The sequence below is a fragment of the Methylobacterium sp. GC_Met_3 genome (assembly GCF_026540775.1).
Taxonomy (GTDB): Bacteria; Pseudomonadota; Alphaproteobacteria; order Rhizobiales; family Beijerinckiaceae; genus Methylobacterium.
In genome coordinates, this window is sequence record NZ_JALNUL010000013.1 from 1 (window position 1) to 55,348 (window position 55,348).

At 69.4% G+C, this 55,348-nt stretch carries 54 protein-coding genes (1 of these 54 cut by a window edge); 30 read left to right on the plus strand and 24 right to left on the minus strand.

Annotated elements, in window-relative coordinates; translation table 11 throughout:
- A partial coding sequence (locus tag OXS27_RS16695) for a DNA translocase FtsK (RefSeq protein WP_267357627.1) occupies positions 1-2,163 on the minus strand: 2,163 nt, incomplete at its 3' end.
- Between the two features lie 253 nt (positions 2,164-2,416).
- Here OXS27_RS16695 and OXS27_RS16700 point away from each other — a divergent pair.
- From OXS27_RS16700 to OXS27_RS16720, 5 genes are all read left to right on the plus strand, one after another.
- Positions 2,417-2,710, plus strand: a complete 294-nt coding sequence (locus OXS27_RS16700) for a DUF6516 family protein (RefSeq protein WP_243919070.1) — start codon at positions 2,417-2,419, stop codon at positions 2,708-2,710.
- Complete coding sequence (locus OXS27_RS16705) at positions 2,707-3,114, plus strand: hypothetical protein (RefSeq protein ID WP_267357631.1); 408 nt, start codon at positions 2,707-2,709, stop codon at positions 3,112-3,114. Before OXS27_RS16700 ends, OXS27_RS16705 begins: the two co-directional genes overlap by 4 nt.
- Before the next feature lie 106 nt (positions 3,115-3,220).
- Positions 3,221-5,308 (plus strand): NAD(+) synthase, encoded by a 2,088-nt coding sequence (locus tag OXS27_RS16710; RefSeq protein WP_267357634.1) that lies wholly within the window; start codon positions 3,221-3,223, stop codon positions 5,306-5,308.
- Between the two features lie 116 nt (positions 5,309-5,424).
- Positions 5,425-5,655, plus strand: coding sequence for a hypothetical protein (locus OXS27_RS16715; protein WP_243919075.1), 231 nt, complete (start codon positions 5,425-5,427; stop codon positions 5,653-5,655).
- A gap of 212 nt (positions 5,656-5,867) precedes the next feature.
- Positions 5,868-6,272, plus strand: a complete 405-nt coding sequence (locus OXS27_RS16720) for a PilZ domain-containing protein (protein ID WP_243919077.1) — start codon at positions 5,868-5,870, stop codon at positions 6,270-6,272.
- A 3-nt stretch (positions 6,273-6,275) separates the two neighbouring features.
- Here the strand turns inward: OXS27_RS16720 and OXS27_RS16725 are convergent, their stop codons facing one another.
- On the minus strand, positions 6,276-6,713 hold the full coding sequence (locus OXS27_RS16725; protein WP_267357637.1) for an HIT family protein: 438 nt from the start codon (positions 6,711-6,713) through the stop codon (positions 6,276-6,278).
- Between the two features lie 156 nt (positions 6,714-6,869).
- On the opposite strand from OXS27_RS16725, the gene OXS27_RS16730 reads away from it, so the two are divergent.
- Positions 6,870-7,829 carry a cation diffusion facilitator family transporter gene (locus tag OXS27_RS16730; RefSeq protein ID WP_243919082.1) on the plus strand — a complete coding sequence of 320 codons (960 nt, stop codon included), beginning with the start codon at positions 6,870-6,872 and terminating at the stop codon, positions 7,827-7,829.
- Positions 7,830-8,306: 477 nt separating this feature from the next.
- Here OXS27_RS16730 and OXS27_RS16735 read toward each other — a convergent pair whose 3' ends face one another.
- The 4 genes from OXS27_RS16735 to OXS27_RS16750 all read right to left on the minus strand — a co-directional run bounded on the left by OXS27_RS16735 (position 8,307) and on the right by OXS27_RS16750 (position 12,384).
- Positions 8,307-9,161 carry an SDR family oxidoreductase gene (locus OXS27_RS16735; protein ID WP_267357639.1) on the minus strand — a complete coding sequence of 285 codons (855 nt, stop codon included), beginning with the start codon at positions 9,159-9,161 and terminating at the stop codon, positions 8,307-8,309.
- A 10-nt stretch (positions 9,162-9,171) separates the two neighbouring features.
- Positions 9,172-9,351: a DUF1328 domain-containing protein gene (locus OXS27_RS16740; protein WP_007566531.1), complete on the minus strand. Its 180-nt coding sequence runs from the start codon at positions 9,349-9,351 to the stop codon at positions 9,172-9,174.
- A gap of 111 nt (positions 9,352-9,462) precedes the next feature.
- A complete protein-coding gene (locus tag OXS27_RS16745) occupies positions 9,463-10,842 on the minus strand; it encodes a chloride channel protein (protein ID WP_267357645.1) in 1,380 nt (459 codons plus the stop codon).
- 153 nt (positions 10,843-10,995) lie between these two features.
- Positions 10,996-12,384: a deoxyribodipyrimidine photo-lyase gene (locus OXS27_RS16750; protein ID WP_267357647.1), complete on the minus strand. Its 1,389-nt coding sequence runs from the start codon at positions 12,382-12,384 to the stop codon at positions 10,996-10,998.
- Between the two features lie 538 nt (positions 12,385-12,922).
- Between OXS27_RS16750 and OXS27_RS16755 the strand changes: the two genes are divergently transcribed.
- The 3 genes from OXS27_RS16755 (at position 12,923) to OXS27_RS16765 (ending at position 14,974) form a co-directional block, all read left to right on the plus strand.
- Positions 12,923-14,050 carry a hypothetical protein gene (locus OXS27_RS16755; RefSeq protein WP_267357649.1) on the plus strand — a complete coding sequence of 376 codons (1,128 nt, stop codon included), beginning with the start codon at positions 12,923-12,925 and terminating at the stop codon, positions 14,048-14,050.
- 319 nt (positions 14,051-14,369) lie between these two features.
- Positions 14,370-14,681: an EthD family reductase gene (locus OXS27_RS16760; RefSeq protein WP_267357651.1), complete on the plus strand. Its 312-nt coding sequence runs from the start codon at positions 14,370-14,372 to the stop codon at positions 14,679-14,681.
- Positions 14,678-14,974 carry a hypothetical protein gene (locus tag OXS27_RS16765; RefSeq protein ID WP_267357653.1) on the plus strand — a complete coding sequence of 99 codons (297 nt, stop codon included), beginning with the start codon at positions 14,678-14,680 and terminating at the stop codon, positions 14,972-14,974. Before OXS27_RS16760 ends, OXS27_RS16765 begins: the two co-directional genes overlap by 4 nt.
- 74 nt (positions 14,975-15,048) lie before the next feature.
- Here the strand turns inward: OXS27_RS16765 and OXS27_RS16770 are convergent, their stop codons facing one another.
- Positions 15,049-16,161: an alkene reductase gene (locus tag OXS27_RS16770; protein ID WP_267357655.1), complete on the minus strand. Its 1,113-nt coding sequence runs from the start codon at positions 16,159-16,161 to the stop codon at positions 15,049-15,051.
- Positions 16,162-16,414: 253 nt separating this feature from the next.
- On the opposite strand from OXS27_RS16770, the gene OXS27_RS16775 reads away from it, so the two are divergent.
- From OXS27_RS16775 to OXS27_RS16785, 3 genes are all read left to right on the plus strand, one after another.
- Positions 16,415-17,587, plus strand: coding sequence for a zinc-dependent alcohol dehydrogenase (locus OXS27_RS16775; protein ID WP_243919090.1), 1,173 nt, complete (start codon positions 16,415-16,417; stop codon positions 17,585-17,587).
- Between the two features lie 530 nt (positions 17,588-18,117).
- Complete coding sequence (locus OXS27_RS16780) at positions 18,118-19,596, plus strand: PAS domain-containing methyl-accepting chemotaxis protein (protein WP_267357658.1); 1,479 nt, start codon at positions 18,118-18,120, stop codon at positions 19,594-19,596.
- Positions 19,597-19,691: 95 nt separating this feature from the next.
- Positions 19,692-20,363: an SOS response-associated peptidase gene (locus OXS27_RS16785; RefSeq protein ID WP_243919092.1), complete on the plus strand. Its 672-nt coding sequence runs from the start codon at positions 19,692-19,694 to the stop codon at positions 20,361-20,363.
- Between the two features lie 27 nt (positions 20,364-20,390).
- On the opposite strand, the gene OXS27_RS16790 is transcribed toward OXS27_RS16785, so the two are convergent.
- Positions 20,391-20,651, minus strand: a complete 261-nt coding sequence (locus tag OXS27_RS16790; protein WP_243919093.1) for a hypothetical protein — start codon at positions 20,649-20,651, stop codon at positions 20,391-20,393.
- The gene (locus OXS27_RS16795) at positions 20,651-20,962 is read right to left on the minus strand and encodes a hypothetical protein (protein WP_267357661.1); all 312 of its coding nucleotides are present in this window, start codon (positions 20,960-20,962) and stop codon (positions 20,651-20,653) included. Before OXS27_RS16795 ends, OXS27_RS16790 begins: the two co-directional genes overlap by 1 nt.
- A gap of 124 nt (positions 20,963-21,086) precedes the next feature.
- Here OXS27_RS16795 and OXS27_RS16800 point away from each other — a divergent pair, with 124 nt between their 5' ends.
- A complete protein-coding gene (locus OXS27_RS16800) occupies positions 21,087-21,248 on the plus strand; it encodes a hypothetical protein (RefSeq protein ID WP_243919097.1) in 162 nt (53 codons plus the stop codon).
- Between the two features lie 59 nt (positions 21,249-21,307).
- Here OXS27_RS16800 and OXS27_RS16805 read toward each other — a convergent pair whose 3' ends face one another.
- Positions 21,308-22,480, minus strand: a complete 1,173-nt coding sequence (locus OXS27_RS16805; RefSeq protein ID WP_243919099.1) for a hypothetical protein — start codon at positions 22,478-22,480, stop codon at positions 21,308-21,310.
- A 383-nt stretch (positions 22,481-22,863) separates the two neighbouring features.
- On the opposite strand from OXS27_RS16805, the gene OXS27_RS16810 reads away from it, so the two are divergent.
- The 3 genes from OXS27_RS16810 (at position 22,864) to der (ending at position 25,804) form a co-directional block, all read left to right on the plus strand.
- The gene (locus OXS27_RS16810) at positions 22,864-23,472 is read left to right on the plus strand and encodes an NnrU family protein (RefSeq protein WP_267357664.1); all 609 of its coding nucleotides are present in this window, start codon (positions 22,864-22,866) and stop codon (positions 23,470-23,472) included.
- Between the two features lie 248 nt (positions 23,473-23,720).
- Positions 23,721-24,431 carry a tetratricopeptide repeat protein gene (locus tag OXS27_RS16815; RefSeq protein ID WP_243919102.1) on the plus strand — a complete coding sequence of 237 codons (711 nt, stop codon included), beginning with the start codon at positions 23,721-23,723 and terminating at the stop codon, positions 24,429-24,431.
- Positions 24,432-24,457: 26 nt separating this feature from the next.
- Positions 24,458-25,804: a ribosome biogenesis GTPase Der gene (gene der / locus OXS27_RS16820; protein ID WP_243919103.1), complete on the plus strand. Its 1,347-nt coding sequence runs from the start codon at positions 24,458-24,460 to the stop codon at positions 25,802-25,804.
- A gap of 39 nt (positions 25,805-25,843) precedes the next feature.
- On the opposite strand, the gene OXS27_RS16825 is transcribed toward der, so the two are convergent.
- The 5 genes from OXS27_RS16825 to OXS27_RS16845 all read right to left on the minus strand — a co-directional run bounded on the left by OXS27_RS16825 (position 25,844) and on the right by OXS27_RS16845 (position 30,625).
- On the minus strand, positions 25,844-26,962 hold the full coding sequence (locus OXS27_RS16825; RefSeq protein ID WP_267357666.1) for a carboxylate-amine ligase: 1,119 nt from the start codon (positions 26,960-26,962) through the stop codon (positions 25,844-25,846).
- Positions 26,963-27,020: 58 nt separating this feature from the next.
- Positions 27,021-27,431, minus strand: a complete 411-nt coding sequence (locus OXS27_RS16830) for a dihydrofolate reductase (protein ID WP_243919105.1) — start codon at positions 27,429-27,431, stop codon at positions 27,021-27,023.
- Positions 27,432-27,494: 63 nt separating this feature from the next.
- Positions 27,495-28,244, minus strand: coding sequence for an SDR family NAD(P)-dependent oxidoreductase (locus OXS27_RS16835; protein WP_243919106.1), 750 nt, complete (start codon positions 28,242-28,244; stop codon positions 27,495-27,497).
- A 156-nt stretch (positions 28,245-28,400) separates the two neighbouring features.
- Positions 28,401-29,885, minus strand: coding sequence for an amidophosphoribosyltransferase (gene purF, locus OXS27_RS16840; RefSeq protein ID WP_267357821.1), 1,485 nt, complete (start codon positions 29,883-29,885; stop codon positions 28,401-28,403).
- Between the two features lie 131 nt (positions 29,886-30,016).
- Entirely contained in the window at positions 30,017-30,625 is a 609-nt protein-coding gene (locus OXS27_RS16845) for a CvpA family protein (protein ID WP_243919107.1), read from the minus strand.
- Between the two features lie 278 nt (positions 30,626-30,903).
- Here OXS27_RS16845 and alr point away from each other — a divergent pair, with 278 nt between their 5' ends.
- Both alr and radA read left to right on the plus strand, forming a co-directional pair.
- Positions 30,904-31,998 carry an alanine racemase gene (gene alr, locus OXS27_RS16850; RefSeq protein WP_267357667.1) on the plus strand — a complete coding sequence of 365 codons (1,095 nt, stop codon included), beginning with the start codon at positions 30,904-30,906 and terminating at the stop codon, positions 31,996-31,998.
- Between the two features lie 45 nt (positions 31,999-32,043).
- Positions 32,044-33,480, plus strand: coding sequence for a DNA repair protein RadA (radA, locus tag OXS27_RS16855; RefSeq protein WP_267357669.1), 1,437 nt, complete (start codon positions 32,044-32,046; stop codon positions 33,478-33,480).
- A 21-nt stretch (positions 33,481-33,501) separates the two neighbouring features.
- Here radA and OXS27_RS16860 read toward each other — a convergent pair whose 3' ends face one another.
- Complete coding sequence (locus OXS27_RS16860) at positions 33,502-33,924, minus strand: DUF971 domain-containing protein (protein WP_244006083.1); 423 nt, start codon at positions 33,922-33,924, stop codon at positions 33,502-33,504.
- 81 nt (positions 33,925-34,005) lie between these two features.
- On the opposite strand from OXS27_RS16860, the gene moaA reads away from it, so the two are divergent.
- The 3 genes from moaA to OXS27_RS16875 all read left to right on the plus strand — a co-directional run bounded on the left by moaA (position 34,006) and on the right by OXS27_RS16875 (position 36,985).
- Positions 34,006-35,058 carry a GTP 3',8-cyclase MoaA gene (moaA, locus tag OXS27_RS16865; protein ID WP_267357672.1) on the plus strand — a complete coding sequence of 351 codons (1,053 nt, stop codon included), beginning with the start codon at positions 34,006-34,008 and terminating at the stop codon, positions 35,056-35,058.
- Between the two features lie 130 nt (positions 35,059-35,188).
- Entirely contained in the window at positions 35,189-36,661 is a 1,473-nt protein-coding gene (gene zwf / locus OXS27_RS16870; RefSeq protein ID WP_243919118.1) for a glucose-6-phosphate dehydrogenase, read from the plus strand.
- A gap of 123 nt (positions 36,662-36,784) precedes the next feature.
- On the plus strand, positions 36,785-36,985 hold the full coding sequence (locus tag OXS27_RS16875) for a hypothetical protein (RefSeq protein ID WP_243919120.1): 201 nt from the start codon (positions 36,785-36,787) through the stop codon (positions 36,983-36,985).
- 149 nt (positions 36,986-37,134) lie between these two features.
- Here OXS27_RS16875 and OXS27_RS16880 read toward each other — a convergent pair whose 3' ends face one another.
- Positions 37,135-38,634, minus strand: coding sequence for a glucan biosynthesis protein (locus tag OXS27_RS16880; protein WP_267357675.1), 1,500 nt, complete (start codon positions 38,632-38,634; stop codon positions 37,135-37,137).
- Positions 38,635-38,929: 295 nt separating this feature from the next.
- On the opposite strand from OXS27_RS16880, the gene mdoH reads away from it, so the two are divergent.
- The gene (mdoH, locus tag OXS27_RS16885) at positions 38,930-40,930 is read left to right on the plus strand and encodes a glucans biosynthesis glucosyltransferase MdoH (protein ID WP_267357677.1); all 2,001 of its coding nucleotides are present in this window, start codon (positions 38,930-38,932) and stop codon (positions 40,928-40,930) included.
- 212 nt (positions 40,931-41,142) lie between these two features.
- Positions 41,143-41,808, plus strand: coding sequence for a L,D-transpeptidase (locus tag OXS27_RS16890; protein WP_243919124.1), 666 nt, complete (start codon positions 41,143-41,145; stop codon positions 41,806-41,808).
- A 53-nt stretch (positions 41,809-41,861) separates the two neighbouring features.
- On the opposite strand, the gene OXS27_RS16895 is transcribed toward OXS27_RS16890, so the two are convergent.
- Both OXS27_RS16895 and OXS27_RS16900 read right to left on the minus strand, forming a co-directional pair.
- A complete protein-coding gene (locus tag OXS27_RS16895; RefSeq protein ID WP_267357679.1) occupies positions 41,862-42,188 on the minus strand; it encodes a cupin domain-containing protein in 327 nt (108 codons plus the stop codon).
- Between the two features lie 102 nt (positions 42,189-42,290).
- A complete protein-coding gene (locus OXS27_RS16900) occupies positions 42,291-43,973 on the minus strand; it encodes a L,D-transpeptidase family protein (protein WP_267357681.1) in 1,683 nt (560 codons plus the stop codon).
- A 223-nt stretch (positions 43,974-44,196) separates the two neighbouring features.
- On the opposite strand from OXS27_RS16900, the gene OXS27_RS16905 reads away from it, so the two are divergent.
- Positions 44,197-45,315, plus strand: coding sequence for an acyltransferase (locus OXS27_RS16905; RefSeq protein WP_267357683.1), 1,119 nt, complete (start codon positions 44,197-44,199; stop codon positions 45,313-45,315).
- Here OXS27_RS16905 and OXS27_RS16910 read toward each other — a convergent pair.
- Positions 45,302-46,480, minus strand: a complete 1,179-nt coding sequence (locus tag OXS27_RS16910; protein ID WP_267357685.1) for an endo-1,4-beta-xylanase — start codon at positions 46,478-46,480, stop codon at positions 45,302-45,304. The genes OXS27_RS16905 and OXS27_RS16910 overlap by 14 nt on opposite strands.
- Before the next feature lie 163 nt (positions 46,481-46,643).
- Here OXS27_RS16910 and OXS27_RS16915 point away from each other — a divergent pair, with 163 nt between their 5' ends.
- Genes OXS27_RS16915 through OXS27_RS16925 form a run of 3 tightly spaced genes read left to right on the plus strand, consistent with a single transcriptional unit; the run spans position 46,644 to position 47,951 of the window.
- On the plus strand, positions 46,644-47,486 hold the full coding sequence (locus OXS27_RS16915; protein WP_267357687.1) for an SDR family NAD(P)-dependent oxidoreductase: 843 nt from the start codon (positions 46,644-46,646) through the stop codon (positions 47,484-47,486).
- The gene (locus OXS27_RS16920) at positions 47,487-47,684 is read left to right on the plus strand and encodes a hypothetical protein (protein WP_267357689.1); all 198 of its coding nucleotides are present in this window, start codon (positions 47,487-47,489) and stop codon (positions 47,682-47,684) included.
- A 3-nt stretch (positions 47,685-47,687) separates the two neighbouring features.
- Entirely contained in the window at positions 47,688-47,951 is a 264-nt protein-coding gene (locus OXS27_RS16925; RefSeq protein WP_267357691.1) for a hypothetical protein, read from the plus strand.
- A 43-nt stretch (positions 47,952-47,994) separates the two neighbouring features.
- Here the strand turns inward: OXS27_RS16925 and OXS27_RS16930 are convergent, their stop codons facing one another.
- Positions 47,995-50,685: a bifunctional acetate--CoA ligase family protein/GNAT family N-acetyltransferase gene (locus OXS27_RS16930; RefSeq protein WP_267357693.1), complete on the minus strand. Its 2,691-nt coding sequence runs from the start codon at positions 50,683-50,685 to the stop codon at positions 47,995-47,997.
- A gap of 409 nt (positions 50,686-51,094) precedes the next feature.
- Here OXS27_RS16930 and OXS27_RS16935 point away from each other — a divergent pair, with 409 nt between their 5' ends.
- Together OXS27_RS16935 and OXS27_RS16940 are read left to right on the plus strand one after the other, a co-directional pair.
- Positions 51,095-51,508 (plus strand): MucR family transcriptional regulator, encoded by a 414-nt coding sequence (locus OXS27_RS16935; RefSeq protein WP_243919140.1) that lies wholly within the window; start codon positions 51,095-51,097, stop codon positions 51,506-51,508.
- Between the two features lie 97 nt (positions 51,509-51,605).
- Positions 51,606-52,355: a restriction endonuclease gene (locus tag OXS27_RS16940; RefSeq protein ID WP_267357695.1), complete on the plus strand. Its 750-nt coding sequence runs from the start codon at positions 51,606-51,608 to the stop codon at positions 52,353-52,355.
- A gap of 91 nt (positions 52,356-52,446) precedes the next feature.
- On the opposite strand, the gene OXS27_RS16945 is transcribed toward OXS27_RS16940, so the two are convergent.
- Both OXS27_RS16945 and OXS27_RS16950 read right to left on the minus strand, forming a co-directional pair.
- Entirely contained in the window at positions 52,447-52,926 is a 480-nt protein-coding gene (locus OXS27_RS16945) for a peroxiredoxin (RefSeq protein WP_243919143.1), read from the minus strand.
- A 334-nt stretch (positions 52,927-53,260) separates the two neighbouring features.
- Entirely contained in the window at positions 53,261-53,602 is a 342-nt protein-coding gene (locus OXS27_RS16950) for a hypothetical protein (RefSeq protein WP_267357697.1), read from the minus strand.
- Positions 53,603-53,755: 153 nt separating this feature from the next.
- On the opposite strand from OXS27_RS16950, the gene OXS27_RS16955 reads away from it, so the two are divergent.
- Positions 53,756-54,451 (plus strand): YqgE/AlgH family protein, encoded by a 696-nt coding sequence (locus tag OXS27_RS16955; RefSeq protein ID WP_267357699.1) that lies wholly within the window; start codon positions 53,756-53,758, stop codon positions 54,449-54,451.
- A 17-nt stretch (positions 54,452-54,468) separates the two neighbouring features.
- Here OXS27_RS16955 and OXS27_RS16960 read toward each other — a convergent pair whose 3' ends face one another.
- Positions 54,469-55,348, minus strand: the 3' portion of a protein-coding gene (locus tag OXS27_RS16960; RefSeq protein ID WP_267357701.1) for a hypothetical protein. The gene runs 113 nt beyond the window's last position; the window shows 880 of its 993 coding nt (coding positions 114-993); its start codon lies off the right edge, out of view; it ends in the stop codon at positions 54,469-54,471.

Below are 55,348 nucleotides of genomic sequence, written 5' to 3' on the forward strand. Positions count from 1 at the left end.
GGCCGAGGCCAGGAGTTCGCGCAGGTAGACGGTCTCGCGGGTCTCGTTCGGCAATTCGATGCCGATGACGTTCCGGCCGGGCACGACCGCGACGCGGGCCGAGACCGCCGACATCGACCGGGCGATATCGTCGGACAGGCCGATCACGCGGCTGGACTTGGTGCCGGGGGCGGGCTCGAGCTCGTACAGGGTGACGACCGGGCCCGGCCGCACCGCCAGGATGTCGCCGCGCACGCCGAAATCCTGGACCGTCTGCTGCAGGTTGAGGGCGTTCTGCTCCAGCACGTCGGCATCGACCTCCTCGCTGCCGCCGGGGGCCGGCAGGGCGAGCAATTCCAGGGACGGCAGCTCGTAATCGGCGTTCTCGATGGACGCGATCTCCAGATGCCGGCCCGCCGGGATCAGGTGCGCCCGGGGCGAGACCATCGGCAGCGCAACCGGCGCGGCGGCGACCGGCTCGATCATGGTCGCGACGGGCGCGGCTTCGAGCTCAGCCTCGCCTTCGGCCTCGATCTCGGCCAAAGCCGGCTCGGGCTGCGCCGGCTCAGGCTGGGGCGCCAGCTTGCCCCGCAGCAGGACCGGACGCGGGGTCATCGGAATTACCACCCGCTCGACCTCGGCCTGCTCCGGGCCGGACACGGCCGGTGCCACCGGCACAGCCTCGGCCTGGACCGGAGGGAGCGCCGGTGCGGAACTCGGCTGCCCGGCGGCGCGGATCGCGGCCCGGGCCGCCATGGCGCTGAGCATCGGGGCGCGACGCGGAGCCTCGGCGGTCGGTGCCTCGGTGGTGTGTGCTCCAGCCGTGGCGCTGCCCGGGCCGAAGACCAGCGACAGGCCTGCCGGCGCCGACGCCGCGGCGGAGGGCAGGAACGCGCTGCGGATCGCGGCGTCCGCGTCATCCCGATGTACGGTCTCGGGCGCCTGCATCCGGCCGTTGTCCTGCCCATCGGCGGGGCGCGGCGGCTGATCGAACCGCACGAGCCGGTCGAGCACGTAGACTGGCCGCGGCGGCTGCACGGCATCCGGGATCATCGAGGTGGCGGGCTCGATGGCGGCCGGCACCGGGGTGGCCTCGGCAGGCTGCGGCTCCAGGGCCGCCCAGGCTTCCACGGACGACCAATCGCCGCCGCCGAACCAGGGCTGGACCCCCGACCAGTCCGGCAGATCGGACCAGTCCCGAGCAGGGGCCTCGATAGCGGCCTCGATCTGCGGCAGGGCGGCCTCGTCGATGAAGGACGTCTGGGCGACCATGTCCTGGATAGCCGGCTCAAGAGCGATTGAAGCCACCGTCACCGGGGCGATCACGGCCGTCGACGCGGCCAGCTCGACGGCGGGCCGGGCCGGGCGGCGGTCCGGCGTCCGGAAGAAGCGGACGCCCGGCGGGGCGACGAAGGGCTGGCGCCAGAGCGGCACCACCTCGGCCTCGTGGGCGGGACCGGACAGGACGGAGACGTCCAAGGCCTGCTCCGCCTGCGCGTCGACGGTCCGGGCGCGCTCGGCCTGTTCATGCTCCGCCTGCTCGCGGGCGGTCCGCTCGGTCTCCTGAGCCAGGGCGGCGGCCTGCGCCTCTGCGCGGGCCCGCTCCAGGGCAACGCGCTCGGCCTCCAGGGCGCGCTGGCGGCGCTCCTGCAGCACCGAATCGGGCGTACGGGTGTAGCGCACGGCCGAGGCGGTCATGGCCGGATGCGGTGCGGGGACCGGGGCGTGCAAAGGGGCACCGTCCGGAGCATGTTCGGGCGCGATGGCGGCGGGCCGGCGGGGCTGACGCACCAGCACGCCCGGCGAGGAGGCGCTGCGGTCGATCCGGCTCTCGAACACCGGTGCCTCCGGCGCATCGAGGCGCGCCCGGTCGTCGAAGACCTCGTCGGGCCAGACATGCTCGGGCGTGGCAGCGCGCGGACGCATGGAACGCTCCGGCATGTCGCGCCCGACCATCGTGGCGGGCGTGGTCAGCCAGCTCGGCTCGGCCCGACGCCCGGAAGCGCCGTGGGCCGGACGGGCGGGCAACCCGGCGGGGGAGCCGGACAGGCGGCGGGTGAGGCTGGCGCGGAGCGCCATCAGCCGATGCGCCAGGGCTCCCAGGGAGAGACCCGAGCGGTCGCCGCCGCGCACCGGGCGGGCGGGATCACGGTGAGAGTACGGAGGCCGTCCCGATGCGCGCATGGGTTCTCGAACGATACTCGAAACAGGGATCCGCCGGTGCGCGGCGGCTGCTCCGAGTTAGGCCATTCGTCGTTAATGGAGGCTTGCCATGGGGCCATCTGGTGGAAACCATGTGGGCTGTCGGTGGGGCGGTGGGACGCTGCGGGACAGGATGCCCGTAAAGAGAGAAGCCCACCTCGAAGTGCTCAATCAGAAGCATTCCGCCTGACAAATATGACGCTTGACGTCATATTGCGGCCGGCACATTTAATCCATGGCCAAGGCGACCCCCTTCTTCAGCCGCCGGATCGTTTACGACGACGGCGTGATCCTTCAGATGAAAATCGTGGTGGTGCCGACGCCCGTACGCGGATCAGCGCACAGCCTGAAATATTCACTGTTCTACGGTCGTGCCGGTGAGCGTATCCTCGCCTACGACAACGAAGCGGGGAAGGGCGACCACGTCCATCGCGGCGACCTGCCGTCGAACTACATCGTCACCACAGTCGAGCAGCTGGTCGCGGATTTCCTCAGCGAGGTCCGCCTGCTTCGCGGAGGATCGCTATGACCAAGGGCACCCTCATTCAGATCGGCGGTTCGGCCGAAGAGATCGGGGAGGCTTTCATCACGGCTTGGCACCGCGCCGAAGCGGGCGACCTCACGCCCGAACGGCCCGTACTCGTCTTTGAGAGCCTGAACGGCTTCAAGGCGGCCTTCTCGAACGCGCGGCTCGAGATCCTAGACGCGCTCGCGGATGCGCCGGCACCATCCATCACAGCCCTCGCCGGCCGCGTCGGGCGGCCCTACAGGCGCGTCTATGACGATGTCGCCGCGCTGGCATCGACCGGGGCCATACGCAAGACTGGGCGGCAGCTTACCTTGGCCGCAGCAGAGGCGACGGTGACGGTGAAATTCGGCGGAGCCAAAACGGGAAGCCGACGCGAAAAGCGGGCGGTCGAGCCCGTGAAATGAGGAGGCCATAGAGGGCATCCGAAGCCTCTCGGGCGTCCTCCACTGTATGCAGCCCCAAGATCGAGCCACATATGGGCTTGAGAGACCCTCCGACGGACAGGTGCCCGTGACCCAGCCGCCTTTCCCCTCCCCCGCCGATCTCCGGGGCCTCGGACCGGCCACCTTCAGCTCCCTCTACCGCCACGGCTTCGCCCGGGTAGCGGCCTGCACGGGCCGCAGCCACCCGGCCGAGCCCGCGCGCAACGCCGACGCGGTGCTCGCCCTCGCGCAGACCTGCCACGATGCGGGTGCGGCACTGGCGGTCTTCACCGAACTCGGGCTGTCGGCCTACGCGATCGAGGATCTGCTGCTGCAGCAGACGCTGCTCGATGCCGTGGAGGAAGAAGCCGCCCGGGTGATCGCCGAATCGGCGGGCCTGCGGCCGCTGCTGCTCGTCGGCGCGCCGCTGCGCTGGCGCCACCGGATCTACAACTGCGCGCTCGCCATCCAGGGCGGCCGCCTGCTTGGCGTGATCCCGAAGACCTTCCTGCCGAACTACCGGGAGTTCTACGAGAAGCGCCATTTCGCGTCCGGAGCGGGGATCGTCGGCGAGACCATCCGGGTCGCGGGCATCGATGCGCCGTTCGGCACCGACCTGCTGTTCCCGGCCGAGGATCTGCCGGGCCTCGTGGTCGGGGTGGAGATCTGCGAGGACCTGTGGGTGCCCGAGCCCCCCGGCATGCGCGCGGCGCTGGCCGGCGCCACGGTGCTGGCGAACCTCTCGGGCAGCCCGATCACAGTCGGCCGGGCCGAGTCGCGCGCACTCCTGTCGCGGGCCGCGTCGATGCGGGGCGCCTGCGCGTATGTCTACGCCGCCGCCGGCCAGGGCGAATCGACCACCGACCTGTCGTGGGACGGCCAGACCAGCATCGACGAGCTGGGCGTGCGCCTCGCCGAGGGCCAGCGCTTCCCGCAGGAGCCGGTGGCCACGATGGCCGATATCGACCTCGACATGATCGCCCAGGAGCGCCTCCAGGCCGGCAGCTTCGACGACGACGCGCGCCGCCACGCCCTCGCCTATCGCCGGATCCCGTTCCGGCTCGACCCGCCCGAGGCCGATCTCGGCCTGATCCGCCGGATCGAGCGCTTCCCCTTCGTGCCGGCCGACCCGTCGCGCCTCGCGCAGGATTGCTACGAAGCCTACAACATCCAGGTGGCCGGCCTCGCCCAGCGGCTTGAGGCCACCCGCACCCGCAAGGCCATCATCGGCGTCTCGGGCGGCCTCGATTCGACCCACGCGCTGATCGTGATCGCCAAGGCGTTCGACCGCTTGGGATACCCGCGCTCCGACATCATGGCCTACACGCTGCCGGGCTTCGCCACCTCGAACGCCACCAAGACCAACGCCCACGCGCTCATGAAGGCGCTCGGCTGCACGGCCGCCGAGATCGACATCCGCCCGGCCGCCAAGCAGATGCTCGCCGACATGAACCACCCCTTCGCCAGGGGCGAGGCGGTCTACGACGTGACTTTCGAGAACGTGCAGGCGGGGCTGCGCACCGATTACCTGTTCCGGTTGGCCAACAACGCGGGCGGTCTCGTAGTCGGCACCGGCGACCTCTCGGAACTGGCGCTCGGCTGGTGCACCTACGGCGTCGGCGACCAGATGAGCCACTATGCGGTCAATGCCGGCGTACCCAAGACCCTGATCCAGCATCTGATCCGCTGGGCGATCGGCAACGGCGAGGTCGGGCCCGAGGAGGCGCGCACGCTGCAGGCGGTCCTCGACACCGAGATCTCCCCCGAACTGGTGCCGATGGACCAGGACGACAGCCCGCAGAGCACGGAGGCCACGATCGGCCCCTACGCGCTGCAGGATTTCAACCTGTTCTACACGCTGCGCTACGGGTTCCGCCCCTCGAAGATCGCCTTCCTGGCGGTGCACGCCTGGGGCGACAAGGACCATGGCTTCTGGGCGCCGGACTTCCCCGAAGCCAAGCGGGTCGCCTACGACCTTCCCGAGATCCGGCGCTGGCTTGGCGTGTTCCTGAACCGCTATTTCGGCTTCAGCCAGTTCAAGCGCTCGGCACTCCCGAACGGCCCGAAGGTCTCGGCCGGCGGTTCCCTGTCGCCCCGGGGCGACTGGCGCGCGCCCTCGGACGGCTCGGCGCGGATCTGGATCGACGAGCTGAACCGAAACGTCCCTGAAACTTGACCGTCACAAACTCGACCGATTGTGCCATTATGAGCACGGTCAAGCCAATTATTGCCAGTGCAGGCTCCTGCACAGGGAACAGGTGGCTTCAAGGGCGGCCAGGCGGAGGACTTCGAATGCGAAGCTACAACCTGTTCCAGCTCAAGGGCGAGGAGGGCCTCTGCTGCGCGGTGCCGGAGGCGAGCACGGTGCCGCCCTTCATCGGTGCCGGCCGGTGGGTTTTCGGCGGCAAGCTCTGTGACGGCAGCCGTCAGCCCCTCGACTTCGACGACCGGGCCGCCGACACCGCCGTGCGCTTCAACGGCTTCTATCTGTTCCAGACGGTGGACCGGCGCTTCACGGCGTGAGCGGGGACTCCGCACGCACTTTCCTCCCTGCCGGGATGTGAGACGCGCGGAACCGGCGGCTGCCGCACTGCTCCCGGACGAGAACCCGCATCCGCCCGCTCTCTATCGATATCCGGCTCTGAAATAGGTCCGGAGTCCGGTATCCCGACGAAGATTCCTTAAGAGCTGGCGTGCAGACTCTGTCGAATTGTCAGCCTTCCGGAGCCGCACGTATGTCGGAGCACCGCCGAGAGACGCGCCAGAGGGTCTTCCTCAAGGGGCGCATCGTCTTCAACAACGGGTCGTCCAGCTTCGACTGCCTCGTGCGCGACATGTCCTCGTCCGGCGCGCGCCTCGTCATGAGCGAGACCACGACGCTGCCGGAGGTGTTCGACCTCTACATCCCGCAGAAGGACCGCACCTACCGGGCGACCCTGCGCTGGCGGCGGGAGGACGGGATCGGCGTGACCTTCGAGGACGCCGCCCGGGCTGCGGCTGCGGCGGTGCCCGATCCGGTCGCCACCGATGCCTCCGTCACCCTGCTGCTGCGGCGCGTGAGCGAGCTGGAGACCGAGAACGCCGCCCTGCGCCGACTGCTCGCCAGCATGGCCCAGGGCGATTCGGCCAGCGCGGCCTGACCCTTAGCGCTGCGTGTCGAGCGCCGCGCGGATGCGCGCCGCGTGCTCGGCCAGGATCGTGTTGTCGGCCATGCCGCCCTCGTGGCGCTTCAGCGGCACGTCCTCCCGCCGCGGGATGACGTGGACGTGCAGGTGGAACACGGTCTGGCCGCCGGCCGGCTCGTTGAACTGGAACACCGTAAGCCCGTCCGCCTGGAACGCCGCCTTCACGCCCCGCGCGACGTGCTGGACGCTTGCCATCAGGGCCGCGAGCGATTCGGGGTCGGCATCGAGGAGGCCGCGGGCCGGCGCCTTGGGGATCACCAGGGTATGGCCCTCGCCCTGGGGCATCACGTCCATGAAGGCCAGCGTCTGCGCGTCCTCGTAGACGCGGTGGCAGGGGATCTCGCCGCGCAGGATCTTGGCGAAGATGTTGTCGGGGTCGTAGCGCGCGTCGGCCATGCCGCCTCCGGAAAACCTTGAGCGGCGACAGGTTGCACGGGCCGCCCAGCCGCGTCCACATGGGAACCGGCCGTGCACTGGAACGCTTGCACCGCCGCGGCTGGAGCGTGGCGGTGCCCGGTGGGCGGCGCGGATCGGGGTGCAGAGGTTTACCGGATGGCGCACGAGAGCACGGGGGCGATCTACGCGGCGGCGGGCGCCAATCTTGCCATCGCGGTGGCGAAGTTCGTCGGTGGGGCGCTGACCGGCTCGACCGCGATGCTCGCCGAGGGCGTGCATTCGGTGGTCGACACAGCCAATCAGGTGCTGCTGCTGGTGGGCATGAAGCGGTCCGAGCGGCCCGCCGACGACCGGCACCCGTTCGGCTACGGCCGCGAGATCTACTTCTACGCCTTCGTGGTCGCCCTGATGATCTTCCTCGGGGGTGGCGTCTTCGCGGTCTACGAGGGCATCGAGCGCGTTCGCCACCCCGAGCCGGACGTGGACGCCGAACTCTTCGGCTACAAGCTGCCCGGGATCTGGGTGAATGTCGGCATCCTGGGCTTCGCCATCGTGGCCGAGGGCACCTCGTTCTTCGTGGCGATGCGCCAGTTCTGGGCCGAGAAGGGCCAGCACTCGGCCGTGCGGGCGATCCGGCGCAGCAAGGATCCGACCCTGTTCACGGTTCTGGCCGAGGACACCGCGGCGCTGATCGGCCTGCTGATCGCCCTCACCGGGGTCGCCTTGAGCCATATCCTGGAAATGCCGAGCCTCGATGGCTGGGCCTCGGTGGGGATCGGCCTCGTGCTGATCGGGATGGCCGGCTTCCTGATGGTCGAGACCCATGGCCTGTTGATCGGCGAGGCCGCCGATCCCGAGGTCGTCGCTGCGATCTTCGAGCTGGCCCGCGCCGAGCCGGGCGTGCTCCACGTCAACGAGGTGCTAACTCAGCACCTCGGCCCCTCCGACATCCTAGTCAATCTCAGCATCGACATGGCCGATGACGTAAGCGCGGGCGATGTCGAGGGCCTCGTGACCCGCCTCGACCGGGCGCTGAAGCAGCGCAATCCGGACGTGACCCGGGTGTTCGTCGAGATCCAGCAGCAGGGGGATCACGGGGTGCGGCGGGCAGCGTGAGGGGGGGCTTCACGGCGGCACCCTTTCCTGGGCGCATGGAGCGAAAGCGGAATGCGACCCGGGAACCAGCATAGGAAGCGCCGCGCAAGCGGCACTGTTTGATGCCGTCAGACGCTTCGCGACGTCTCATGCTAGATCCCGGATCAGGTTCCGCTGCCGCTACACCTGTCCGGGAAAGGGGCGCCTGAACAGACCCGCCCCGAACCGCAGCCGAGGAAACCATGAAGCCAAGTGAGGCGCCTAGCGATCCGGCGACGATCAAGCAGGGGCGCCGGACCGCTACAGCGAGCGCGGACGCAGCGATTCCTTTTGCGGAGCGTGTGGCGGCAATCCGCCGAGCAGCCTTCGCGAAGGCCAAGCGGGCCCGCAGACATCTCTGACCCCCGAAGAACGCGATGCGCTCTGGGGGACATGACGCTCTTCAAGACCTCTATCAAACCTGGCTTCGTGTCGGCCGCCGCCTGAGCCAGTCTCCCCTCATTCACTCCGCCCCACCTGCTTCAGGCTCAGCGCCCAGACCCGCTCCTGCACGCCCTCGTCGCGGCTCTCGGACGAGGAGGCCTTGGGCTTCGAATGGGAGAAGTAGCGGCCTGTGACGCCATCGAGCTCGGGGGCGCTCGCTACGTGGAGCGAGGTCTGCGCGCCCTTCTCCGGTGTTGTCAGGAACGGCCGCATCAGCGACCACGCGGTACCGAACAGGCCGCCGGTGTTCCGGGCGAAGCCCGTATTGATCACCCCCGGATGCAGGGCATTGACCGTGATGCCTTCGCCCCGCAGCCGCCGGGCGAGGGCATAGGTGAACAGCACGTTGCCGAGCTTGGCCTGCGCGTAGGCCCGCATGGCCCCGTAGCGCCGTGCGCCCTCGATGTCGTCGAAATCGACATGCCCTCGGGTATGAGCCGCGGAGGCGACGTTGACGATCCGCGGCTTGCCGCCGGCCGCCGCGGACGCCTTGAGGGTGTCGAGCAGTTCGAGCGTCAGCAGCACGTAGCCCAGATGGTCGAGCGCCCAGGTGCGCTCGATCCCGTCGACGGTCAGGGTGCGGTGGTCGAAGATCGCGCCGGCATTGTTCACCAGCACGTCGAGGCGGGGATAGGCGTCCCGCAGGGTCGCGGCGAGACGCCGGATCTCGGCCTGGGCCGAGAGGTCGGCGATGTGCGGATCGACCACGGCGCCCGGCGCCGCGGCGCGGATCTGGTCCGCGCTCGCTCGCGTCCGCGCGGCATCGCGCCCGACGATGGCGACCCGCGCGCCTAAGCGCGCGAGGCCCAAGGCCGTCTCGTAGCCGATCCCGTTGGTCGCCCCTGTGACGAGGCAGACCGTGCCGCGCATCACGCGCGCCTCAGAACACCGCCTGGCCGACCGCGAAGGCGATGACCACGATCACGATGGCGACCAGCAGGAACAGGCCGAACAGGATCCGGGCCAGCGAGCCCGCCCCCGAGGCGATGCCGGTGAAGCCGAGGCCGCCGGCAATCAGCGAGATCACGAAGCAGATGAGGGCCCATTTCAGGAGGGTCATGGCATCACTCCACACGCGCCCGACGACCGGGCTAGGTTTCGTTGCCTCAACCAATGCCAAGCGAGACCGTTCCGCGGTCCAGCCCCAGGCCGCTTATTTTCTTAAGGCCGGTCAGGCGGTCTGACTTACCGGCTGCGCCGGCACGTCGGCCCGCTCCAGCATGATCTCCGCGAGCGTGTGGTAGAGGCCGCCCCGGCAGACCGCCTTCGAGGCGGCGTCGGAGACCAATGCGGCCACCATCAGCGGGATCATCATGGCGTGGTTCTGGGTCATCTCGGTGACGATGACGAAGCTGGTGATCGGCGCCTGGAGCACGCCCGTCAAATAGGCCACCATGCCGATCAGCACGAGGGCGCCCACCGGCATATCGGGCAGCAGGCTGTGGACCGTGCCGCCGAGGCCGGCCCCGACCGCGAGCGACGGCGCGAACAACCCGCCCGGGATGCCGCTGATCGAGCTCAGCACGGTGGCGGCGAATTTCAACGGCGCGTAGGCCCAGCCGGCCGCGGCATCGCCGTGGAGGATATTCCGGGCCTCCTCGTAGCCGGTGCCGTAGGCCGTTCCGCCCGAGGCGAGGCCGCACAGGGCGACGCACAACCCGCAGGCGGCCGCGAACACCACCGGCCGAGCTCGGATCAGGCGGCCGGCGCGCCCCGGTAGCCCGCGGGCAAACAGGATCACGATCCGGCTGAACAACCCGCCCGCGAGCCCGCCGACGGCCGCGATCAGCAGCACGACCCAGCTCGCCGCGAACGGCAGCTCAGCCTGGGTGGTGCCGAAATAGGTGTAATTGCCCAGAAGCCACAGCGAGGTCAGGCCCGCCGCGACGATCCCGGCCACGATCAGGCCGGAGGAGCGTGCCTCGTAGGCCCGGCCCAATTCCTCGATCCCGAACACGATGCCGGCGAGCGGCGTATTGAAGGCCGCAGCGACGCCAGCCGCGCCCCCCGCCAGCAACAGGCCCGGCAGGCGGTCCGGCGTGAGTCGGCCGAAGGCCGCCATGATGGCGGCGCCGACCTGTACGGTCGGCCCCTCGCGGCCTGCCGAGGCGCCGCAGAACAGCCCGAGGAACAGCACCAGCACCTTGCCGAGGGCCACCCGTGGGGAGATCAGCGAGAACCGGAAGCGCGCATCCCGGGCGTGCCGGGCCGCGATCACCTGCGGGATGCCCGAGCCCTGCGAATTCGGGAACACCGTGCGGGCGAGCAGCGCCGCGAGCGCGAAGCCGGCGGGCGTCAGCACCAGCGCGATCAGCGGGGAGATCGCGATGAGCCGCCGGAATCCGTCCTGCGCGAGGTCTGCCCCTTTGGCCATCAGCACGGCAGCGAGGCCGACGCAGATGCCCCCGGCCAGGAACAGCATCCGGCCGCGCCAGAGCGGGTAGGCCTCCAGCGAGGCCGAGCGCAGGCGCATGATCGAGCGGCGGTAGCGGGAGCGCCGCGGGCGGGGGGATCCGGCCGTTTCCCGCACGTCGTCCCGTGTGTCCACCATGATCGAGTACTGCACCCGCGCCGCCGGAGCGGATGCTATACCGCACTTGATGTGGCGTGGCCCAGGTCAGTCAAGGCACGCCGGCCCCGGCATATCACCCGGGCTCGATTCGAAGGCCTTGATCGATGCGCCTGATCCGGGACCGGGCCCCTTTCAACCCTCTGCGGCGCAGAGTTTCTCTACCGCTTTCACGTACCCCTTCGCGTCGAACTTCTTCAGTGAGTTCTCGCTCTGGTAGCGGACGGTCCCGAAAACCTTGCGTCGCGCCCAGGGCCGGTCGTGCAGGCCGTAGACCCAGGCGACATTGGTGAAGGAGTTCGCGTCGCGCCCGTCGAGGAAGTAGCGGTTGTTGAGCCGAAGCGTGCGGGCGAACCCCTCCTCGGGCGAGGGGGACCAATCGAGGATCTTCTTGCCCCAGTACATCCGCAGCTGGTTGTGCATGTAGCCGGTCTCGCGCATCTCCCGCATCGCGGCGTTCCAGTAGAGGTCGTGGGTCTCGCCGGCCGCCAGTTCGGCCTCCGAATAGGCGTGCGGGCGTTCATCCTTCGCGTGCTCAGCGAGCGTCTTGCGCGCCCAGTCCGGCACGGCCTTCTCGTAGGAATCGTAGCCCTCCGTGTAGAAGACGTGGTTCATCGCGAGCTCGCGCCGGACGATCAGTTCCTCCAGATAAGCGCCGCGGTCGTCGTCGTCGCCGATCTTGGCTTCGCGCACCGCCAGGGCGATCTCGACGGGCGAGATCTGACCGAAATGCAGGTAGGGGCTCATGTGCGAGGCGGCGGCCGCCTCCGGCATGTTGCGGCCCGCGCCGTAGCCCGCGAAGCCGTCCGCCACGAACGCCTTCAGGCGCTTGCGGGCCTGCGTCTCGCCGCCGATGAAGCGCTTCACCGGCCCGACCACGCGATCGAGCGTCATGCCGGCGAGCACCGCCTCGGGGTCCGAGACGTCGATGGCACTCTTCAGCTTGAGCGTCTCGGCCGCGTGCTTGGGCTTGCGCGGCTTCAGCTCTTCGATGAACGGGTCCCAGAGCCGGTTCAGCTTCGGCCGCAGGGTCCGGGCGGCGTATTCATGCTTGTTCGAGGCTACCTCGACCGGCACCACCACGTCGCCCTCGACCTGGACGATCCGGGTCTTCACCGCCTCGGTGATCTCCGCGTACCAGCCCTTCTGGATGGCGAGATAGCCCCGGTCGAGGACGAGGAGTGCCGCGTCCTTCGCGAGGTCGATGGCGACCTTTGCGGGCGAGGCCTTGCGCATGACGAAGCCGATCCCGCGCTTCTCCAGACCGGCCTTCGCATCCGCAAGACCCTGGAGCAGGAAGGCGTAATGCCGGGCGTTGGCCTCGGGAAAGCCGCTGGCGCCATCGAGCAGACCGAAGCAGGCGACCACCGGGAGGCCCAGGTGGTTCGCTTCCTCAATGGCCAGTTCAAGCGCCGGGTTGAACGAGGCCCGATTGGCCTGTTGCAGGAGATAGAGCACGTAAGCCCCGTCTTCGCGCGGCTCGACGTCGTTGAGAACCCGGATCCGCTCACTCTGGATCGCCATGCTCACCCTGATCCCCACTTCGCGTCATGCGCCGAACACTGGCCCTGAAAGCTAGAGCGGATCGCGCCGTCGTCTCTCCGGGGCGTGAGCACGCCCGGCGATCGTCGAGCCCCGGGGAAGCAGTGGGGATGAACGACCCAAACCTGCATTGGGCCAGCGACTTACGCTGCATTCGACACAGGTTTTACGCGGGAGCTCCGGGATCTACCCTCGGGAACGAGCCTGCGGCATTTTCAGCACAGGGGTCCGTGGACACGTGTGCCGTCGCACAAAAGGACAGCGGTGCTGTCCTGATGGTCTTGCAATTTTTAGCCACGGGCGCAGATTGTGCAGCGCGGGACAGCGATGGCGTCGCGGTCCTGCAGCCCTTCTTGGGCGTTTCCTCCCTAGACTTCGGGCCGCTCCTTCGGGAGTGGCCTTTTTTCTGTGCGGTGGTCCATGGGGGCCTGTCACAGAACCGTGTCTGTCCGACTGGATCCGGCCGGATCCTAACGTCATGCTGGCACCGAGCGCCGGAACAGGCGCGGGAGGACACGCCATGCGGATCTCTGCGAGGATCGTTGCCGCGCTGCCGGCGCTCGCCTGCCTGCTCGCCCTCGCGGGCCCGGCGGCGGCCACGGACCCGCCGCGGTTCCAGGTCGATCCCACTTGGCCGAAGCCGCTGCCGAACGATTGGATCCTGGGTCAGGCCGCGGGCGTCGCCGCCGACGCGCAGGACAACATCTGGGTGATCCAGCGACCGCGTACCCTCACCGACGACGAGAAGGCCGCGAGCCTCGATCCGCCCCGGACCAAATGCTGCAAGCCGGCCCCGCCGGTGCTGGAATTCGATCAGGCCGGCAACCTTCTACGGAGTTGGGGTGGCCCCGGGACTGGCTACGACTGGCCGGCCAACGAGCACGGCATACAGATCGACGGCCAGGGTTTCGTCTGGATCGCCGGCAATGGCGATCAGGACGGGCAGCTTCTGAAGTTCACCCCCGAGGGCAAGTTCGTGCTGCAGATCGGCAAGTCCGGCCCGCAGACCGACAGCCGCGACACCAGCCGTCTCGGGAAGCCCGCCAACGTCGATTTCGATATGGCGGCCAACGAGGTCTACGTGGCGGACGGCTACTACAACCACCGCATCATCGTGTTCGACCGGGACACGGGGGCGTTCAAGCGGATGTGGGGCGCCTACGGCAAGCCGCCCACCGACGACAAGCTCGGCCCCTACGATCCGGCGGCCGCTCCGGCCCAGCAATTCGCCAACCCAGTCCACTGCGTGCGCATCGCCAAGGACGGGTTGGTCTATGTCTGTGACCGGACCAACGACCGGGTTCAGGTGTTCAGGAAGGACGGGAGCTTCGTGACGGAGTTCTTCGTGGAGAAGAACACCCGGGCCAACGGCTCGGTCTGGGAACTGGCGCTCTGGCCGGACGCGGACCAGACCTATCTCCTCAATGCCGACGGGGCCAACAACGAGGTCCGTACCCTGGAGCGCGCCACCGGCGCAGTGGTGGGTGCCTTCGGCCGCAACGGCCGCATGGCAGGCCAGTTTCACTGGATCCACAATCTCGCGGTCGATTCGCAGGGGAACGTCTTCACGACAGAGGTCGATACCGGCAAGCGGGCGCAGAAATTCGTTCCGGCGGGGGATGTCGGTCTGCCCAAACGCGTACCGTGACCCGTCGCTGAACATGATGGGGCATGCAGCTTCCCGCTTCTCGGGCCTGCCCGGTCGGGCAGGCTTGTGACGTCGGAGGGCGGATCGGCCGATCGGACCGGGAGTTCTCGCGAACGATTCTCGCCTCCGAGGGCCAACGCCCTAGCTTTCCGCGTACGATCCGGCCAACCTAGTCCCGCTCGAGCGCTGGCTTTTGGCTCGTCCGATGCCGCTCATATGATCTCGGGCTGCTTCGAAGCGTGCCTCGGGGCTCCGCAAAGCGCGTCGGGTTTGCCCGTAGGCCGGACAGCCGAACCGCGACACAGGGAGAAGGACCAATATGATTCTCGTGAGCGTGATGTACCCGTCGGGCCCGAGCTTCGACATGGGCTATTACCTCGGCCATCACATGCCGCTGGTCCGGGAGCGCTGGTCCGCGCTGGGCCTGCACGACGCTAAGGTAGTCAAGGGCGCCGGGACGCCGGATGGCGGCACTGCGCCGATCCAGGTCATGGCTCTGCTGACCTTCGAATCGGTCGATGCGTTCCAGAAGGCCGTTGCCGCCCATGGCACCGAGATCTTCGCCGATATCCCGAACTTCACCCAGGTGCAGGCCCAGGTTCAGATCAACGACTTTGCGGAGGGCCCGTGATCGATATCATCAAGGCGGTGCAGGGGGCTGATCCCAGCCTCGGCACCTACGTCATCGTCCTGCGGAGCGACTCGCGAGCGCTCGACGGCTCGGAAAAGCTGTCGGCTGAGGCTCAGTCCTGGCTGGCCGCCAACGCCCCCGGCGGCCGTCTCGCGCACGTGAAGATCCAGCTCGCGCCCTACCCGGGCGCAGGCCCGGACGAGCGTGACGTCACCGTCATGGCCTTCGCGGAGGCACGGGAGCTCGCCGCTTTCGCGACACACTGGACCGGCGATCCGCTGGAGGACGAATAAAGGCTCGGTTAACGACGATGTTTCACGTGAAACATTCGTAAACCAGTTTACCCAGGTGCGCGTCGCACGCGGCCTCACCGACGAACGGGAACCGGCCCGTTCATGCCGGGCCAGTCGGAATAGCCGTTCGCACCTCCACCGTACCAATAGGCCTTCGGCGCCTCGGCCACGGGTGCGCCGGTGGCGAACCGCTCCACCAGATCGGGATTGGCGAGGTAGGGCCGGCCGAAGCTGAACAGGTCCGCTCGACCTTCGGCCAGTTCCTGCTCGGCGAGATCGAGGGTCAGCCCGTTATTGCCGATGTAGGCGCCCTTGAAGCGGCGGCGTAGCGCCTGGAGATCGACGCCCTCCGGCGCATCACGGGTCTGCTGCGTCACACCTTCGATCGCGTGGACGTAGAGAAGCCCGAACCCGTTGAGCGCGTCGAGATAGCTGCCGTAGGTGGCGTTCGGATCGGAATCGAGTGGGGTCTCGCCCGGCTGCGTCGTAGCGGGCGAGATCCGGATGCCGACGCGGCCGCCGCCGCCCCAGACCTCGGTCACGGCCTGGACCACCTCCAGGGGGAAGCGCAGACGGTTCTCGGTCGAGCCGCCGTAGCGGTCGGTCCGCTGGTTGGTTGAATCGCGCACGAATTGTTCGAGCAGGTAGTTGTTGGCCGAGTGGATCTCGACGCCGTCGAACCCGGCCCGCTTGGCGTTCTCCGCGGCCCGGCGGTAATCCGCCACGATGCCGGGGATCTCGTCGGTCTCCAGGGCACGGGGCGTCACGTGGGGCTTCATCCCCTCGCGCGTGAAGGCGGTGCCCTCCGGCTTGATCGCCGAGGCCGAGACCGGAAGGTCCCCGCCGGGCTGTAGATCGGGATGCGAGATCCGGCCCGTGTGCCAGAGTTGAAGAAAGATCAGACCGTTATTGGCGTGGACAGTCCGGACGATCCGCGACCAGCTCTCCACCTGCGCGTCGGACCAGATCCCGGGGGTATAGGCGTAGCCCACGGCCTGGGGCGAGATGTTGGTCGCCTCCGCGACGATAAGGCCGGCGCTCGACCGCTGACCATAATAATCGGCGGCGAATTCCGGCGGCACCCCGTCGTTGTTCGAGCGGCTGCGGGTGAGCGGCGCCATCACGACGCGGTTCTTGAGGCTCAGGCCACCGATCGTGACCGGCTGAAGGATCGGGCTGTTCGGCATAAGGGCTCGCAGAGGCTCTGACGATCGGGGGTGTGCGCCGGGCGTCGGGTGCGCGTGTCACGGTTCGACGCGGAACCGGAGCGCCCCGTCGAGCCGACAACCCCCGACGGTTGGGTCGAGGTTCCACGCAGGCCCAAGCTCAGGTTCCTTCGCCGCAGGGTCGGCGGCCAGGAACTTGGCCGTACCGCGCAGGGCTTACCCGGAGAGACGGCCGCACCCGGCCTCACCCCACCGACATCTGGAGACGCGCGTTATGAAGGCACTGTGCTGGCACGGCCGGAACGACATCCGGTGCGACACAGTCCCCGACCCGAAGATCGAGGATTCCCGCGACGTGATCATCAAGGTGACGAGCTGCGCGATCTGCGGCTCGGATCTTCACCTGATGGACGGGCTGATGCCCACCATGGAGAGCGGCGACGTGCTCGGCCACGAGTTCATGGGCGAGGTCGTCGAGGTCGGTCAGGGCTTCACCAAGTTCAAGAAGGGCGATCGGATCATCGTGCCCTTCAACATCAATTGCGGTGCCTGTCGGCAGTGCAAGCTCGGCAACTACTCGGTGTGTGAGCGCTCGAACCGCAACGCCGAAATGGCGGCGGCGCAGTTCGGATACACCACGGCCGGCCTGTTCGGCTATTCGCACCTCACCGGCGGCTACGCGGGCGGCCAAGCCGAGTATGTCCGTGTGCCGATGGCCGACGTGGCCCCGATGAAGGTGCCGGAGGGCATGGATGACGAGCAGGTCCTCTTCCTCACCGACATCCTGCCGACCGGTTGGCAGGCTGCCGAGCACTGCGAGATCCAGGGCGGCGAGACCATCGCGATCTGGGGCGCCGGCCCGGTCGGCATCTTCACCATCCAATCGGCCAAGATCATGGGCGCCGAGCGCATCATCGCGATCGAGACCGTGCCCGAGCGCATCGCGCTGGCCAGGAAGGCGGGGGCCACCGACATTATCGACTTCATGAACGAGGACGTGTTCGAGCGGATCAAGGAGATCACCAAGGGCCTGGGTGCGGACGCGGTGATCGACTGCGTCGGCATGGAGGCGAGTGCCGGCCATGGCGGCATCACCGGCGTGCTCTCGGCCGTGCAGGAGAAGCTCACCGCGACCGAGCGGCCTTACGCGCTGGCGGAGGCGATCAAGGCGGTGCGGCCCTGCGGGATCGTCTCGGTGCCGGGTGTCTATGGCGGTCCGTTGCCGATCAACATGGGCTCGATCGTCCAGAAGGGCCTGACCATGAAGAGTGGCCAGACCCACGTGAAGCGCTACCTCGAGACGCTGACCAAGCTGATCCAAGAGGGCAAGATCGACATGACCAGCCTGATTACGCACCGGTCGCACGACCTCGAAGAGGGTCCGGACCTCTACAAGACCTTCCGCGACAAGAAGGACGGCTGCGTGAAGGTGGTGTTCCACCTCTGATCCGACGGGATCGGCTTCGGTCGATCGCGAATCACGGCATGGTCCGGGCGGCGATGAACCGCTCGGACTACGCCCTCCCCGATCGCATGCCATAGCCTCCATACCGGAGGGATTTTTTGGTAAGTGGGGTGTGCTTTCGTCCTGCGACGAAGTTCGTGATTGAACCCACGTCAACCAAAAGCGGCATTGCAGGCGCCGCTAGCGATCAGCGTCCGGCGCATACCTGCTCTTCGCTCGCCTATAAAGTGCGCTAATCCAAAATAAGCACCGCTTCAGGAAGAGAAGATGCGTTTCGTAAGATCTATAAAGATTCAAAACTAATAGAAACCGAGCCTCTTTGACAGTACAAATTCGATATTTACAGGCATCGATCAATTAGAATTTCTTTAATTCGTGATCTTAGATCTTAACGAACCCCTCTGCAGAATGCGACTCTGCATTCCATGCATGGAGAGTATGGTAATCTGGCTTGAGCCGATTTGGCGCTCGTGTCGAAAGAGCCGGCACCATCAAAGGGGAAGTAAATTCAAATGGCCTTTGTGTTCGATCGAAGCCTCACATCCAAACTTGCGGCTTTGGATCGTTCCCAAGCCGTCATCGAGTTCGACCTCGACGGCAAGATCCTGACGGCCAACAAGAATTTTTGCGACGCGCTCGGATATCCGCTCGACGAAATCCGCGGCAAGCCGCATGCCCAGCTCGTCGATCCGGCCTATCGCGACAGCGCGGCCTATCAAGAGTTCTGGGCAGCGCTACGGAGCGGCACTTTCCAGGCGGGCGAGTTCAAGCGCATCGGCAAGGACGGCCGTGAGGTCTGGCTTCAGGCAACGTACAACCCGATCCTCGGCCGCGGCGGCAAGCCGGTCCGGGTGGTCAAGTTCGCAAGCGACGTCACCGCGCAGGTGATGCGCACCATTGCGTATGAAGGCCAGATTAACGCCATCAACCGGTCGCAGGCGGTGATCGAATTCAAGAGCGACGGGACGATCCTGACCGCGAACGACAACTTCCTGGATGTGATCGGCTACCGGCTGGACGAGATCGTGGGCCGCCATCACAGCCTGTTCGTCGAACCGACGGTCCGGGACGGCGCCGAATACCGGACCTTCTGGAACCGCCTGGCCAGCGGGCAGTACGAGATGGGCGAGTTCCGGCGCCTCGCCAAGGACGGCCACATCGTCCATATCCAGGCCTCGTACAACCCGGTCTTCGACCGCGACGGGCGGCTGCTCAAGATCGTCAAATTCGCAACCGACGTCACCGCGCTGGTTCAGGACCGCGAGCGCCGGGCGGACTTGCAGCAGACGATGGTCCGGGATCTGAACGCCATTGCGGACGCCTCGTCGAACGTCTCGTATCAGGCCGGGCAGGCGGCAGAATCCTCGACGCGGGTCTCCGGCGAAATCCAGGCGGTGGCCTCGGGCGCCGAGCAGCTTGCCGCCTCGGTCGCCGAGATCAGCGGCCAGGTCACGCAGGCCTCGGAGATCTCCGGGCAGGCCGTCGATCAGGCGAAGTCCACGCAGACCGTCATCGCCGGTCTCAGCGAGGCGGCCGCGCAGATCGGCGAGGTCGTGGCGCTGATCCAGAGCATCGCGGCGCAGACCAATCTTCTGGCGCTCAATGCCACGATCGAGGCGGCGCGCGCCGGCGAAGCGGGACGCGGCTTCGCGGTGGTCGCCGCCGAGGTGAAGGAGCTGGCCAACCAGACGTCCCGGGCGACCGAGCAGATCGGGTCCCAGATTTCCGGAACACAGGAGGCCACCCGGGAGGCGGTCGGGGCGATCAGCGCGATCCAGGCGACGATCGTGCGGCTGAACGAGGTTGCCGGCGCGATCTCCACGGCCGTCGAGGAGCAATCCGCGGTGACGCGTGAGATGTCGGCGAACATGCAGACGGCTTCGCAGGGCGTCGGCGCGATCACCCAGGGCCTCGGCGGGATCGCCCAATCGGCCAGCAAGGCAGACCAAGCCACACAGACGTTGCGGACCGCCGCCCAGAGCCTCGCTTGATCCGGCCGTACAACCGTCGGTGTTGACGGTCCCGCGCCCCGCGCCGAGAAGGCGCGGGGTCCCGGAGGCAGGACCGAGGACGGGCGGGACGCGCGATGTGCAACCTCTACAGCCTGCGCACCGGCCAGGCGGATTTGCGCCGCGCCTTCGGGATCGTAGACGACCGCACCGGCAACCTGCCGCTCCTGCCGGCGATCTTCCCCGACCAGATGGCCCCGGTGGTGCGCAACGGCGCGGACGGCCGGGAGCTCGCGCTGCTGCGCTGGGGCATGCCGGGCCCGAAGGCGTTCGGCGAGCAGCCGATCACCAACGTGCGCAACGTCGCGAGCCCGCACTGGCGCCCCTGGCTCGGGCCGGCCCATCGCTGCCTCGTGCCGGCCACCGCCTTCAGCGAATACGCCGACACCAAACCGCGCAAGACACCGGTCTGGTTCGCCCTGGCGGAGGACAGGCCGCTTTTCGCCTTCGCGGGGATCTGGCGGCCCTGGACCGGCATCCGGGGGACGAAGCGTGAGAACCCGGACCGCGCCGAGGCCGAGCACACGCTGTTCGCCTTCCTGACCACCGAGGCCAACGGAATCGTCGGGCCGGTCCACCCGAAGGCGATGCCGGTCCTGCTGACCACTCCCGAGGAATGGGTGACCTGGCTCGAAGCACCGACCGCGGAGGCGCTGCGCCTCCAGCGCCCGCTGCCCGATTCGGCACTGCGGGAGGTGGCGCGCGGACCGCGCGCGGACGGGCCCGAACCGGACGCGGACGGGACCTGAACCGCGGAAAGCCCGGTCCGATCGCGGCTACTGAACCGGGCCGCCGTCCCGCGCCTGAAGCAGGCGGATGGCCTCGCCCAGAACCGCATGCAGATCCGCCGCGCCCTGCGGACTGAGGGGCAGGCCGATCCGCTGGCCGTGGATCGTGTCGAGCACGACCATGGCGAGTTCCTCGCCGATCAGCAGGTTGGGCTGCGGCAGGCAGAGCGGCAGGACGAAATCGCCCTCTGTCTCGCCGAGCACATCCACGGCGTCCGAGGGGCGGAAAGGAGGCTTCGCATCACTCATCAGGGCTCTCCCCCATGATCCCGGTCGGGCAGGCGTAGCGACCGGACCGTCAAGGTGTCGATCTCCAACGATCCGATCGCAAGCGCCCCCACGCGGGCGTGGCCGACCGAGAGGCGGCCGATCGCGAAGGCCCCGATCGCCACCGCCCCGAAGGCTGCGGCCCCGAGTGCAAGCGCGCCCAGCGCCGAAGCGCCGACCGCCCCGGCCCCGACCGCGCCGGACCCGAGAAGAGCCGCCTCCCGGGCAGGCGGCGCGACCCCGCGCGCCCGCGTCCCTTCACGCGTCTCCCGGGGCATCCTCGATGCGCTCATACGAGCCCCTCTCACGGCTGGTTGGAGAGCCCGCATAGCCGACGTTAACCCGGTTTTCACGCCGTCCGGCCGAGGCTGGAGCCTCTTCGACCGTGCATCCGCCCGGGTCGAGAGGAGGCAACCCGTGTCGCACCTGCTCCAGCCCTTGGCGATTTTCGCCTGCGGTTGCCTGCTGATCCACGCGGGCCGCGCCTATGCCCGCGCCACCACGGTCATGCTTTCGGCCACCGCCCTGACGCTGAGCGTGACGCTGGGCACCGTGCTCTGCCAGCGGATCGGTCAGTAGAGCCGCGTCCGGTAGCCCTCGGCGATCGCGGCCTCGGCTTTAGCGACGGTCGCGGTCTGTCAGGGCCAGACCCGGATCGCCACCGGGCGGCGCAGCAGGTCCCGATCCGAGGTGATGGTGCAGCCCTCCGTCCGCAGGCTGGCATAGGTCAGGAGCGCCGTGTCGCCGACATCGTCGAAGTTGCGGCCCTTCGCGTCCGGATCGAGCAGCGACGGGTAGGCGATCAGCGGTGCGGTGGCCGTGCAGGGATCGTCGTAGAGGGTCGCGCCCTCGACCAGCAGGCGGGGCTGGTCCCAGGCGATCAAGTCGCGGGAGCTGGTCCAGTAGAAGCCGGAACGTGCGAACCCCTCCCCCGCCTTGGCCATGAACACCGCGATCCAGGCGCCCGAGCCGCGGTGCCGGACCACGGCCCCGACCGGCCCCGGGAACGGCCCGACCGGCCGGCAGGTGGCGGGCTTCGGAGCGGGCCTTCCGTAGGGATCCGGGAAGGCGGCGGTGAAGCCCGTGCCGGTCCAGGCCCGCCAGCGGGTCGGATCGGCGGGATCGTCGCTGCGGAACAGGCAGACGCCCGCCTCCTGGTCGCTGCCGGGACGGGTCCAGCCGGTGGTCGAGGCCATGAAATAGCGCCAGCGCCCGTCGGCAACGATGTTCGACGGGTTGAAGAAGCCGCGGTGATGGCCCTGGTCGATCTCCTGCCGGAACGGGGCGCCGGCCACCACCACGGGCGGGCTCTTCCGCGTGAAGCTGCGGCCCCCGTCCGCAGAGGCGGCGGCCGTGATCGTATTGTACCAGCAGGCCATGTATTCCCCCGCCGGACAGCGGCCGGGATGCTCGTTGGCCTGATACTCGTGGTGCAGCAGCGCGGCCACGCGGGTGCCGTCCTCGGTCCAGGTGGCGGTGATCCACGAGCGGTCGTCGTAGGCGGCGGGGTCGGATTTCTCGCCCGAGTCGAGCACGACCGTGCAGTCGAGCTTGAGGTGGTCGAGATTCGGGCCGCGCAGTGCCCGGTTGCGGTAATGCATCCCGAAGAGCGCCACCGCGCCCGTGGCATCGCGGAACGCGCGGGCCGGGGCGTCCGGGACATCGGCGCCGTCGCAGGCATCGCGGCCCGCCTTGAAGACGATCGACGGTGGACCGACCAGGGTCAGGGCCGAGAGCGGGGGATCGGCTGCGGCGAGGGCCCGGAGCGGAAGGACCGTGAGGAGCAGCACCACCGCCGATGAGAGACGCAACGCGCCCCCTCTCCCGTGCGGGAGAGGGTTGGGGTCAGGGATGAGAACGCTCAGCATCGAACGCATGATCGATGCGCCGACAGGGCGCGCCCCGTTCGGAAAGCTCTCGTTCCTCACGCGGCTCTCTGCGAGAGCAGACCTCTCCCGCACGGGAGAGGGGACCCGCAATCTGCTCTGCAACCGTATCGCCGCCCTCGATAGGGAGTTCCAGAAGCCCACCAAGGAAGGCTGGAGAGTACCGCGCCAGCCTCCGCCCATCCGATCCGCCAAGCCCATGGCCGCCATCCGGCTGCGTCCCGGCCGCGCCTGGACAAACAGGCTGAGATTCGCTTGAGAACCATTACAGAGTGCTTGCACTCGACTGGTCTGTCCAAGAGTCTCCCATGGTTCTCCTGATCCTCGGGCTCGTGCTGTTCCTCGGCACGCATGCCTTCTCGATGGCGCGCATCCGGCGCGCCGCGATCGTCGGACGGATCGGCGAGGGTCGGTACAAGCTCGGCTACACCGCCCTGTCGCTGCTGGGGCTGGTGCTGATCGGGATCGGCTTCCACGATTACCGGCTCGCCGGCTACATCCCGGTCTGGGATCCGCCGGTCTGGACACGCCACCTCGCCCTGACGCTGGTCTTGCTGGCCTTCATCAGTCTCGCCGCCGCCTATCTGCCGGGCCATATCCGCGCCAAGGCCAAGCACCCGATGCTGCTCGCCGTGAAGATTTGGGCGACGGCGCATCTGCTGGCCAACGGCGATCTCGGCTCGATGTTGCTGTTCGGCGGCTTCCTGGCCTGGGCGGTGACGGCGCGGATCAGCGCCAAGCGCCGGGCGCTGGCCCCCGGTGCGGTCGTGGCCCAGCATGGAGGCCCTGCGGCCGCGCCCCATGGCTGGCGCAACGACATCCTGGCGGTGGTGATCGGCACGGCGGCGTGGTTCGTCTTCGCGCGCTACCTGCACTACCCGGTGATCGGCGTACCGGTCTGGCCGGGTCAGGCCTGATTGCGAATCCTGGGATTCCCAAGGGCTCGCCCTTGGGCAGGTTTTCAGGGCGGAGCCCTGAAGCTCGGTTCCCCAGGGCTCTGCCCTGGACCCGCGAAAGGTATCGACCTTTCGAAACCGGGACATCTTCGTGCGCGGCGCGGACGGGCTTCGGGACAGGACCTGTCGCCAACCCGCCGCCCGTGTGTTAGGCGCGGGTCCCAATCGAGGTACGAGGTGGGGCGCCGGCATCGGCGGCCCGGGATAGAATGGCCGAGAACAACGAGTTCCTCCGCGAAGTCAACGAGGATTACCGCCGCGACCGGATCCTCCAGATCTGGAAGCGCTACAGCGGCGTGATCATCGCGCTCGCCGTGCTCCTGGTGGCGGGGGTCGCGGGCTGGCGCTACTGGCAGGCCCAGCAGCGCGCCGCCGCCGAGACGGCCTCGATCCAGTTCGACGAGGCCAACCGCCTTGCCAAGGAGGGCAAGGTCGCGGATGCCGACAAGGCGTTCGACGCCCTGGAGGCACAGGCTCCGGCGGGCTACCGGGTGCTGGCCCGCTTCCGTGCGGCGGCCGAGACGGGCAAGCGCGACGCGGCTGCCGGCGCAGCCGAGTTCGACAAGCTCGCCGACGATACCGGCCTCGGCGACGGCCTGCGCGATCTCGCCCGCCTGCGCGCCGCCCTGCTGCGCCTCGACGGACCGAATCCGGATCCGGCGCTTGCCAACCTCCAGGGTCTGGCCGCCGGCACGCCGTTCCGCCACACCGCCCGCGAGATGCTGGGGCTCTCCGCCTTGAAGAAAGGCGACTACGAGGAGGCCGGCCGCTGGTTCGACCAGATCGTGGCCGATCCCGACACCCCGCGGAACCTGCGCGACCGGATCGAGGTCTACGCAGCGATCGTGGCGGGCGGTCCCGTCACGGTGACCGAGGCCAAGCCCGAGCCCGCCGCACCGCCCCCGCCGATCACCCGCTGATTTCTGCGAACTTTTCGAGACCTATCATGGATATGCCGACCGTCGCGATCGTCGGGAGGCCGAACGTCGGCAAGTCGACCCTGTTCAACCGCCTCGTGGGCAAGAAGCTCGCGCTGGTCGACGACCGCCCGGGCGTGACCCGCGATCGGCGTGAGGGCGACGTCACCTTCGGCGGCCTCCAGTTCCGGGTAATCGACACCGCGGGACTCGAGGAGGCGGACGAGAAGACCCTCACGGGCCGGATGCGGATGCAGACGGAGGCGGCGATCCTGGCCGCCGACGTGGTGCTGTTCGTAATCGACGCCCGCGCCGGCGTGCTGCCGGCCGACCAGCCCTTCGCTGAATTGGTGCGGCGCTCCGGCTGCCCGGTGATCCTGATCGCCAACAAGGCCGAGGGTGGCACCGGTCTCGCCGGGGCCTACGAGGCCTTCACCCTCGGGCTGGGGGATCCGATCCCGTTCTCGGCCGAGCATGGCGAGGGGTTGGGCGAGCTGCACGATGCGCTCACGGGTGCCCTGCCCAAGCGCGATGACGATGAGGAGGACGAGGACGCCCCCGGCGGCCGGTCCCTGAAGGTCGCCATCGTGGGCCGCCCCAATGCTGGCAAATCCACGCTGATCAACCACATGCTCGGCGAGGAGCGGCTGCTCGTGGGCCCCGAGGCTGGCATCACCCGCGATTCCATCTCGCTGGACTGGGAGTGGCGTGGTCGGCGGATCAAGCTGCACGACACGGCCGGGATGCGCCGCCGCGCCCGGATCGACGACAAGCTCGAGAAGCTCGCGGTCTCGGACGGGTTGCGTGCCGTGCGCTTCGCCGAGGTGGTGGTGGTGCTGCTCGATGCCACGATCCCGTTCGAGAAACAGGATCTCACCATCGTCGACCTCGTCGAGAGCGAGGGCCGGGCCGTGGTGATCGGCCTCAACAAGTGGGATCTGGTGGCCGACCAGCCGGGCCTACTCAAGCAGCTGCGCGAGGATTGCACCCGCCTGCTGCCGCAGGTGCGCGGCGTCTCGGTGGTGCCGCTCTCTGGGCTGGCCGGCGACGGGATCGACAAGCTGATGCAGGCGGTGGTGGATGCCGCCGAGGTCTGGGACAAGCGGATCTCGACCTCGCGCATCAACGACTGGCTGAGCGAGGCGACCTCGCGCAACCCGCCTCCGGCGGTCTCGGGCCGGCGGATCAAGATCCGCTACGCGACCCAGGTGAAGAGCCGGCCGCCGCATTTCGCGCTGTTCGGCAACCAGCTGAATGCGCTGCCGAAATCCTACACCCGCTACCTCGTGAACGGCCTACGCGAGGCGTTCGAGCTGCCGGGCACGCCGATCCGACTGTCGCTCAGAACCTCGCAGAACCCGTTCGACAAGGGGTAATCCCGCCTTCAGGCGACCCAGGTTTCTGCAAAAGCCTCCTCAGCGAATCGTGTCGGCGATCCAGTCCACCGCCGCCGCCAGCGCGGCGCGCTCGTCCTTCCCATTGGAAAGCGCAGCCTCGTAGGCGGCGATCTGCCCGTCCGCGCTCGTCCCCTCTGCGACGATCGCCCGGGCACGGGCGACATCGGTGACGCAACCGAGGGCCTCGGCATCCTCCTCCACCAGGGCAAGGACGGCCTCCAGCGCCTCCGCGAACGGCACGGCCTCACCTCGCGTCTCATCGATCAGCGTCGCCTGCACGCCGCTGTGCTGAGCGCGCCAGAGGTTCTCCGAGGCCAGCGCCCGCGAGACGCTGTCGAGCCCCGCATGAAGGTCCGGCCGGCGGACGCACAGGCGCACGAGGCAGCGGAACAGGGCGGCGAGGCACAGGGAATCGTCGAGCCGCGTGCAGGCATCGGCGATGCGCAGCTCCAGGGTCGGAAACTTGATCGAGGGCCGCAGGGACCACCAGAGAAAACTGGCATCCGCGATGGCGCCCGAGCGGGTCATGATATCCACGAACCGTGCATGGGCGGCGGCATCGACGAAGAGTTCGGGCAGGCCGGTGCGGGGCAATTCGCCGAACACGCTGAGCCGGTAGGCCCGCAAGCCCGTCGCCTCCCCCTGCCAGAATGGCGAGGAGGCCGAGAGCGCGAGCAGCAGCGGCTGGAACGGCAGCAGCCGGTTCATCAGGTCGACGCGGGCCTCCGGGTCCGGCACCTCGACGTGGACATGCATGCCGCAGATCAGCGCCCGCCGGGCCGCGATGCCGACATCCGACAGGATGCCCTGGTAGCGCTCCCCATCGGTGGCGGTCTGGCGAGCCCAGTGCGCCAGGGGATGGGTGCCGCAGGCGAGCAGCCGCAGACCTTTCTCCGCCGCGATGCCGGCGAGCTGCCCCCGCTGACCGCCGAGATTGTCCCGGGCTGCGGCCGCATCGGTGAGCGGTGGCGTGCACACCTCGACCTGCGCGGCCACCAGCTCGCGCCCGGTCTCGGGCAGCTCGGCCTTCACCCGCGCGTGGAAGGCCGCAAGATCGCCGCGCGGCGTGCCGCGGGTCTCGGCATCGGCGAGGAAATACTCCTCCTCGATGCCGAACCGGTAGCTGTGGGCGCTCATCGTGGTCTCCGCAAACGCGACGCGTGCGCCAACGCGCCGGCTCACGGGAAGGTGCCGCTCACGGCGTCCGCAGCGTTCCGCCTACGAGCCAAGCCGGGTCGAACCAACGGTCGGCCTCGCCGTCATAGGGAAGCCGCGTGATGTCCCAGTTCTGGATGTACTGGGCGTAGACGTTCCACACCGCGATGCCGCCACCCACGAAGATCCGCCGGCCCGGATAGCGCTTGAGCACGGCTTCCGGATCCTCGTGGCTGCGGATCACGTCGATGGTGCGGTCCTTGAAGGCGAATTCGGGAACCGAGGCCACGGTCTTCGGCCCGGCGATCAGCACGTGGCCCATGGTCAGCGCGAAGAAGCGTGTCACGTCCTCTACGAACAGCGGATCGGTGTTGCCCTCCCAGGGCAGGTGGCCGTTGAGGCCGAGCTGGCCGCGCAGGCCGATCGCACAGATGCAGCGGACGTCGATCATCACAAATCCTAAACTCAGTGAGCTCCGCCCGCCACCCGCCGGGGCCGCGGGCCCCGGACCGCTTTACTCGGGCGCGCGAAACCGCATCACCCGGTCGGTGGGGAAGTCGTAGAGTGCGCCGGTCTCGGTCCAGTCCGGGCTGGCGAGGCGCACGAAATGGGGCGCGAGGTCCTCAGGCGTCCGCAGCGTCTCGGGATCCTCGCCGGGCATCGCCGAGCGGCGCATCCCCGTGCGCAGGGGGCCCGGATTGAGCAGCATTGCCTTGATGGCCGTGCTCTCGTTCTCGGCCGCGTAGGTGCGCACCAGGGCCTCCAGCGCCGCCTTCGAGACCGAGTACGGCCCCCAATAGGGCCGGCACTTGGAGGCCGCCCCCGAGGAGACGAAGATCGCCCGCCCGGCCTCCGACATGCGCAGCAGCGGATCGAGCGAGCGGATCAGGCGCCAATTGGCGGTGACGTTCACATCCATCACCTGCCCCCAGATCTTCGGGGTGATGTGGCCGATCGGCATGAGCGCGCCGAGGATGCCGGCATTGGCGATCAGGATGTCGAGGCGCTTCCAGCGCTCGTTGATCGCCGCACCGAGGCGGTCGATCGCCTCGTAATCGGTGAGGTCGAAGGGGACCAGCGTGGCGCTGGAGCCGGCGGCGCGGATCGCGTCGTCCAGTTCCTCCAGGGCGCCGACGGTACGGGCCACCGCGACGACATGCGCGCCGGCCCCGGCCAGCGCCAGTGCGGCGGCCCGCCCGATACCGCGGGATGCGCCGGTGACGACCGCGACGCGGCCTTCCAGGGATCTCTGAGACTTAGCCATGCGCCGGACCTAGCGCATTCCGACCCCAAGGGTCGAGGAATCGGTTTCAAAAGGTCTTGGACCTTTTGCGGGTGCAGGGCAGAGCCCTGAGAAGACCCAGGGGCGCCGCCCCTGGACCCCGCCAAAGGGCATGGCCCTTTGGGAACCCGGGACTGATCAGTCCGCCTCGGCCAGCATGGCGAAGCGCTTCGGGCCGGCGATGGAGAGATCGGTCAGGCCGGTCGGGTATTCGCCCGTGAAGCAATGGTCGGTGTATTGTGGGCAGGCCGCATTCCGCGACTCTTCGCCCATCGCCCGGTAGAGGCCGGGGATCGACAAGAAGGCCAGAGAGTCGGCGCCGATATACTTGCGCATGGCCTCGAGATCGTGGGTTGCGGCGAGGAGCTTCTCACGCTCGGGCGTGTCGATCCCGTAGAAATCCGGATACGTGATCGGGGGCGAGGCGATCCGGAAATGCACCTCCGCGGCGCCGGCCTCGCGCATCATCCGGACGATCTTCACCGAGGTGGTGCCGCGCACGAGGCTGTCGTCCACCAGCACGATGCTCTTGCCCTCGATCGCCGCGCGGTTGGCCGAGTGCTTCATCCGCACGCCAAGTTCGCGCACCGACTGGGTCGGCTGGATGAAGGTCCGGCCGACATAATGGTTGCGGATGATCCCCATCTCGAACGGAAGGCCGGTCTCCTGCGCGAAGCCGAGAGCCGCCGGCACGCCGGAATCGGGAACCGGAACCACGACATCCGCGGGGATGGAAGCCTCGCGGGCGAGTTCCCGGCCGATCGCCTTGCGCACCTCGTAGACGCTCTTGCCGTTCACCACGGAATCCGGCCGGGCGAAGTAAATGTACTCGAAGATGCAGGGCCGCATCGGCACCGCATCGGCGAAGCGGATCGACTCGACGCCCTCCTCGGAGATCACCACGATCTCGCCGTTCTCGATGTCGCGCACGAACCGGGCGCCGATGATGTCGAGCGCGCAGGTCTCGGAGGCCAGCATGTAGCGGCCGTCGAGTTCGCCCAGCACCAGTGGGCGGATGCCCATCGGGTCGCGGGCACCGATCAGCTTCTTGTTGGTCAGCGCCACGATCGCGTAGGCGCCCTCGATCGCCTGCAGGGCGTCGATGAAGCGCTCGATGATCCGCGGCTTCCGCGAGCGGGCCGCGAGGTGCAGGATCACCTCGGTGTCGGAGGTCGACTGCGTGATCGCGCCGTCGCGCACGAGGTCGCGGCGGATCGAGAGGGCGTTGGTCAGGTTGCCGTTATGGGCGACCGCGAGCCCGCCGCTGGCAAGTTCGGCAAACAGCGGCTGCACGTTGCGCAGGATCGTTCCGCCGGTGGTCGAGTAGCGCACGTGGCCGATGGCGGCACGGCCCTTCAGGCGGGCGATGGTCTCGCCATCCGAGAAGGAGTCGCCCACGAGGCCCGGCCTTCGCTCGGAATGGAACACCGACCCGTCGAACGAGACGATGCCGGCCGCTTCCTGGCCCCTGTGCTGCAGGGCATGCAGCCCAAGTGCCACGATGGCCGAAGCCTCCGGGTGCCCGAAGATGCCGAAGACGCCACATTCCTCGCGGAGCGTGTCGCCATCGAGATCGAAATCGGCCTGGGGCGAGGCGGCCTGGGAATGGGCGGCGTGTGACATGCTGCTGTCGATCACTCACAGGTCCCGGCGGCGACGGGCCGGCGCGCCGGTCGTCGCGGATGCAATCCGTACGCTACCGGACCCGCTATCTAGGCGTTCGACGAGGAGCGGCCTACGGCGAATACCGCAGATCAGCGTCGCGTCGGGGTCGGCGCGGTCTCGGTGCGGCGCTGAGGCGCCGGATCGGTCTCGGCGGGGGCGTCAGCCGCCTCGTTCTGCGGCGTGACGGCCTTGGGCTTCTTGAACTGCTTCAGGAAGCCTTCGGGATTCTCGGGCAGCTGCGCCACCAGGGCGTCGCCCGACTTTTCCAGCATCGGGCGCGAACGTGCCTGCGCGGCCCAGTCCGGCACCTTGCCCTGGACCAGCCAGGACAGGAACACCCAGCCGATCACGCAGATCAGGAAGCCGCGGGCCGCCCCGAACAGGAAACCGAGCGAGCGATCGACCGCGCCGATGCGCGAGTCGAGCACCACGTCGGAAATCTTCACCGTGATGAGCGAAACCACGATCAGCGTGCCGAGGAAGATCGCCGCGATCGAGGCGACCAGCGCCACCGTGTCGCTGCTCACATGCTGCTTCACGGTGGGAAGCAGCATTGGATAGAGCGTCCAGGCGACTGCCGCCGCCGCCACCCAGGCGACGATCGCCAGCACCTCGCGCGTGACGCCGCGCACGGCCGCCAGCAGCGCGGAAACCGCGACAATGCCGAGCACGACGAGATCCAGGACGGTAAACGGCATCGTTAAGCTTCTAGGGACCCGAGGGGATGCCGCGTAGGCCGTGCGGCTTCCCCGGACCGCGGTGGATTTATACCAAGCCCGGCCTCGGCCGTCACCCTGGCGCACCCGTCTCATCCGGGGCCTGTGCCGTCCATGCATCAGCGGGGGGCTTCGGCCTCGCCCAATCCTGCATGCAAGCCTGCCCACAGGTGGCTCGGCTCCACGCAGAACCCGCCCCGGTGCTATGGGTCCGGCTTGTGCTTCCGGAATCCCGGTGGCGAGCGAAGGAGACGGTCTGCGTGGCCGAGGCCAGACCAGCGACGGAGATCGGCGCACACGGCGCCCGGCTGACGATCGACCTCGGGGCGATCGCGGCGAACTGGCGTTCGCTCGCCGCCCGCGGCCCGGGATCCGCCTGCGCCGCCGTGGTGAAGGCGGACGCCTATGGCTGCGGCATCGGCCGTGTCGGGCCGGCCCTGTGGGCGGCCGGATGCCGGACCTTCTTCGTCGCGCACCTGTCCGAAGGGCTCGCAGCCCGCGCCGCCCTGCCGGAGGCCGAGATCTACATCCTGAACGGTCTGCCCCCAGGGGCCGCCGCGGCCTTCGCGGCGCACGGGCTTCGCCCCGTGCTGGGCAGCATCGAGGAGGTGTCGGAATGGGCAGCCCTTCCGGCCGGCCGCCCGCCTGCCGCGCTCCACGTCGATACCGGCATGAACCGGCTGGGCCTGCCGGTACCGGACGCACTCGATCTCGCAGGCGACGCACGGATCGCCGCCGCCGGGATCGATTTGATTCTCAGCCACTTCGTCAGCGCCGAGAAGCCGGAGGATCCGGTCAACGCCCGGCAGATCGCCGATTTCGCCCGCGTCCGGGCGGCCTATCCCGGGATCCGGGCCTCCCTGGCGAATTCATCGGGTGTCTTCCTCGACGGGGCCCAACATGACCTCCTGCGGCCGGGCTATGCCCTGTTCGGCGGCAATCCGAGACCGGGATCCGCGAACCCGATGCGCCCGGTGGTGCGGCTGGAGGCGCTGATCGCGCAGGTCCGCGACGTCGAGACGGGTGCGACCGCGGGCTATAACGGTCGCTGGACCGCGCCCCGGCCGAGCCGGCTCGCCACGCTCTCGCTCGGCTACGCCGATGGGTTTCCGCGGGCGATCAGCGGGCGCGGGCAGGCGCTGGTTGGCGGCGTACCCTGCCCGATCCTCGGCCTGGTCTCGATGGACCTGATCGTCCTGGACGTCACCGAGGCCCCCGCCGCGAAGCGCGGTGCTGGAGCCGTGTTGATCGGCGACAGCCTGGATATCGACGCGGTCGGCCGCTCCGCCGGCACGATCGGCTACGAGATCCTGACCGGGCTGGGTTCTCGTTATGTTCGAACCTATGTAGACTGAGTCGATTCTCCCCTGGACCGCCGGTCGCCCGGCGCTCGGACGTGCATGGCCAAGATCCACCAGACCTTCGTGTGCCAGTCCTGCGGGGCGGTCTACAACCGCTGGCGCGGGCGCTGCGAGGCCTGCAACGGCTGGAATACGATCGTCGAGGAGGCGCCCTCCGCCCCCGGCCAGTCGGGTCCCGTCGCGACCCGGCCGTCGCGTAACCGCGGCCGGGTGTTCCCGCTGGAGGGCCTGACCGGCGAGGCCAAGGAGGCGCCGCGCATCCCCTCGGGAATCGGCGAGCTCGACCGGGTGACCGGCGGCGGCTTCGTGCGCGGCTCGGTGATCCTGCTCGGCGGCGATCCCGGCATCGGCAAGTCGACCCTGCTGATGCAGGCCTCCGCCGCCATGGCGGGGACGGGTGAACGGGTCGCCTACATCTCGGGCGAGGAGGCGGTGGGGCAGGTGCGCCTGCGCGCCGAGCGGCTGGGGCTGAGTTCCCGCCCGGTGGACCTCGCCGCCGAGACCAATGTCGAGGACATCGTCGAGACCCTGAGCCAGGGCCGGCCGCCGGCTTTGGCGATCATCGACTCGATCCAGACCATGTGGACCGAGACGGTGGAATCGGCCCCCGGCACGGTCACGCAGGTGCGCTCGTCCGCCCAGGCGCTGATCCGCTTCGCCAAGACCACCGGCACGGCGGTGATCCTCGTGGGGCACGTCACCAAGGACGGGCAGATCGCCGGCCCCCGGGTGGTGGAGCATATGGTCGACGCGGTCGCCTCGTTCGAGGGCGACCAGGGCCACCATTTCCGCATCCTGCGCGCGGTGAAGAACCGGTTCGGGCCGACCGACGAGATCGGCGTGTTCGAGATGACCGATGCGGGACTGGCCGAGGTGCCGAACCCCTCGGCCCTGTTTCTGGCGGGGCGCGACCATCAGGCGGCCGGCACCGCGGTCTTTGCCGGGATGGAGGGCACGCGGCCGCTGCTGGTGGAGATCCAGGCCCTGGTCGCCCCCTCCTCGCTCGGCATGCCGCGGCGCGCGGTGGTGGGCTGGGATCCGAACCGGCTGTCGATGGTGCTAGCGGTGCTGGAGGCCCATGGCGGCATCCGGCTCGGCACGCACGACGTCTATTTGAATGTCGCCGGCGGCCTGCGCATCACCGAGCCGGCGGCCGATCTCGCGGTGGCGGCCGCCCTGGTCTCGTCGCTGTCCGGGGCCGTGCTGCCGTCAGAGACGGTGTATTTCGGCGAGATCGGCCTGTCGGGGGCGATCCGGCCAGTGGCGCAGGCCGGCTCCCGGCTGAAGGAGGCCCAGAAACTCGGCTTCGCCAAGGCTCTGATCCCGCAGGGCCGCGGAGAGGGCGAGAAGGCGCTGTCCGTCGAGACGCTGCGCCACATCGCCGATCTGGTGGCGGGGATCAGCGCGGGGGCACCGCGCAGAGCGTCCGGTGGCCGAGGACTGGCGCCGTCGCGCTACGCCGACGAGGAGATCTAGGCGCGCCGGGCAAGTCGGTGCTCAATGGCAACCGCACGAGCCCGAACCGCAGCCCCCGCCGTCCTTGGCGGGCGCTTGGCGCGCCGTGTCGCGGTCGAGACCGCGCTCGGCGAGTTCGGTTAGGTAGGTGCTCCAGCGCGCCTCGTACTCGCGGCCCAACGTATGCAGGTAGCCCCAGCCGTAGATGCCGGTGTCGTGCATGTCGTCGAAGCCGAGCTTGACTGCGTAGTTGCCGATCGGCTGCACCGCCAGGATGGCGACGGAGCGCTTGCCGCCGATCACCTTGCGCTCCAGCGGCGAGTGCCCCTGCACCTCGGCCGAGGGGCTCGACACCCGCAGGTACTCGGCCGGCAGGGCGTAGCGCGCCCCGTCCTCGAAGGCGACGTTGAGACTCCGCCGGTCGGCCGACAGGCGGATCTCGGTCGGCCACAGATCCTCGCTCACGGGTGACACTCCTCACGCAATCGGGGGCTGCGGCCAGCCGTATGCTTGCCCGCAACCCTTTGTGGCATCATATGCCAGACAATGCTCGATGACAGCTCCCTGACGCCGCGGACGATCGCGGCCGGCGCGCCCGCCGGGCCGGCGCCCCTGATCGACCCGTTCCAGCGGGCGATCTCCTATCTGCGCATCTCGGTGACTGATCGCTGCGACCTGCGCTGCGCCTACTGCATGTCCGAGCACATGGAGTTCCTGCCCAAGCGCGATCTGCTGACCCTGGAAGAGCTGGATCGGCTCTGCGGCGTGTTCATCGCCCGCGGGGTGCGCAAGCTGCGGATCACCGGCGGCGAGCCGCTGGTGCGCCGGGACATCATGCATCTGTTCCGCCGCCTCGCGCGTCACCTCGATTCGGGGGCACTGGAGGAGCTGACGCTCACCACCAACGGCACGCAGCTGACCCGCTACGCCGACGAGCTGGCGAGCCTCGGGGTGCGCCGGATCAACGTCTCGCTCGACACGCTCGACCCGCAGAAGTTTCGCGATATCACCCGCCGGGGCGACCTCAAGGTGGTGCTCGACGGCCTCGCGGCGGCCCGGGCGGCCGGGATGAAGGTCAAGATCAACGCGGTGGCGCTCCGCGACCTCAACGCCGACGAGATCCCCGACATGATCGCCTGGGCCCACGGCCTCGGCATGGACATGACGTTGATCGAGGTGATGCCGCTCGGCGAGATCGAGGCGGACCGGACCGATCAGTTCCTGCCCCTGTCGGTCGCCCGGCAGCGCCTGGAGACCCGCTACACGCTCACCCCCCTGCCCGACCGGACCGGCGGGCCGGCCCGCTACGTCCGGGTCGAGGAGACGGGCGGCCGCCTCGGCTTCATCACGCCGCTGACCCATAATTTCTGCGAGAGCTGCAACCGGGTCCGCCTGACCTGCACCGGCCAGCTCTACCTGTGCCTGGGCCAGGAGGATTCGGCCGACCTCCGGGCGGTGCTGCGCGCCTCGCAAGATGATGCCGTTCTTGCGGCGGCTGTGGTGGAGGCGATCACCCGCAAGCCCAAGGGGCACGATTTCGTCATCGAGCGCCAGCGTCCGGCCGCCGTGCCGCGGCACATGAGCGTCACGGGGGGCTGAGCGCTTCGGTCCTGCCGACGGCCCGAACTATGCGAGGGCGGCCCTCGTCTGGCGAAGCTCTGGCTCCCAGGCTAGGTGTGTGCGGCGCACGCGCCGCGCGGGATCAGCGCACGACAACCGGGAGCCGCACTTGGCCACGATCATCCCCGTCGCTTCCTTCGACTGCGTCGTGTTCGGCGCGACCGGCGATCTGACCGCACGAAAGCTTCTGCCGGCCCTGTTCTACCGCTTCCGCGATGGCCAGATCCCGGAGACCAGCCGGATCATCGGCGCCTCGCGCTCGGAGCTGTCGCGCGACGCCTTCCACGAGCACGCCCGCGACGCCCTCAAGCGCTTCGTGCCGGCCTCCGATCTGAACGAGGACATGCTTCAGCGCTTCCTCGACCACGTCGACTACGTGGCGGTCGACGGCGCTGGCGACAGTGGCTGGGACGACCTCGTGGCCAAGCTCGACGAGCGGCCCGACCAGGTGCGGCCCTACTACCTCGCCACCTCCCCCGACCTCTACGGCTCGATCTGCCGCAACCTCGCGGCCCACGGGCTGGTCGGCGAGAAGTCCCGTGTCGTGCTGGAGAAGCCGATCGGCAAGGATCTGAAATCCGCCAAGGCGATCAACGACGCGGTCGGCGAGGTCTTCCCCGAATCGCAGATCTTCCGGATCGATCATTACCTCGGCAAGGAGACGGTCCAGAACCTGCTCTCCCTGCGCTTCGCCAACACGATCTTCGAGCGGCTCTGGACCTCGGACGTGATCGACCACGTCCAGATCACGGTCGCCGAGACCGTCGGCGTCGAGGGCCGGGCCGGCTACTACGACACCTCGGGCGCCATGCGCGACATGCTGCAGAACCACATCCTGCAGCTGCTCTGCCTCACCGCGATGGAGAGCCCGCTCAACCTGGAAGCCAATTCGGTCCGCGACGAGAAGCTGAAGGTGCTGCGCGCCCTCAAGCCGATCACCACCCACGACATCCAGACCGTGACCGTTCGCGGGCAGTACGTGGCGGGCGCGGTCGACGGCAAGCCGGTGGAGGGCTACCTCACCGAACTCGGCCATGAGAGCCGGACCGAGACCTTCGTGGCCATGAAGGTCGAGATCCAGTCGGGGCGCTGGGCCGGTGTGCCGTTCTACCTGCGCACCGGCAAGCGCCTGCCCCGGAAACTCTCCGAGATCGTGGTGCAATTCCGTGCCTCGCCGTTCTCGATCTTCCCCGAGGAGGCCTTCGGCCGCGAGCCGAACCGCCTGGTGATCCGCCTGCAACCGCAGGAGGGCATGAAGCTCGAGGTGATGACCAAGGATCCGGGGCCCGGCGGCCTGCGCCTGCGCCCGACCGACCTCGACATCTCCTTCGAGGAAACGTTCAAGCAGCGCTACCCCGACGCCTACGAGCGCCTGCTGATGGACGTGGTCCGCGGCAACGCCACCCTGTTCATGCGCCGCGATGAGGTCGAGGCAGCCTGGGCCTGGGCGGACGGCGTGCTCAAGGTCTGGGCCGACCGGCCCGAGGCACCCCGGCCCTATCCGGCCGGCAGTTGGGGGCCGACCGCCGCCATCGCGCTGATCGAGCGCGATGGCCGGACGTGGCACGAGGAGCTGCGCTGACGCGCTGTCCCCGGCTTACGGCCAAGCTGCCATCATACCGTCAAGACGGAGATGAACTCTGCCGGTGCCGCCGGTCACCGCCCCGCCAGAGGGCGGAAGCCGCCACGCACAAGGGATCATCGCATGCTCGACACCTATCGGGACGCGGCCGCCCTCGCTGAGCGCCGTCTGGAGCGCTCGGTCGCCGCCACCCTGCGCATCATCGCGGCCGCCCATGACGAGCGGCAGGCCCCGCCGATCTCCGCGGCCCGGCGCCGCCTGAGCGAGGTCTACGGCGCCACCCGCCTCGCCCGCCGTCGGGAGCAGGCGCAGCGCACGGCGTAACATCGCCGCCGAAACCCTAGGGATTCCAAAGGGCGAGCTCTTTGGCGGGGTCTCGGGGCGGAGCCCTGAGATGAGGACCGGGGCTCTGCCCTGGACCCGCCAATGGTCTCGACCTTTCGAAACCACGACCCGCCTGAGGCACGATCCGCCTAGACGGCGGCGTCCCAGGTCTCGCTGAGCGGCACCCCGCCGCGGACGAGGCGGGCTCGGAGCACGACATCGCCGGCTGGCATCGGCTCCGGCGGGCGCCACTCCGCATAGATCCGCCAACCGCCGGTCTGCGGTACGAAGTTGGAGACCGGCTCGTGCATCGTGCCGGCACTGGCCGAGACCTCCGCGATCACCGACTCGTCCGGCCCTGCAGGCAGGCCCGGCCCCGCGAAATCGATCACGCAGAGCCGTCGCTCCGGGCGCGGCGGCGTCAGGGGCCGCAGGCGCTCCGCCGAGCCGAATCGCGTCGAGGTCACCCGGGCCAGCGCCGTCTCGGGGATCGCCGGCACCGGCTCGGCCCCCACGGTGGTCAACCCGTAGGCGAGGTGCAGGGCCGTCCCCGGCTGCGCCGGCGCGTCCGGCACGAACGCCGCCACGATGTTGTCCATGTATTCCTCGACCGAGGGGATCTCGTAGAGCTGCACCGCGCCGGCCGCGAAAGCGCCCCCAGCGGGATCGGGATTCACCCACAGGCCGGGCCGCGCCTCCTGGCGAGCCTCCACGTCAAGATAGGTGGCAAAGTTCCGCTCGCGCTGCAGCAGCCCGAACCCTGCGAGCGGCTTCGACGCGAAGGCTGAGATCTGCGGCTGCCGACGCCCGTTGACAAGTGGCCGCCACAGCCGGTCGGTCCCTGCAGCGACGCAGAGCCCGTCGGAATCGTGCACCTGCGGGCGGAAATCATCGAATGGCTTGGCGCCCCGGGCGCCGGGCCCGTTCTCGCCGTGCAGGAACATGCTGGTGAGCGGCGCGAGACCCAGCTTGGCGAGCGGAATCCGCGGATGCAGCGCGGCGGTGACGTCGATCCGCGCCGGATCACCGGGGCTGATGACGAAACGGTAGGCACCGGCCACGCTCGGACTGTCGAGGAGCGAGAGCACCGTCAGGCTGTGGGCCCCGGGTTCGGGCTCGCAGAGCCAATGGGCGACGAAATCCGGAAATTCCTCGCCCTCCGGCGCGCCCGTGCCGATGGCGAGGCCCCGCGCCGAGAGCCCGTATTCCTGGTTGCCGGCGCGCAGGCGGAAATACGAGGCGCCGAGGAACACCAGAAACTCCTCCTGAAACCCCTTCGGGCGCCAGGCGGGCGTATCGCGGAAGGCGTAGTGCAGGCGGAAGCCCGCGAAGCCGAGATCGGGCGCGAAGCTCTGGCCGGCGAGCTGCCGGCCCAGATCGAACAGCCGACTCTCGTAGGCGATCGGGCGGGCGGGCCCGTCGAGGGGCTGAAAGGAGAGGTCTACGCGCTTCCGCTGCAGGAAGCCGCGGTGGAAGAGCTGCGCGCTGAACAGCGGACCGAGGCGCAGACTCTCGGCGGCCCGGAACGTGATGGCCCGGTAGCCGTCGTAATCGAGTCCGGCGAGGGCGGCCGGCAGGTCCTCGGGCGGTGCCGCGTAGGGCGCAGCGGCCCGGCGCGCGGCCTCCTCGGAGAGCGCTTCGAAGGTCATCCGGCCCAGCTGCGTCCCCCCCGAGCGTACGCCCTGCGACGGAAGCGCCGGGCCGGCCCACGTTCTGGACCCATTCAGCTCAGCTACGCTAGGTAGAACTGTGCCGGCAGCCGCGGTCAGGACAGTTCGAAGAACGCGGCGCCGGGAGGGGGGATCGATCCGTTCGGCGTCCGGCTGCCCATGCAGCCCGGTCGGCTCCGTGTCCTTGCCCCGCATATCGGTGTCCATGGTCATCGGCTCCCGGCCTCAAGCGGCGGGGTCGCCGGCAGCCTTCCACGGTCGAGTTCCTCGCGCCATGTCGTCACGCGCCATCCCTCCTCGCGCCACATCCTCGGGGGTCGCCGCCTCCATCGAGCCGATGCATCGGAACGCGTGTCCGGCCAAGCCCGATCCGTCGGAATCGGTTCTTCCCCGCGAGATCTGGAGCGGCAAGCGCCCGGCGCGGGCTCTGCGCACCCGGCGCCTCGCCCTCGCTGTCCCGACCCTCGTCACGGCGGGGGGTATCGCGTGGCTCGCCGCGCTCGCCTATCCGGCGGGTGTCAGCCCGCTGGCCTGGGCAGTGCTCGGGCTGTTCAGCGTCTTGATGGGATGGCAGGCGTTCACGGCCTGTCAATACGCCTACGGGCTCGTCGCTACCCTGCTGGGGGACCGGGCGAAGTCGGAACTGGAACGCCGATCCGAGCTGCGGACCGCCGAGCTGGTGGACGCCGTGCCCGCGACGGCGGGCCGCACGGCCGCCGTGATGGCGATCCACGCCGAGGATGCCGTGGCGGTCTTCGCCCGCCTGCGGGTGATGGCGCGCTCGCTTGCCGAGGCGGGAACCGGGGATATCGACATCTTCATCCTGTCCGACACCCGAGACGGTGCCATCGCCGCCGTGGAGGAGCACGAATACGCGCGGATCCAGGCCTGGGCATCCAGCGACCCGGCCCTGCCGCGGATCCGCTACCGGCGCCGGACGGAGAATGTCGGCCGCAAGGCTGGCAACATCGGCGAGTTCTGCCGCACCTATGGCGTCGAGTACGCCTTCATGATCGTCCTCGACGCCGACAGCCTCATGACCGGCACCGCCATGGGCCGCCTCGTGCGTCTGATGCACGAGAGCCCCCGCACCGGCCTGATCCAGACCGTGTCGTACGCAGCGGGCCGGGACACGCTGTTCGCTCGCATTCAGCAATTCGCCGTGCGCCTCTACGCGCCGCTGGCGCTGCGCTGCCTGGAGACCTGGCAGGGGCCGGAGGGCAGCTACTGGGGCCACAACGCGATCCTGCGGATCGAGGCGTTCGCGGAGCACGCTCAGCTTCCCCGGCTGCCCGGTCGGGAGCCGCTCGGCGGCGAGATCCTGTGCCACGACATCGTCGAGGGGGCGCTGATGGTGCGCGCCGGCTGGGAGGTGCGGCTGCTGCCCGAGATGGGCGGCACCTGGGAGGAGATGCCCACCAACCTCGTCGACCTGCTCGGCCGTGAGCGCCGCTGGTGCCAGGGCAATCTTCAGCACCTGCGGGTGCTGCCCTGGGCGGGGCTGCATGCCGCCAGCCGCTGGCACTTCCTGGTCGGGATCGTCTCCTATGGGATGCTGCCCCTGTGGATCGCCTTCCTCGGGCTCGCCGCCTGGCAGGCCGCCCGGACCGGCGATCTCGGCCTCCTGGCCTACGGGCTGAGCGGGACCGGAGCCGCCGCCCACACGCTCGCCGCCCTCAGCGTCACCGTGCTGGCCCTGCCGAAGCTCCTGAGCCTCGGCCACGTCCTCGGGTCCCCTGAGCGCCGGGCCGCCTTCGGCGGGACCCGGTCGCTGCTGGCGAGCGCCGCCCTGGAACAGGCCGCCTGGGTCGTCCTCTGGCCGGTCCTCACCCTGTTCACCGCCGGCGCCGTGGTGGCGACCTTCTTCGGCCGGGTGGTGCGCTGGGAGACACAGGATCGCGACGACCGGCAGGTCTCCTGGGGCGAGGCGTTCCGGCTCCAGGCCGACGCCGTGGTTGTCGGCACGCTGATCGCCGCCGCACTGGTTTTCGTCGGCAATGCGTGGCTTGCCCTGTGGCTGGCGCCGCTGGCCCTGGCTCTGTTGACCAGCCCGGCCCAGAGCGTCTGGACCAGCCGGGCCGATCTCGGCCGCCTCGCCCGGGCCCGTGGCCTGTTCCTCAACGCCGACGACACCGCGCAGGCGCCGGAACTCGCCGAACTCGCCCAGATCCGCGGCCTGCCCGCGCCCCACGGGACGATCCACGGCGCGCACCATGCCCCGGTCCGGCCGGTGCCGCGGGAGCCCGCGATCTGGCTCGCCGCCGACGAGGCCTGACCAGGGACGCGGCCTCCATCATCCGGGGCGATACGGCCAAGCTGCCACAGTGTTGCCATCGAGTCACGGGTGGTCGGAACCAGACTGAGAAGCCGGTTTCAGACTTGGCTTTGGGGCGCGAGCGTTTACCCCTTGGCGACGATCGGCACGGCATCGTGCCGCGGTATTCGCCGCGTTCCCGCCAGAGTCCGCGCCTGCCCCGAGAGGCTTTGATGCGTCGTATTGTTCCCGCCCTGATCGGGCTTCTGGGCGCGGCCGCTTGCGCCGCCCCAGCTTTGTCCTACGAGATCGACCCGCTGACCCGCCAGCCGCTGAACGACGCGCTCTCCGTGCGCGTCCGCCCGCAGGCCGTCGAGACCGTCGCGGTGCCGGTGGCCAACGCCTCCCTCAACCCCGCCGACCCGCTGAGCGCCGACGCGGCGGTCCCGCAAATGTCGGCGATCCCACGCGAAACCGTGGCGTATAACGGCCCGTATGGCGCCGGCACGATCGTGGTCTCGACCGCCGAGCGGCGGCTATACTACGTGCTGGGTGGCGGTCAGGCCCTGCGCTACGGCGTCGGTGTCGGCCGTCCGGGCTTCACCTGGGGCGGCGTGCAGACCATCACGATGAAGCGCGAATGGCCGGATTGGCGTCCGCCGTCGACCATGCTGAAGCGCCGGCCCGACCTGCCGCGCTACATGAAGGGCGGTCTCGAGAACCCGCTCGGTGCCCGCGCCATGTATCTCGGCGGCTCGATCTACCGGATCCACGGCTCGAACGAGCCGGAGACCATCGGCACCGCCGTCTCCTCGGGCTGCATCCGCATGACCAACGACGACGTGACCGACCTCTACACCCACGCCAAGGTCGGCACGAAGGTCGTCGTCCAGCGCTGATTTTTTTCAAGACGTCTTGGGGAGGGCCGGCCGCGAGGTCGGCCCTTTCGCGTTCAGGCGGCCGTAAGGGTGACCAGGGCGTCCGGGCGCTTCACCTCGATCTCGATGAACGCGATCGGGTGCTCGGATCCGTTCATGACATCGTGCCGGATGCCGGCCGGGCGCATGTAGGACTGGCCGGCCGCGAGCGCCGTCTCGCTGACCGCGGCGCCGTCGTGGACGCGCAGGATCCCGTCCACCAGCATCACCACGAAATACGGCCAGCCATGCTCGTGCCAGCCCGTCACCGCACCCGGCGGGAAGTCCCAGCGGGTGATCCGCACGGCGGGATCGTCCTGCTGGACGGTGGGCGTCGCAGGGATGGTGCAGGCAAAGGCCATGGCGGCTCCGGGATGACGGGCAAGCGGATGCCGCCCGCGGCGCCGCGATGCAAGCCTTCGGCCGCCCCGCCCGGTGGAAGCGCCGCGCCGGCCGAACCGGGATCAGTTCACGCGGGCCGCAGGTTCCGGCTGCCGACGCTCCACCTTCTTGATCGGCTGAAGTTCGCCCACCGGAGCCGGCTTCGCGAGGGCGGGCACGGCGGTTTTCCGGGCCGGGGGACTGACGACCGCGGGCGGTGCAGCTACGGCAATGGCCGGCGGAATCGCCCCCGTGGCGGCGGGCTCAGGAGCCGGCGTGTCGAGCTTGTAGATGTCGTCGCGAAAGTGCGCCTTCCCGTCCGGGGTTGCGTAGCCCGTCAGGTACACGAACGACACCGGCACGGGCTTCGGCAGCTTGATGTCGCGGCGCTCACCATCGGCGATGCCGGTCTCGATCTCGATCGGCCCCCAGGTGCTGCCCGGCCCGTTCGGCCCAACCGTGCCCTGCAGCAGCCAGCCGACCAGCTCCTTCACCTGACCGACCCGGACGCAGCCGTGGCTGTGGAAGCGTACGCTCGCGGCGAACAGCGATTTCGCCGGGGTGTCGTGCATGTAGACGGCAAAACGGTTCGGCATGTCGATCCGCACCTGGCCGAGCGAATTGTCGAAGCCGGAATCCTGGCGCAGCGTGTAGTTGACCGCCTTCTCGCCCGCCCAGTCGATCCGGGTCGGGTCGACATCGCCAGTCGGCCCGAGGATGCGGATATGGTTCTTGGCGAGATAGCCTGGATTCTTCCGCATCTGCGGGATGATCTCGTTCTTCACCACCGAAGCCGGCACGGTCCAGGTCGGGTTGAAGTTGATGTCGGTGATCCGGGTCTCCACCGGCGGCGTTGCCTTGTCGGGCGAGCCGACGACGGCGACGTAGCGGCGCACGACCGTGCCGTTCTCCACCGCCTCGACGGCGGCCGAGGGGATGTTGACCACGACGTAGCGCTCGCCGAACGGGAATTTCGATCCCATCAGCCGGGCCGCCGACGCCGCGAGCTGCTTCTGGCGCACGGTCGCCGGCACGTTGAGCGCGTTGATGGTGAGCCGGCCCAGGATGCCGCTGTCGGGCAGCCCGTGGCGGCCCTGGAAGGCCGCGATCGCCGCGACGAGCGGCGGGTCGAAGCGGTCGCTCGGGGGCGCGTCCGCCGGCAGGTCGCCGGTCAGCGTCAGGTGGTGGCGCAAAGCCGGGATTGCCGGGCTGCGCTCGCCGGGCTTCAGGCGCGCGAGATCCTCGGGCATCCGCTCCCAGCCGCCGGCCTCCGCGAAGGCCGCGTAACGCTCGGCGGCGCGGAGCGTGTCGAGGAAGGTGCGCGCCGTCAGCGTCGGGCTCGGGTCGGCCGAGACCTTGGCGTAGACCAGAGGGGCCGGCTCGCGCGATCGCTTGGCGGCCTCCTGCGGCTTGCCTGGAGCCGGCTTGGCATTCGGCGCCGCAGCCTCGACGGGCTTGGCGTCGCTCGATCCGGATGCGGCGGGCTTGGGCTCGACGGCTTTCACCTCGGTGCCCTTCGCCTCTGCCGCCTTGGGGTCGGGAGCCTTGGCCTCCTGTCCTTTCGTGACCCCGCCATCCGGCGCGACCAGCGGCGGGGAGACCGGGACGGCGACAGGCGGAACGGGTGCCACGCTCACCGGCGCGGCGGGCGCCAGGGCTCCCTGCGCGGCTGCATCGACGGTGGCGCCGAGCAGCGTCAGCAGCGACAGGCCCGCGCCGAGCGCGGCCCCGGGGCGGGCATGATGGCGGGAACGGATCGGGCCCATACGCAACACTCCCGACGGCGCCCGACTCGGGGCGGATCGGCGGCATGATGGGGCGGCGTGGTTACCAATCTCCTCCTATCGGAAAGACGTCTCGAAGAGCAGATTCACCATCCCGCGACGTCTTTCGAAGCACCGCGGCGTCTACGGATGTCGGCGGCGTTGGAAATACCGCACCTTGATTGGCTTGAGGTCGTCCTGGCCGCGAAGGAAGAGCCGCCCCACCATGCCGGAATCCCGGACGCAGATCCCCGCAGCGATGCCCTACCTGCCGCAGCTCGACGGGGTGCGGGCGCTCGCCATCCTGATCGTGTTCGCGGCCCATTGCGGCTACAGCCACGTCGTCCCCGGTGGGTTCGGGGTCACGGTCTTCTTCTTCCTCAGCGGCTACCTGATCACCACCCTGCTGCGGGTCGAGCAGGCGCAGGCCGGCGCGGTCTCGCTCCCCGCCTTCTACCTGCGGCGATCCTTGCGCATCCTGCCGCCGATGTATCTCACCCTGCTCGCCGCGGGCGGGCTCTACGCGCTGGGGCTGCTCGACTGGATGCCGGTCGAGCCCGCAGCGATCCTGGGCCAGGCGACGTTCCTGACAAACTATCCCGGCCTGTTCGGCACCGAGGCGGTGCTGCCCGTGCCGCTCTGGAGCCTCGCCATCGAGGAGCATTTTTACCTCGTCTTCCCCCTGGCTTACATCCTGTGGCTCGGGCGGCTGAACCCGCGCCGGGCCGCGCTCGCCTGCCTGGGGATCTGCGCCGCGGTGCTGGCGATCCGCTGTGTCAACGTCTGGCGGCTTTCCGATTACAGCCTGAACTATTCCTGGACCCATACCCGCATCGACGCGATCCTGTTCGGCTGCTGCCTCGCCCTATGGAACAACCCGGTGATCCCGGCCGACGCGGCATGGCGGCCGAAGGCGTGGCACGTGGGCTTAAGCCTCGCGGTGATCCTCGGCACTCTGGCGGTGCGGAACGACGCCTTCCGCGAGACCCTGCGCTACACCCTCCAGAGCGCGGCCCTGTTCGTGCCCTTCGCCTATCTGCTGCAGGGCGAGGGACCCGCGGTGCGGCTGCTGGCCAGCCGGCCGATGCGCCAGCTCGGGCTGTGGTCCTACAGCTTCTACCTCGCCCACATGGCCGTGGTGGCGCTGGTGCTGCACCTGAAGCCGAGCCTACACGGCCTGTCGCTGATGCTCGTGGCCTTCCCGCCGACGCTGCTCTGGTGCTGGGGGATGTACACACTCGTCGAGCGCCCCTGCGCGCGGCTGCGCCGATGGCTTCTCGCGGACCGGCCGCCCCAGCCGATCCTCGCCGAGGGGGGACGTCAGGCCGGGGTCACGCCCGCCTGAGCCGCTCCCGCGCGCCACTGTGGTCCGGTGCCGCCGCGAACGCTGCTTTCATCGCATACCAGAGGGGCTTGCGCCGGAACTGCGCGTCCAACGGCAGGGCGCGCTGGGGCAGGCTGTCCGGCCGCTTGCGGTAGGGATGGTCGTTCAACCACGTGTCCGGGTCGTAGATGTCCCAGGTCACGACATCGAGCAGAGCCGGCTCGTCCAGAGCCACGTCGAGGTAGCGTCTTGCGTAGTCGGCTACCATCCGGTCGCGGGTGAGCACGTCGGACGGGAAGGCCCGGTCGTCGATGTCGAGTTCGGTGATCGCGATGCCGAGGCCCATCTGGCCGATCTCGCGCAGGAAGCGCCGGAGCTGGCCCTGGTCGATCGGGATCGTGCTGGTGAGATGCGATTGCAGCCCGAAGCGCCGGATCGGCACGCCGCGCGCCCGCATCGCTTCCAGCCGGCGCAGGACCTTGGTGCGCTTGGCCTCCATCCAGGGCGCGCCCTGCTCGACCGCATCCTCGTTCCACGTGCCGGCGGCGGCCGGGTCGGTCTCGTGCAGGATCCGGAAGGCGAGATCGACGTAGCCAGGGCCGATCGAGGCGAGCCAGGGCGAGTCGCGCAGGCCCCCGCCGCGGTCGGGATCGGCCTCGTTGCCCAGAATCTCGTTGACCACGTCCCAGGCGACGATCTGCCCGCGGTAATGGCCCGCCACGGTCTCGATCCAGCGCCGCATGAAGTCTTCGCCCTGCGCGGCGCTCGCCCGTCCGAGCAGCGGGCCCACCCAGGGCGGCAGCGCCGCGTGCCAGACGAGCGTATGGCCGCGCATCTTTTGGCCGTTCGCGCGGGCGAAGCGCAGGATCGCATCACCCCGGGCGAAGTCGGTCTTGCCTGGAGCGGGCAGCACCTCCTCCATCTTCATCTCGGTGCCGCAGACCAGGAGGCCGCATTCCCGTGCCACCGCCTGCCGGTAGGCGGGCGTGGACTCGAAGCGGTGGAACGGCACCTCGCAGCCGTAGAGCAGGCCCTTCGCGGCGGCGGCGGCCTGAAGGCTGTCGCTCGACCAGGATGGGCGGCCGAGCGGCCCGAACCCGGCGGGCGCGGCCCCCCGCGCGGCCGGCGCGAGCCCCGCGCAGGCCATTCCGGCGAGAAGGGAGCGGCGGCTCGGAACGATCGGCATGCCGCCTCCTCGGGTTCGGTGGGATCACCGGTATGAGAGCATGCGGTGGCGGAGGTTACGATCCGCTGAGTCTGCGGGCGGGCCTCCGTCCGATCCGGCGCGCCAACTCGCCTTCATCCGGGCTCGCCCCATCTGAAGGGCGCCATCCAGCCGAGGATCCGTCATGAGCCAGCACCCCGCCATCAGCCCCGGCCGCAGCGCCGTCGTCACGGGTGCTGCGAGCGGCATCGGGCTCGCCGCCGCGCAGGCCTTCGCGCGGGCGGGCATGAATGTCTGGCTCGCCGACCTGCCGGGGCCGGCGCTCGATGCTGCCCGAGCGGCCGTGGCCGAACTCGCCGCCGTCGAGGTCCGCGCGGTGCCGACCGACGTTTCCGACCGGAGCGCCGTGGAGGCCCTGGCGGCCGCCGTCGCGCGGGGTGGGCCGCCCGCGATCGTCATGCTGAACGCCGGGATCGAGGCCGGCGGCAAGCTGTTCTCCGATGCCGACACCTGGGCGCGGATCCTTGGCACCAACCTCTGGGGCGTGGTCAACGGCATCCACGCCTTCGCGCCCGGCATGATCGAGGGGGGCAAGCCCGGCGCCGTGATCGTGACCGGCTCGAAGCAGGGCATCACCACGCCGCCCGGCAACGCGCCCTACAACGTCTCGAAGGCCGGGGTGAAGGCGGTCACCGAGGCACTTGCGCACGAGCTTCGCAACCGCGAGGGCTGCCACACCACCGCGCACCTGCTGATCCCGGGCTTCGTCTATACGGGGCTGACCAAGGCCCGCGGCGTCGCCGAGAAGCCGGCCGGTGCCTGGGCGCCGGAGGAGACGGTGGCGTTCCTGCTGGAGCGACTGGCGGCGGGGGATTTCTACATCCTCTGTCCCGACAACGAGACCACCCGGGCGCAGGACGAAAAGCGGATCGCCTGGGCGGCGGGCGACATCATCGAGAACCGGCCGGCGCTCTCGCGCTGGCATCCGGATCACGCTGAGGCGTTCAAGCGGTCCATGGAGGAATAGATGGCCCGCAGGGCCGGCCCACCCGCACGCGTCAAGGAGACGATCTTCGGCCCGCCGGCCACGACGACGCGGGCGGCCTTCATCCGCTTCGGCAACGCCGTGCACTGGCAGGCCTATTTCGCGGATGCCGGCCTCGGGCCGGCCATGGGGCAAGTCCGGGACGATGAGCGGGCGCTCCTCGAAGCCGCGCTCCAATGACTGATGAAGGCCGAGCACCGCCTCGTCGCGGCGTTCATCACAGAGCTGACGGATGGCACCGTGACCTTCGCCGAGGCGAAGGCGATCTGGCGGGAGACGGAAAACGACACGATGCGGATCGCGTGGGACGACCCGGACGCGTTCCTGCGCTTCCTCCTCACCGTGCGGGATCGGATCGATCCCCACGTCTGGCCGGCCAGACCGCCCCGGTTCCGACCGGACCCGACGACGCGCCAGGGACGAAGGCAGCGTGGTGGATCTGGCTGACGCGCGCCCGATCGAACGGGATCTTGCCAAGCTGAGCGCCGGCCTAACCTCCGGTCGGTGATCCCACCGCCAGCGGCAACTGCACCTTCACCAAGCCCGGATCCTCCGGATCGCGCCCCTGCGTGAAGCCGAGGCGGCGGCAGACCGCCAGCATCGGCCGGTTCTCGGCCAGCACCGAGCCCTCGACATGGCCGATCCCTTCGGAGCGCGCCCAGTCGATCATCAGGCGCATCAGCGCGAAGGCGAGCCCCGTGCCCCGGGCATCGCGCCCCACCGCGATGGCGTATTCGCCGCTCTCGTGGTTGGCGTCGGCGTGGAGCCGCACGGCGCCGAGCATGCGCTCGCCCCCTTGCGCGTCCACCTCGGTCGCCACGAACGCGATGGCGCGGGCATAATCGAGCTGCGTCAGGCGGGCCAGGAAGGCGTGGCTGAAGGCACGCACCGGTCCGAAGAAGCGCAGGCGCAGATCCTCCGGATCGAGCCCCTGGAAGAAGGTCAGGAACAGTCCCTCGTCCTCCGGGCGCACGGGCCGCACGCGGATGGTCCGGTCCTTGAGATTAAGGGTCCGCACCCATTCCGCCGGGTAGGGCCGGATCGCGAAGCGTGGATGGCCCCGCCCATGCCGGCCCCGCTCCGAGCGGCCGATCCGCACCCTTGCATCGAGGGCGAGCACCCCGGTCTCGTCGGCGAGCAGTGGGTTGATGTCGAGCTCGCGGACCTGCGGCAGGTCGGTGGCGAGCTGAGACAGCTTCACCAGCGTCAGCGCGATCGCCGACATGTCGGCGGCCGGCACGTCGCGATAGGCTTCGAGGCGCCGGGCGACCCGGGTGCGGCCGATCAGGTCGCGGGCGAGGATCAGGTCGAGCGGCGGCAGGCCGAGGGCCCGGTCGTCGATCACCTCGACGGCCGTGCCGCCCCGCCCGAACACCACCACGGGGCCGAACACGGGATCCTCCGCGAGGCCTGCGATCAGCTCCCGGCGCTGGCCCCGGCGCACCATGGGCTGCACCGCGAAGCCGGTGACGCGCGCATCCGGGCGCTCGCGCCGGGCCCTTATCAGGATGCTGCGCGCCGCCTCGCGGACATCGGCCTCGCTGGTCAGATCGAGGTGGACCCCGCCGATATCGGATTTGTGCACGATGTCGGGGGAGACGACCTTGAGCGCCACCGTGCCGCCGGCCGCGATGATCGGCCAGGCCGCCGCCGCCGCGGCGTCCTTGTCGGGGGCCAGCGTGATCGGCACGATCGGGATCCCGTAGGCTTCGAGGAGGCCGTTCACCGCGATCGGATCGAGCCACGCCGCCCCGTGGCGCAGGGCGCCCGCGATGATCGAGCGGGCCCGGGCCGTGTCGGGGGAGAAGTCGCGCGGCAGCGAGTCCGGCGTGCGCATCAGGTCGTCCTGCGCCTCGCGGTAGCGGACGAGGTGCAGGAAGCCTTCGATCGCTTCGGAATCCGTCGAGAAATGCGGGAGCCCCGCGCGTGCAAACGCTTCCCGCGCCGCCTCGGCATCGCCCAGGGAGACAGCGAAAAGCGGCTTCTTGCGCGTCTGGCCGGCGCGGACGCGCTTGACCGTGTCGGCGATCGCGTTCGCGACCTCGCCTGCATCCGAGCGCACGGTGGGGACGTGGATCGCCAGCACGGCGTCGCTGACGCGATCCGTGAGGATCGGCTCCAGGGCGGCCGCGAAGGCTGGTCCCGCCGCGTCGATGCCGAGGTCGAGGGGATTGCCGGCCGGGCGCCCTTCCGCCTCGGCGGCATCGGCCATGGTGCCTGCGCGCTCGATCAGCCTGTCGGCGGCCAGCAGGCCGATGCCGCGGCCATTCGACAGGATCGCGAGCCGGTCGCCGGGGAACGGGCGCTGGCGCCCCAGGGTCTCGACGGCGGAGAACATTTCGTCGAGATCCTGCACCGCCAACAGACCGGCCCGCCGGAAGGCCGCGGTGTAGACCGCGTCCGGCCGAGCGAGCGCGCCCGTATGAGTCTCGGGGGCGCGGGTGTCGGGCCGGTGCCGCCCGGCGCGCAGGACCACGACGGGCTTGGCGCGGGCCGCCGCGCGGGCCGCCGACATGAACCGTCGGGCATCCGCGACCCGGTCGAGGCAGAGCAGGATCGCGCGGGTGCGGTAATCGGCGGCGAAATGGTCAAGACAATCGGCTACGCCGATGTCGAGCACGCTGCCCAGCGAGAGCACCGCCGAGAAGCCCGTCCCGTGGCGGGCGCCCCACTCGACGATTGCGGCCGCGACCGTGCCGGATTGCGAGACGAGGGCGAGGTCGCCTGCGGCGGGGGCGTGGGCGAACAGGCTGGCGTTGAGCTTGGCGCCCGGCACGGCGAGGCCGGCGCTGTCGGGTCCGAGCAGGCGCAGGCCGTGCGCGCGGGCGATCCGATGCGCGGTCGGTCCCGGATCGTCCGGGCCGGACCCGAGCCGGGCCGTCAGGATCACGGCGGCACCGGCGCCGGACGCCGCTGCCTGCGCGACGACCTCGGGTACCCGCGGCGGCGGCACGGCGATCAGGACGAGGTCCGGGACGGTGGGCAGATCCGCGATCTGTGGGACGCAGGGCAGGCCGTCCACGAAGTCGTGATCGGGCTGCACCGGCAGGATCGCGCCGGGGAAGCCAGACGCCCGCAAGCCGTCCAGCACGCTACGCGCCACCGAGCCCGCGCGCGCCACGGCGCCGACCAGGGCGATCGCACGGGGCGCCAGCAGCTTGTCGAACCGGTAGGTGCTCACGGGGCTGCCGTCACGGAATCCAATCCCGCGGGCCAGTCGTACCGGCGTGCATGGGGGGTCCCTCGCTCACGTCGGGATCGGGCACGATCCGGAAGGCCCAGGGTCCGACCCTATCGCTTTACCACATGGCGCGGTTGGCCGCGCGGGCAACGTCCAGCGGTTCCGGCCCTGTCACAGTGCGATGAGCCGCTGCCCGGAGGGCTTGCAGATACCCTTCAGATCAAATATCCGGCGCCCTTTGTCCTCGCCAAGACGCCAGCTATGGCCATCTGTAATTTGTTCTTGCCATGAAATTCACATCACAATAGTAACTACGCCACATCTGCCTGTATCGGGCGGCCCGGAAACAGATTCCGATCATCCTGCCGAGTGACGGGCAGAGCCCGGGATCGCCAGGAGGTTTCAAGGAATGGATTCCACGGTCGAAGGGCAGCCGGACTTCCTCACGCTCTCGGTCGACATTGTGTCGGCCTTCGTGAGCAACAACCCGGTCACCCCACCGGAACTGCCGGCGCTGATCGTCAAGGTTCACGCAGTCCTGCACGAGCTGAGCCAGCCCACCTCCGCGCCGGCCGAGGATCTGCGGCCCGCCGTCTCGGTCCGGCGCTCGGTCCAGCCTGACTTCATCGTCTGCCTGGAGGACGGGAAGAAGTTCAAATCCCTCAAGCGCCACCTGCGCACGCACTACAATCTGACCCCGGACGAATATCGCCAGAAATGGGGTCTGCCCGCCGATTATCCGATGGTCGCGCCGAGTTACGCCGCGGCCCGGTCGAGTCTCGCCAAGAGCATGGGCCTCGGCCACCAGCGCCGGAAGGGTTGAGGACGCGTCCGCGTCCACAGGTTTTCAGCCGCGGTTAGGCATCGGGCAAGGGGCGCTTGCGAGGGTCACGAGACCCGTCCGCGCCCCTTGAGACCCGATGCAAGGTAAGCCCAATCCTGTCGCGCGCCTGTTCTGGACGGCCGTGATCGGCGGTCCGTTCGCGCTCTGGTATGGTCCGCCCGCCCTGGCGGCCACGGGGCTCGCGCTGCTGGGCGTGTGGCTGCGCCATCTCGGCCGGCCGCGCCGGTTCCGCGCCCAGGTGCGCCGCATCGCCCGGGCCCACGGGGAGACGCTGGCCCTGCGGCGGCGGCAGGAAAGCTTTCGCGACGCCTACGGCAACTGGATCGAGGACGGCTGGCTGCGCGAGCGCGACTACTTCCTCGACCGCACGGTGCTGCCCCAGATCGGCCCGCGTTACGCCGACCTCGCCATGACCGAGCGGGATCGGATGCTGGCGATCGTCGAGGCCGAGGCGGCGTCCATCGATCTACCCGAGGAAGAAGACGCACCGGCGGACGGGCTCGACTACGAGCGCTACTGCGCCGAGCGCCTCGTCCGGGCGGGATGGCGGGCGCACCGGACCCCGGCGAGCGGCGATCAGGGCGCCGACATCGTGGCGGTTCGCAATGGTCTGCGCCTCGTCATCCAGTGCAAGCGCCTGACCAAGCCCGTGGGCAATGCCGCCGTGCAGGAGGCGGCCGCGGCCCAGCGCTACTGGGCGGGCGACCGCGCCGCCGTCGTCTCGAATGCCGGCTTCACGCCGGCGGCCCGCCGGCTTGCGGCGGCGACCGGGGTGCTGCTGCTGCACCATGACGGGCTCGACGCCATCGACCTCGCGCAAGTGTGATGCAGATGTGATCAGGGCCGGCCAGACCGGGAGCGGATCGCCCCCGGATCGACCTCAAGCGGCCGCGCCTCTTGCGCGCCCGACGCCTTGCTCAGAGCACCTTCAGCAGCGCCTCGGCCCCCGAGGCCTCGGCCTTGGAGGGCGTCTCCTCGACGTTCAAGATCTTCACGACCCCGTCCTCGACGAGCATGGAGTAGCGCTTCGAGCGGATGCCGAGACCGAAGCCCGTACCGTCCATCTCCAGGCCGAGTGCCTTGGCGAAATCGGCATTGCCGTCGGCCAGGAATTCCAGACCCTCGGCGCCGCTCGCCTTCGCCCACGCGTCGAGCACGAACACGTCGTTGACGCTCGTGACCGCGATGGCGTCGACGCCGCGGCCGAGGATCTCATCCTTGTGGGTGACGAAGCCCGGCAGGTGGTTGCGGTGGCAGCTCGGCGTGAAGGCGCCCGGGACGCCGATCACCACCACGCGGCGGCCCTTGAACACGTCGTCGGTGGTGCGGGCAATCGGGCCCTCCGGGCCGCTCACCCGGAACGTGGCCTGGGGCAGATGGTCGCCGACCTGGATCATCGCGGGTCCCTCGTTGCTGCGCATATGCGTTTGCGCGCCTGACCTAGCGTGGTCGGTGGGACCTGTCGAGCAATCCGCCTCCTGACGTGCAGGATGTCCAAGGGCCAATCAGCGATCCGTGACCGGCGCCGCGGGACGCTGGCTGTCCGCCCGCTTCAGTCGATATCGCAGGACGCACGATTTCCGCGGAGGATCCGTCGATTTGGCTCCAGCTTGCGGCTGTCGCTGCATTCCCCGTCGGCGGACCGCTCGTCGGCTTCAGCGCCTTCTGGTTCGCGAGGCGGGGGGCCTGACACGGAGAGGTTCGGAGCTACCTGCCGCGGATTTGTGTCTGTCAGGCCCCAAGGAGCTTGATGAAGGCGGCGCCGGCCCCGAACAGGGCAGCCCCGGCCGTCATACCGGAGAGGGCAACCTGCCAAGGCGCCATGCTGCGGTCGCGCCCGAGCTTGGCAGCTTCGGCTGAGAGCTTGGCCTGCTCCGCAGCCATCTTGGAAGCTTCGGCCGTCATCTTGAACTGCTCGGCGGCGAGCTTCGACTGCTCGGCAGCCAATTTTGATTGCTCTGCGATGAGCTTGTGCTGTTCGGCGACAAATTTGTGCGGCTCTTCGTGAGCCCGCTCAATCCGCGCGCGCTGCTCCTCGATATCGAACGTGGTTAGGGAGGCGGAACCCGCCATGATCGTCGAGCCTCGATTGCCGCCGAACCGAGTGCGACTCGGACCAGCAAAGCCATCTTGCGGCCTAAAGAGAGATGCGAACAAGCTGGGTGGAAGCTTGCTGCGTCTCTTTTGCCCGCTGGACAATGGGAGGGCGCGGCGTAGCATGGCGCCATGGCGTCTCCTCCGCATCGCAAACCGGATCCATCGCCTTCGGCTCCTCAGCGGGAGTCCGGCTCAGCCTCTACGGACGCCGGAAACGCGGCGCCGCGGCAGACATCGCTCTCCGGTCCAGACTTTCTCGACGGGCAGTTCCTCGTGGCGATGCCCGGCATGGCCGATGAGCGCTTCGCCCGCTCGGTGATCTATGTCTGCGCCCATTCCGCAGACGGGGCGATGGGCATCATCGTCAACAAGGCGGCCACCGACATCAGCATGCCGGATCTGCTGGTCCAGCTCGACGTGGCCCCCGAGGCGGACGCGATTCGCCTGCGCGAGCGGGTCGGGCACATGCCGGTCCTGATGGGCGGGCCCGTGGAAGGGCGGCGCGGCTTCGTGCTGCACACTGACGACTTCCACATCCAGCAATCGACGCTGATCATCGACGACGGCATCTGCCTGACCGCCACCGTCGAGATCCTGCGCGCCATCGCGAGCGGCGAAGGCCCGGCCAGCGCCGTGCTGGCTCTGGGCTATGCCGGCTGGCAGGCGGGCCAGCTCGAGAGCGAGATCATGGCCAACGGCTGGCTCAATTGCCCGGCCGATCCCGCGCTGATCTTCAACACGGATCTCGACGCCAAGTACGAGCGTGCCCTGCGCGCCAACGGCATCGATCCCGCCATGCTGTCCATGACCGCCGGGCGGGCCTGACCGACTCCGAGTGCCGGCTATTCCGGAACGGCGTCGCCGCCGCCGGCTGCATCGGGGTTCAGGCCCTCCACCGCTGGCTTCGGCCGGGGCCGGCTACGCGAGACCGCCGCCGCGGTGGGTACCGCGGTATTGGCGCCGAGGCGGGTCGCGAGGGCGAGCGCCCGGTTCTCGGTGAACCGCAGGTGGCAGAAGCCGTGCGTGCCCTCGCGGGCGTAGCTCCGGCAGAACTGCTCCCGATCCGCCGAGAAGGCGGCCTGCTCGGTCACGATCGGCCGCACGTCCTCGCGCCGGGCGCGCTGGGTCATCAGCTTGTAATTGTCGCGCACCGCTTTGTCGGCCGCGCCACGGGCGGTGTCGAACTCGCCGGCCCGTGAAAGCAGGGTGGCGGGGGCCGGCCCCCACAGGCCCGTGGGGGTCGTGGCGCAATCCGCGGCCGAGAAGGTGCAGACCGGGCCGGAGCCCAGCGTCGAGACGAGGATACCGCCCTCGGTCACGTCGAGGCGCAGCGGACACTCCACCCCGGCCGCCTCGTAGCGCGGCACCCCTTCGGGCTTGCCTTCGGAACTCAGCGTGACGGGACTGCCCGCACCGAGCGGCACCGTGCAGGATTCCGTTGGCTGCGAGATCTTGGTCCCCGGGAGCGTGATCCGGGCCGTGACGGCGGCGCCCGTCCGCTCCAGCTTCAGCGATCCGGACATTCCGTTGAGCTGGAGGTCCTGCCCGATCACGCCCTCCTCCGAGGGCGCCTTGAGCACCACCGGACGGGCCGGCGCCGGGGGCGCTCGAGGCGCCTCGGGGGCCGGGGCTTGGCCGGGCTCACCGCCGCCCCCCGGTAGCGGGGCCGGAGGCGCCTCGGGCAGGCCCCGGGGCGGCACCGGAGGCCGTTCGGGCTTGATG

What these genes read in the sequence shown, in the direction of transcription:
- OXS27_RS16700 (WP_243919070.1), top strand. Translation starts at nt 2,417, where the DNA reads ATGGCCAAGGCGACCCCCTTCTTCAGCCGCCGGATCGTTTACGACGAC.
- OXS27_RS16705 (WP_267357631.1), top strand. Translation starts at nt 2,707, where the DNA reads ATGACCAAGGGCACCCTCATTCAGATCGGCGGTTCGGCCGAAGAGATC.
- OXS27_RS16715 (WP_243919075.1), top strand. Translation starts at nt 5,425, where the DNA reads ATGCGAAGCTACAACCTGTTCCAGCTCAAGGGCGAGGAGGGCCTCTGC.
- OXS27_RS16720 (WP_243919077.1), top strand. Translation starts at nt 5,868, where the DNA reads ATGTCGGAGCACCGCCGAGAGACGCGCCAGAGGGTCTTCCTCAAGGGG.
- OXS27_RS16725 (WP_267357637.1), bottom strand. Translation starts at nt 6,713, where the DNA reads ATGGCCGACGCGCGCTACGACCCCGACAACATCTTCGCCAAGATCCTG.
- OXS27_RS16730 (WP_243919082.1), top strand. Translation starts at nt 6,870, where the DNA reads ATGGCGCACGAGAGCACGGGGGCGATCTACGCGGCGGCGGGCGCCAAT.
- OXS27_RS16735 (WP_267357639.1), bottom strand. Translation starts at nt 9,161, where the DNA reads ATGCGCGGCACGGTCTGCCTCGTCACAGGGGCGACCAACGGGATCGGC.
- OXS27_RS16740 (WP_007566531.1), bottom strand. Translation starts at nt 9,351, where the DNA reads ATGACCCTCCTGAAATGGGCCCTCATCTGCTTCGTGATCTCGCTGATT.
- OXS27_RS16745 (WP_267357645.1), bottom strand. Translation starts at nt 10,842, where the DNA reads ATGGTGGACACACGGGACGACGTGCGGGAAACGGCCGGATCCCCCCGC.
- OXS27_RS16750 (WP_267357647.1), bottom strand. Translation starts at nt 12,384, where the DNA reads ATGGCGATCCAGAGTGAGCGGATCCGGGTTCTCAACGACGTCGAGCCG.
- OXS27_RS16755 (WP_267357649.1), top strand. Translation starts at nt 12,923, where the DNA reads ATGCGGATCTCTGCGAGGATCGTTGCCGCGCTGCCGGCGCTCGCCTGC.
- OXS27_RS16760 (WP_267357651.1), top strand. Translation starts at nt 14,370, where the DNA reads ATGATTCTCGTGAGCGTGATGTACCCGTCGGGCCCGAGCTTCGACATG.
- OXS27_RS16770 (WP_267357655.1), bottom strand. Translation starts at nt 16,161, where the DNA reads ATGCCGAACAGCCCGATCCTTCAGCCGGTCACGATCGGTGGCCTGAGC.
- OXS27_RS16775 (WP_243919090.1), top strand. Translation starts at nt 16,415, where the DNA reads ATGAAGGCACTGTGCTGGCACGGCCGGAACGACATCCGGTGCGACACA.
- OXS27_RS16780 (WP_267357658.1), top strand. Translation starts at nt 18,118, where the DNA reads ATGGCCTTTGTGTTCGATCGAAGCCTCACATCCAAACTTGCGGCTTTG.
- OXS27_RS16785 (WP_243919092.1), top strand. Translation starts at nt 19,692, where the DNA reads ATGTGCAACCTCTACAGCCTGCGCACCGGCCAGGCGGATTTGCGCCGC.
- OXS27_RS16790 (WP_243919093.1), bottom strand. Translation starts at nt 20,651, where the DNA reads ATGAGTGATGCGAAGCCTCCTTTCCGCCCCTCGGACGCCGTGGATGTG.
- OXS27_RS16795 (WP_267357661.1), bottom strand. Translation starts at nt 20,962, where the DNA reads ATGAGCGCATCGAGGATGCCCCGGGAGACGCGTGAAGGGACGCGGGCG.
- OXS27_RS16810 (WP_267357664.1), top strand. Translation starts at nt 22,864, where the DNA reads ATGGTTCTCCTGATCCTCGGGCTCGTGCTGTTCCTCGGCACGCATGCC.
- OXS27_RS16815 (WP_243919102.1), top strand. Translation starts at nt 23,721, where the DNA reads ATGGCCGAGAACAACGAGTTCCTCCGCGAAGTCAACGAGGATTACCGC.
- der (WP_243919103.1), top strand. Translation starts at nt 24,458, where the DNA reads ATGGATATGCCGACCGTCGCGATCGTCGGGAGGCCGAACGTCGGCAAG.
- OXS27_RS16825 (WP_267357666.1), bottom strand. Translation starts at nt 26,962, where the DNA reads ATGAGCGCCCACAGCTACCGGTTCGGCATCGAGGAGGAGTATTTCCTC.
- OXS27_RS16830 (WP_243919105.1), bottom strand. Translation starts at nt 27,431, where the DNA reads ATGATCGACGTCCGCTGCATCTGTGCGATCGGCCTGCGCGGCCAGCTC.
- OXS27_RS16835 (WP_243919106.1), bottom strand. Translation starts at nt 28,244, where the DNA reads ATGGCTAAGTCTCAGAGATCCCTGGAAGGCCGCGTCGCGGTCGTCACC.
- purF (WP_267357821.1), bottom strand. Translation starts at nt 29,885, where the DNA reads ATGTCACACGCCGCCCATTCCCAGGCCGCCTCGCCCCAGGCCGATTTC.
- OXS27_RS16845 (WP_243919107.1), bottom strand. Translation starts at nt 30,625, where the DNA reads ATGCCGTTTACCGTCCTGGATCTCGTCGTGCTCGGCATTGTCGCGGTT.
- radA (WP_267357669.1), top strand. Translation starts at nt 32,044, where the DNA reads ATGGCCAAGATCCACCAGACCTTCGTGTGCCAGTCCTGCGGGGCGGTC.
- moaA (WP_267357672.1), top strand. Translation starts at nt 34,006, where the DNA reads ATGCTCGATGACAGCTCCCTGACGCCGCGGACGATCGCGGCCGGCGCG.
- OXS27_RS16875 (WP_243919120.1), top strand. Translation starts at nt 36,785, where the DNA reads ATGCTCGACACCTATCGGGACGCGGCCGCCCTCGCTGAGCGCCGTCTG.
- OXS27_RS16880 (WP_267357675.1), bottom strand. Translation starts at nt 38,634, where the DNA reads ATGACCTTCGAAGCGCTCTCCGAGGAGGCCGCGCGCCGGGCCGCTGCG.
- mdoH (WP_267357677.1), top strand. Translation starts at nt 38,930, where the DNA reads ATGTCGTCACGCGCCATCCCTCCTCGCGCCACATCCTCGGGGGTCGCC.
- OXS27_RS16890 (WP_243919124.1), top strand. Translation starts at nt 41,143, where the DNA reads ATGCGTCGTATTGTTCCCGCCCTGATCGGGCTTCTGGGCGCGGCCGCT.
- OXS27_RS16895 (WP_267357679.1), bottom strand. Translation starts at nt 42,188, where the DNA reads ATGGCCTTTGCCTGCACCATCCCTGCGACGCCCACCGTCCAGCAGGAC.
- OXS27_RS16900 (WP_267357681.1), bottom strand. Translation starts at nt 43,973, where the DNA reads ATGGGCCCGATCCGTTCCCGCCATCATGCCCGCCCCGGGGCCGCGCTC.
- OXS27_RS16905 (WP_267357683.1), top strand. Translation starts at nt 44,197, where the DNA reads ATGCCGGAATCCCGGACGCAGATCCCCGCAGCGATGCCCTACCTGCCG.
- OXS27_RS16910 (WP_267357685.1), bottom strand. Translation starts at nt 46,480, where the DNA reads ATGCCGATCGTTCCGAGCCGCCGCTCCCTTCTCGCCGGAATGGCCTGC.
- OXS27_RS16915 (WP_267357687.1), top strand. Translation starts at nt 46,644, where the DNA reads ATGAGCCAGCACCCCGCCATCAGCCCCGGCCGCAGCGCCGTCGTCACG.
- OXS27_RS16920 (WP_267357689.1), top strand. Translation starts at nt 47,487, where the DNA reads ATGGCCCGCAGGGCCGGCCCACCCGCACGCGTCAAGGAGACGATCTTC.
- OXS27_RS16925 (WP_267357691.1), top strand. Translation starts at nt 47,688, where the DNA reads ATGAAGGCCGAGCACCGCCTCGTCGCGGCGTTCATCACAGAGCTGACG.
- OXS27_RS16935 (WP_243919140.1), top strand. Translation starts at nt 51,095, where the DNA reads ATGGATTCCACGGTCGAAGGGCAGCCGGACTTCCTCACGCTCTCGGTC.
- OXS27_RS16940 (WP_267357695.1), top strand. Translation starts at nt 51,606, where the DNA reads ATGCAAGGTAAGCCCAATCCTGTCGCGCGCCTGTTCTGGACGGCCGTG.
- OXS27_RS16945 (WP_243919143.1), bottom strand. Translation starts at nt 52,926, where the DNA reads ATGATCCAGGTCGGCGACCATCTGCCCCAGGCCACGTTCCGGGTGAGC.
- OXS27_RS16950 (WP_267357697.1), bottom strand. Translation starts at nt 53,602, where the DNA reads ATGGCGGGTTCCGCCTCCCTAACCACGTTCGATATCGAGGAGCAGCGC.
- OXS27_RS16955 (WP_267357699.1), top strand. Translation starts at nt 53,756, where the DNA reads ATGGCGTCTCCTCCGCATCGCAAACCGGATCCATCGCCTTCGGCTCCT.